Annotated in this window: 56 protein-coding genes and 2 pseudogenes; 36 read left to right on the top strand and 22 right to left on the bottom strand. The window is 70.4% G+C overall.

Annotated elements, in window-relative coordinates; genetic code table 11:
* The 3 genes and pseudogenes from TR46_RS45260 to TR46_RS00270 all read right to left on the bottom strand — a co-directional run.
* Positions 1–115, bottom strand: a pseudogene (locus tag TR46_RS45260) (alpha/beta fold hydrolase); the annotation flags it as partial.
* Positions 116–208: 93 nt separating this feature from the next.
* Positions 209–742: a TetR/AcrR family transcriptional regulator gene (locus TR46_RS00275; protein ID WP_174505076.1), complete on the bottom strand. Its 534-nt coding sequence runs from the start codon at positions 740–742 to the stop codon at positions 209–211.
* A gap of 386 nt (positions 743–1,128) precedes the next feature.
* Complete coding sequence (locus tag TR46_RS00270) at positions 1,129–1,614, bottom strand: Lrp/AsnC family transcriptional regulator (RefSeq protein WP_042392150.1); 486 nt, start codon at positions 1,612–1,614, stop codon at positions 1,129–1,131.
* 81 nt (positions 1,615–1,695) lie between these two features.
* On the opposite strand from TR46_RS00270, the gene TR46_RS00265 reads away from it, so the two are divergent.
* Positions 1,696–2,943 carry a MalY/PatB family protein gene (locus TR46_RS00265; protein WP_042391714.1) on the top strand — a complete coding sequence of 416 codons (1,248 nt, stop codon included), beginning with the start codon at positions 1,696–1,698 and terminating at the stop codon, positions 2,941–2,943.
* Positions 2,944–3,384: 441 nt separating this feature from the next.
* Complete coding sequence (locus TR46_RS00260; RefSeq protein ID WP_042391710.1) at positions 3,385–4,389, top strand: hypothetical protein; 1,005 nt, start codon at positions 3,385–3,387, stop codon at positions 4,387–4,389.
* A gap of 241 nt (positions 4,390–4,630) precedes the next feature.
* Here the strand turns inward: TR46_RS00260 and TR46_RS00255 are convergent, their stop codons facing one another.
* Together TR46_RS00255 and TR46_RS00250 are read right to left on the bottom strand one after the other, a co-directional pair.
* A complete protein-coding gene (locus TR46_RS00255) occupies positions 4,631–5,047 on the bottom strand; it encodes a hypothetical protein (RefSeq protein ID WP_042391709.1) in 417 nt (138 codons plus the stop codon).
* Positions 5,044–7,044, bottom strand: a complete 2,001-nt coding sequence (locus TR46_RS00250; protein ID WP_042391708.1) for a heavy metal translocating P-type ATPase — start codon at positions 7,042–7,044, stop codon at positions 5,044–5,046. The genes TR46_RS00255 and TR46_RS00250 overlap by 4 nt, the downstream gene beginning before the upstream one ends.
* 112 nt (positions 7,045–7,156) lie before the next feature.
* Here TR46_RS00250 and TR46_RS00245 point away from each other — a divergent pair, with 112 nt between their 5' ends.
* From TR46_RS00245 to TR46_RS00220, 6 genes are all read left to right on the top strand, one after another.
* A complete protein-coding gene (locus tag TR46_RS00245) occupies positions 7,157–7,543 on the top strand; it encodes an ArsR/SmtB family transcription factor (protein ID WP_042391705.1) in 387 nt (128 codons plus the stop codon).
* Positions 7,544–7,780: 237 nt separating this feature from the next.
* Positions 7,781–8,686, top strand: a complete 906-nt coding sequence (locus TR46_RS00240; RefSeq protein WP_042391704.1) for a nitroreductase/quinone reductase family protein — start codon at positions 7,781–7,783, stop codon at positions 8,684–8,686.
* 192 nt (positions 8,687–8,878) lie between these two features.
* The gene (locus tag TR46_RS00235; protein ID WP_042392148.1) at positions 8,879–9,304 is read left to right on the top strand and encodes a MarR family winged helix-turn-helix transcriptional regulator; all 426 of its coding nucleotides are present in this window, start codon (positions 8,879–8,881) and stop codon (positions 9,302–9,304) included.
* Between the two features lie 461 nt (positions 9,305–9,765).
* Positions 9,766–12,486 carry a PKD domain-containing protein gene (locus tag TR46_RS45220; protein ID WP_052432461.1) on the top strand — a complete coding sequence of 907 codons (2,721 nt, stop codon included), beginning with the start codon at positions 9,766–9,768 and terminating at the stop codon, positions 12,484–12,486.
* Positions 12,487–12,609: 123 nt separating this feature from the next.
* Positions 12,610–13,554 carry an ABC transporter ATP-binding protein gene (locus TR46_RS00225; protein ID WP_042391701.1) on the top strand — a complete coding sequence of 315 codons (945 nt, stop codon included), beginning with the start codon at positions 12,610–12,612 and terminating at the stop codon, positions 13,552–13,554.
* A complete protein-coding gene (locus TR46_RS00220) occupies positions 13,551–14,966 on the top strand; it encodes an ABC transporter permease (protein ID WP_236655154.1) in 1,416 nt (471 codons plus the stop codon). Before TR46_RS00225 ends, TR46_RS00220 begins: the two co-directional genes overlap by 4 nt.
* Before the next feature lie 99 nt (positions 14,967–15,065).
* On the opposite strand, the gene TR46_RS00215 is transcribed toward TR46_RS00220, so the two are convergent.
* From TR46_RS00215 to TR46_RS00195, 5 genes are all read right to left on the bottom strand, one after another.
* Complete coding sequence (locus TR46_RS00215; RefSeq protein ID WP_042391699.1) at positions 15,066–15,815, bottom strand: phosphotransferase family protein; 750 nt, start codon at positions 15,813–15,815, stop codon at positions 15,066–15,068.
* Between the two features lie 73 nt (positions 15,816–15,888).
* Complete coding sequence (locus TR46_RS00210) at positions 15,889–16,896, bottom strand: aldo/keto reductase (protein ID WP_042391697.1); 1,008 nt, start codon at positions 16,894–16,896, stop codon at positions 15,889–15,891.
* A 55-nt stretch (positions 16,897–16,951) separates the two neighbouring features.
* Positions 16,952–17,713, bottom strand: coding sequence for an SDR family oxidoreductase (locus TR46_RS00205; RefSeq protein ID WP_042391695.1), 762 nt, complete (start codon positions 17,711–17,713; stop codon positions 16,952–16,954).
* On the bottom strand, positions 17,710–18,756 hold the full coding sequence (locus TR46_RS00200; protein ID WP_042391693.1) for a (R,R)-butanediol dehydrogenase: 1,047 nt from the start codon (positions 18,754–18,756) through the stop codon (positions 17,710–17,712). Before TR46_RS00200 ends, TR46_RS00205 begins: the two co-directional genes overlap by 4 nt.
* A 147-nt stretch (positions 18,757–18,903) precedes the next feature.
* Positions 18,904–19,734 carry a FadR/GntR family transcriptional regulator gene (locus tag TR46_RS00195; RefSeq protein WP_084717655.1) on the bottom strand — a complete coding sequence of 277 codons (831 nt, stop codon included), beginning with the start codon at positions 19,732–19,734 and terminating at the stop codon, positions 18,904–18,906.
* A gap of 345 nt (positions 19,735–20,079) precedes the next feature.
* Between TR46_RS00195 and TR46_RS00190 the strand changes: the two genes are divergently transcribed.
* The 6 genes from TR46_RS00190 (at position 20,080) to TR46_RS00165 (ending at position 26,566) form a co-directional block, all read left to right on the top strand.
* The gene (locus TR46_RS00190; protein WP_042391691.1) at positions 20,080–21,450 is read left to right on the top strand and encodes an ABC transporter substrate-binding protein; all 1,371 of its coding nucleotides are present in this window, start codon (positions 20,080–20,082) and stop codon (positions 21,448–21,450) included.
* Entirely contained in the window at positions 21,447–22,361 is a 915-nt protein-coding gene (locus TR46_RS00185) for a carbohydrate ABC transporter permease (protein ID WP_084717653.1), read from the top strand. The genes TR46_RS00190 and TR46_RS00185 overlap by 4 nt, the downstream gene beginning before the upstream one ends.
* Complete coding sequence (locus TR46_RS00180) at positions 22,351–23,289, top strand: carbohydrate ABC transporter permease (protein ID WP_063770494.1); 939 nt, start codon at positions 22,351–22,353, stop codon at positions 23,287–23,289. Before TR46_RS00185 ends, TR46_RS00180 begins: the two co-directional genes overlap by 11 nt.
* A gap of 111 nt (positions 23,290–23,400) precedes the next feature.
* On the top strand, positions 23,401–25,344 hold the full coding sequence (locus TR46_RS00175; protein WP_042391688.1) for a DUF8034 domain-containing protein: 1,944 nt from the start codon (positions 23,401–23,403) through the stop codon (positions 25,342–25,344).
* A complete protein-coding gene (locus tag TR46_RS00170) occupies positions 25,341–26,231 on the top strand; it encodes an amidohydrolase family protein (protein ID WP_042391686.1) in 891 nt (296 codons plus the stop codon). Before TR46_RS00175 ends, TR46_RS00170 begins: the two co-directional genes overlap by 4 nt.
* Positions 26,228–26,566, top strand: a complete 339-nt coding sequence (locus TR46_RS00165; RefSeq protein WP_042391684.1) for an L-rhamnose mutarotase — start codon at positions 26,228–26,230, stop codon at positions 26,564–26,566. The genes TR46_RS00170 and TR46_RS00165 overlap by 4 nt, the downstream gene beginning before the upstream one ends.
* Positions 26,567–26,662: 96 nt before the next feature.
* On the opposite strand, the gene TR46_RS00160 is transcribed toward TR46_RS00165, so the two are convergent.
* The gene (locus tag TR46_RS00160; protein ID WP_042391680.1) at positions 26,663–28,390 is read right to left on the bottom strand and encodes a cellulose-binding protein; all 1,728 of its coding nucleotides are present in this window, start codon (positions 28,388–28,390) and stop codon (positions 26,663–26,665) included.
* Between the two features lie 440 nt (positions 28,391–28,830).
* On the opposite strand from TR46_RS00160, the gene TR46_RS00155 reads away from it, so the two are divergent.
* Positions 28,831–29,670 (top strand): phosphotransferase, encoded by an 840-nt coding sequence (locus TR46_RS00155; RefSeq protein ID WP_042391678.1) that lies wholly within the window; start codon positions 28,831–28,833, stop codon positions 29,668–29,670.
* Positions 29,671–29,911: 241 nt separating this feature from the next.
* Here TR46_RS00155 and TR46_RS00150 read toward each other — a convergent pair whose 3' ends face one another.
* A complete protein-coding gene (locus TR46_RS00150; protein ID WP_152626235.1) occupies positions 29,912–30,316 on the bottom strand; it encodes a hypothetical protein in 405 nt (134 codons plus the stop codon).
* 298 nt (positions 30,317–30,614) lie between these two features.
* The gene (locus TR46_RS42015) at positions 30,615–30,764 is read right to left on the bottom strand and encodes a hypothetical protein (protein WP_161790078.1); all 150 of its coding nucleotides are present in this window, start codon (positions 30,762–30,764) and stop codon (positions 30,615–30,617) included.
* Positions 30,765–30,792: 28 nt separating this feature from the next.
* Here TR46_RS42015 and TR46_RS37620 point away from each other — a divergent pair, with 28 nt between their 5' ends.
* Both TR46_RS37620 and TR46_RS00140 read left to right on the top strand, forming a co-directional pair.
* The gene (locus TR46_RS37620; RefSeq protein WP_052432460.1) at positions 30,793–31,206 is read left to right on the top strand and encodes a hypothetical protein; all 414 of its coding nucleotides are present in this window, start codon (positions 30,793–30,795) and stop codon (positions 31,204–31,206) included.
* On the top strand, positions 31,190–31,813 hold the full coding sequence (locus TR46_RS00140) for a class F sortase (RefSeq protein ID WP_052432459.1): 624 nt from the start codon (positions 31,190–31,192) through the stop codon (positions 31,811–31,813). The genes TR46_RS37620 and TR46_RS00140 overlap by 17 nt, the downstream gene beginning before the upstream one ends.
* A 14-nt stretch (positions 31,814–31,827) precedes the next feature.
* Here TR46_RS00140 and TR46_RS00135 read toward each other — a convergent pair whose 3' ends face one another.
* Positions 31,828–33,393 (bottom strand): oleate hydratase, encoded by a 1,566-nt coding sequence (locus TR46_RS00135; protein ID WP_042392133.1) that lies wholly within the window; start codon positions 33,391–33,393, stop codon positions 31,828–31,830.
* Positions 33,394–33,785: 392 nt separating this feature from the next.
* Here TR46_RS00135 and TR46_RS42010 point away from each other — a divergent pair, with 392 nt between their 5' ends.
* Positions 33,786–33,962 carry a hypothetical protein gene (locus TR46_RS42010; protein WP_161790077.1) on the top strand — a complete coding sequence of 59 codons (177 nt, stop codon included), beginning with the start codon at positions 33,786–33,788 and terminating at the stop codon, positions 33,960–33,962.
* Positions 33,963–34,426: 464 nt separating this feature from the next.
* Here the strand turns inward: TR46_RS42010 and TR46_RS00125 are convergent, their stop codons facing one another.
* Complete coding sequence (locus TR46_RS00125; protein ID WP_042392131.1) at positions 34,427–35,392, bottom strand: NADP-dependent oxidoreductase; 966 nt, start codon at positions 35,390–35,392, stop codon at positions 34,427–34,429.
* A 127-nt stretch (positions 35,393–35,519) separates the two neighbouring features.
* On the opposite strand from TR46_RS00125, the gene TR46_RS00120 reads away from it, so the two are divergent.
* Positions 35,520–36,500 carry a GlxA family transcriptional regulator gene (locus TR46_RS00120; protein ID WP_042391670.1) on the top strand — a complete coding sequence of 327 codons (981 nt, stop codon included), beginning with the start codon at positions 35,520–35,522 and terminating at the stop codon, positions 36,498–36,500.
* Between the two features lie 92 nt (positions 36,501–36,592).
* Here TR46_RS00120 and TR46_RS00115 read toward each other — a convergent pair.
* A pseudogene (locus TR46_RS00115) lies at positions 36,593–36,937 on the bottom strand (zinc-binding dehydrogenase); the annotation flags it as partial.
* 121 nt (positions 36,938–37,058) lie between these two features.
* Between TR46_RS00115 and TR46_RS00110 the strand changes: the two are divergent.
* Positions 37,059–37,217, top strand: coding sequence for a hypothetical protein (locus TR46_RS00110; RefSeq protein ID WP_042391669.1), 159 nt, complete (start codon positions 37,059–37,061; stop codon positions 37,215–37,217).
* 115 nt (positions 37,218–37,332) lie between these two features.
* Here the strand turns inward: TR46_RS00110 and TR46_RS40585 are convergent, their stop codons facing one another.
* Positions 37,333–37,626, bottom strand: a complete 294-nt coding sequence (locus tag TR46_RS40585) for a hypothetical protein (RefSeq protein ID WP_152626234.1) — start codon at positions 37,624–37,626, stop codon at positions 37,333–37,335.
* Between the two features lie 257 nt (positions 37,627–37,883).
* On the opposite strand from TR46_RS40585, the gene TR46_RS00105 reads away from it, so the two are divergent.
* The 4 genes from TR46_RS00105 (at position 37,884) to TR46_RS00090 (ending at position 40,094) form a co-directional block, all read left to right on the top strand.
* Complete coding sequence (locus TR46_RS00105) at positions 37,884–38,393, top strand: hemerythrin domain-containing protein (protein WP_042391667.1); 510 nt, start codon at positions 37,884–37,886, stop codon at positions 38,391–38,393.
* A 367-nt stretch (positions 38,394–38,760) separates the two neighbouring features.
* Positions 38,761–39,114 (top strand): STAS domain-containing protein, encoded by a 354-nt coding sequence (locus TR46_RS00100; protein ID WP_042391665.1) that lies wholly within the window; start codon positions 38,761–38,763, stop codon positions 39,112–39,114.
* 283 nt (positions 39,115–39,397) lie between these two features.
* On the top strand, positions 39,398–39,604 hold the full coding sequence (locus TR46_RS00095) for a DUF5133 domain-containing protein (RefSeq protein ID WP_042391659.1): 207 nt from the start codon (positions 39,398–39,400) through the stop codon (positions 39,602–39,604).
* Between the two features lie 187 nt (positions 39,605–39,791).
* Positions 39,792–40,094 (top strand): hypothetical protein, encoded by a 303-nt coding sequence (locus TR46_RS00090; protein WP_152626233.1) that lies wholly within the window; start codon positions 39,792–39,794, stop codon positions 40,092–40,094.
* A 179-nt stretch (positions 40,095–40,273) separates the two neighbouring features.
* On the opposite strand, the gene TR46_RS00085 is transcribed toward TR46_RS00090, so the two are convergent.
* Positions 40,274–40,597: a hypothetical protein gene (locus TR46_RS00085; protein WP_042391648.1), complete on the bottom strand. Its 324-nt coding sequence runs from the start codon at positions 40,595–40,597 to the stop codon at positions 40,274–40,276.
* A gap of 474 nt (positions 40,598–41,071) precedes the next feature.
* Between TR46_RS00085 and ddaH the strand changes: the two genes are divergently transcribed.
* Positions 41,072–41,953 (top strand): dimethylargininase, encoded by an 882-nt coding sequence (gene ddaH, locus TR46_RS00080; RefSeq protein WP_369405969.1) that lies wholly within the window; start codon positions 41,072–41,074, stop codon positions 41,951–41,953.
* 31 nt (positions 41,954–41,984) lie between these two features.
* Positions 41,985–43,022: an iron-containing redox enzyme family protein gene (locus TR46_RS00075; protein ID WP_042391643.1), complete on the top strand. Its 1,038-nt coding sequence runs from the start codon at positions 41,985–41,987 to the stop codon at positions 43,020–43,022.
* On the opposite strand, the gene TR46_RS00070 is transcribed toward TR46_RS00075, so the two are convergent.
* The 3 genes from TR46_RS00070 to TR46_RS00060 all read right to left on the bottom strand — a co-directional run bounded on the left by TR46_RS00070 (position 42,966) and on the right by TR46_RS00060 (position 44,632).
* Positions 42,966–43,178 carry a CDGSH iron-sulfur domain-containing protein gene (locus TR46_RS00070; protein WP_152626248.1) on the bottom strand — a complete coding sequence of 71 codons (213 nt, stop codon included), beginning with the start codon at positions 43,176–43,178 and terminating at the stop codon, positions 42,966–42,968. The two genes, TR46_RS00075 and TR46_RS00070, sit on opposite strands and share 57 nt — an antisense overlap.
* Positions 43,179–43,197: 19 nt before the next feature.
* Complete coding sequence (locus TR46_RS00065; protein ID WP_042391638.1) at positions 43,198–43,848, bottom strand: HemK2/MTQ2 family protein methyltransferase; 651 nt, start codon at positions 43,846–43,848, stop codon at positions 43,198–43,200.
* 97 nt (positions 43,849–43,945) lie between these two features.
* A complete protein-coding gene (locus TR46_RS00060; protein WP_042391636.1) occupies positions 43,946–44,632 on the bottom strand; it encodes a hypothetical protein in 687 nt (228 codons plus the stop codon).
* A gap of 107 nt (positions 44,633–44,739) precedes the next feature.
* Here TR46_RS00060 and TR46_RS00055 point away from each other — a divergent pair, with 107 nt between their 5' ends.
* Complete coding sequence (locus TR46_RS00055) at positions 44,740–45,180, top strand: Hsp20/alpha crystallin family protein (protein WP_042391634.1); 441 nt, start codon at positions 44,740–44,742, stop codon at positions 45,178–45,180.
* Positions 45,181–45,291: 111 nt separating this feature from the next.
* The gene (locus tag TR46_RS00050; RefSeq protein ID WP_042391633.1) at positions 45,292–45,609 is read left to right on the top strand and encodes an STAS domain-containing protein; all 318 of its coding nucleotides are present in this window, start codon (positions 45,292–45,294) and stop codon (positions 45,607–45,609) included.
* 223 nt (positions 45,610–45,832) lie between these two features.
* On the opposite strand, the gene TR46_RS00045 is transcribed toward TR46_RS00050, so the two are convergent.
* Complete coding sequence (locus tag TR46_RS00045) at positions 45,833–46,411, bottom strand: TetR/AcrR family transcriptional regulator (RefSeq protein WP_042391630.1); 579 nt, start codon at positions 46,409–46,411, stop codon at positions 45,833–45,835.
* A 496-nt stretch (positions 46,412–46,907) separates the two neighbouring features.
* Here TR46_RS00045 and TR46_RS00040 point away from each other — a divergent pair, with 496 nt between their 5' ends.
* From TR46_RS00040 to TR46_RS00005, 8 genes are all read left to right on the top strand, one after another.
* Positions 46,908–47,726: an oxidoreductase gene (locus tag TR46_RS00040; protein ID WP_042391627.1), complete on the top strand. Its 819-nt coding sequence runs from the start codon at positions 46,908–46,910 to the stop codon at positions 47,724–47,726.
* 49 nt (positions 47,727–47,775) lie between these two features.
* Positions 47,776–48,627 (top strand): alpha/beta fold hydrolase, encoded by an 852-nt coding sequence (locus TR46_RS00035; RefSeq protein ID WP_042391625.1) that lies wholly within the window; start codon positions 47,776–47,778, stop codon positions 48,625–48,627.
* 61 nt (positions 48,628–48,688) lie between these two features.
* Positions 48,689–49,867, top strand: coding sequence for a low temperature requirement protein A (locus TR46_RS00030; RefSeq protein WP_042391622.1), 1,179 nt, complete (start codon positions 48,689–48,691; stop codon positions 49,865–49,867).
* Positions 49,868–49,975: 108 nt separating this feature from the next.
* Positions 49,976–50,173, top strand: coding sequence for a hypothetical protein (locus TR46_RS00025; RefSeq protein WP_042391621.1), 198 nt, complete (start codon positions 49,976–49,978; stop codon positions 50,171–50,173).
* Complete coding sequence (locus TR46_RS00020; RefSeq protein ID WP_042391619.1) at positions 50,170–50,829, top strand: response regulator; 660 nt, start codon at positions 50,170–50,172, stop codon at positions 50,827–50,829. Before TR46_RS00025 ends, TR46_RS00020 begins: the two co-directional genes overlap by 4 nt.
* Before the next feature lie 57 nt (positions 50,830–50,886).
* Positions 50,887–51,504, top strand: coding sequence for a class I SAM-dependent methyltransferase (locus tag TR46_RS00015; RefSeq protein ID WP_042391616.1), 618 nt, complete (start codon positions 50,887–50,889; stop codon positions 51,502–51,504).
* Positions 51,505–51,683: 179 nt separating this feature from the next.
* Complete coding sequence (locus tag TR46_RS00010; protein ID WP_201776354.1) at positions 51,684–52,502, top strand: enoyl-CoA hydratase/isomerase family protein; 819 nt, start codon at positions 51,684–51,686, stop codon at positions 52,500–52,502.
* Positions 52,499–52,794, top strand: a 296-nt coding sequence (locus TR46_RS00005) for a nuclear transport factor 2-like protein (RefSeq protein WP_500799425.1), incomplete at its 3' end; no start/stop codon positions are given. The genes TR46_RS00010 and TR46_RS00005, both read left to right, overlap by 4 nt.

The following is a 52,794-nucleotide window of genomic DNA, read 5'->3' as shown; positions in this document are numbered from 1 at the left end:
GGAAGTGCTCGGCCTGCGTACGCACGGTGTGCAGCAGGACCACGGGGGCGCCGCTGCCGGCTTTGAGATAGCGCAGGGCCCCCTGGCCCGAGCGGGGAACGAGGGCGTGACTGGTGGCTCACTGACGCCCGTCACCCGCCGCACACGCCCGAGGGCCGACGCATCCCCGCACCTGGCCGCCCGCGGTGGTCGCCGCGGGCGCGGCGGATCACTCAGGAGCGTCCCGGCAGTCGGAGGGCAGCCCGATGGCCGTCAGGGTGTTGATCAGCATGCCGTGCGCGAGGAAGGCCGTGGCCTTGTCGGCATCCGCCCCCAGCGGCAGGCGCACGGTCTCCCACAGCCGCATCCAGCCGGTCCGGACGAGTTCGCCGAACTGGTCATCGCCCCGCGCCGTGGCGGCCGCTACGTGGACGTGTCCCTGCACCTGCATCAGCAGCGTCTCCGGGTGCTCCGACATCAGCCGGGCGTAGGCGCGCGCCATGGCCTGCAGGGCCCGCTCGCTACCCTCGGCCCCCTCGGCCGCCCGCTCGAAAGCCAGCCGAGTGTCCTCCATGCTCCGCGTCAAAGCCGCCACGAAGATCGCCCGCTTGCCCGGAAAGAGCCGGAACAGGTACGGCTGCGTGACACCGACCCGCTTGGCGATCGCCTCGGTCGTGGTCCCGTAGTAGCCCCTGAGCGCGAACTCGGCGACGGCCGCCCGGATGACGCTCTCACGTCGCTCCTGCGCACTGATCCTGCCCATGGCCGTCTTTCGCCGATGCCCATGGGAGGCTCTCCCACCAGGCCACTGGAAACCGATCGGTTTACTGTATCAGAAGGGTCCCCAGTGGTGCGAACCTCGGTGGGCACCGGGGTGATCCCTGCCAGGTGTTCCGCGACCTGCCCGGCCAGGACCTCGCCACCCGCCCTGCCAAGGCTGCCGCCGAGCACCACCAGGCCCGGCAGCACCATCACCACCTCGGCCGCCGCGGAATCACGCAGCCATCGAACCGCGCACCACAGCGCCAGGTCAGAGGCGCAACCAAGCAGGGGATCGTCAGCCGGGATCACTGGGGCCGGCCGACGGTGAGCGTGGCGTCTGCTGTCGAGGAGCAGCCCGAGCAGGCCCGCGCCGTCGGCGGTCGCGGCTCAGAAGCTCGGAGTCGGCGACGGCAGTTCGCGGGGCGGGCGGGCCGGCAGGGGCCGGGGATGCACGGCCTGTTTCATCACGATGGTCGAGTTGAGACCGCGCACGCCGGGCAGGTGGATCAACACGGACTCGTAGAGGTGCTGGTAGGAGTGCAGGTCGGCACTGACCACCCGAATCAGGTAGTCGGGTTCACCGAACAACCGCTGGGCCTCGACGACCTCCGGGACACCGGCGAGGGCCTCGTCGAACTCGGTCACCGCGTCGGGCCTGGTGAGGGTGGCGAAGAGCAGGACCTCGAACCCGTAGCCCAGGGCGCGGGCGTCGACGACGGCGCGGTACCCGCAGATGACGCCGGCCGTCTCCAGGTCCCGGACCCTTCGCTGGCAGCGGGAGACGCTGAGTCGGACCTTCTCGGCCAGCTCCGTGAGCGTGATCCTCCCTTCCGACTGGAGGAGGGCAATGATTTTGCGGTCCATGCTGTCCATGGGCAAAATTCTAGCGGCCAGATGCCGCGGCGGGGCAAAGATCACGAACATCTTGCCCCGTCATGCGGCTAGCATCCAGCCATGGCGACTGAAAACAACGCCCGCGGTTCGGCCCGGCAGGACGACGAACCGGGCCCGGCTGGGTCGATCTTCGACGCCGTGGTGGACCGCAGGCATTCCAACTCCATGAAATGGGCTCGCGCCCACGAGTTCCTGACGGCCGACGAGGCGGCTGCCGACCCGCTGCCGATGTGGGTCGCCGACACCGACTTCAAGGCTCCCCCGGTCGTGATCGACGCGCTCCACCAGGCCGTGGACCACGGCGTGTTCGGGTACCCCGGGGGCGCGACCGACAGCTACCTCGACGCGGTGACCAGCTGGCAGGCCAAGCGGTTCGGCTGGGAGGTGCCGCGCGAGTGGGTGCTGCAGACCTCGGGCATCATCACCACTCTCAAGACCGCGGTGCAGGCGTTCTCCGCCCCGGGCGACTCGGTACTGATCCAGCCGCCGGTCTACGCTCACTTCCACGACGACGTACTCCTCAACGGCCGTCACCTCGCCCTGGCACCGCTGGTGCGCGAAGGGAACGGCTACCGCTTCGACGCCCGGGTGTTCGAGGCGGCCATCCGCCCGGACACCAAACTGTTCATCCTCAGCCACCCGCACAACCCGACCGGAAACGTGTGGAGCGAGGAAGATCTGGTGGCCGTGGGCGAGATGTGCGCCCGACGCGGCGTGCTGGTCGTCTCGGACGAGGTCCACCAGGACCTCGTCGTCAACCCGGAACGGAAGCACATCCCGTTCGCCTCCCTCAGCGCGGACTTCGCCCGCAACAGCATCACGTGCACATCCCCGAGCAAGACGTTCAACCTCCCGGGCCTGCAGAGCGCCAACGTCTTCGTCCCCGACCCCCGACTGCGCGCCGAACTGGCACGCCAGTACGAACGCAATGTCTTCCCCCTGGTCAACGTGCTGGGCATGGTCGCCGCCGAGGCCGCTTACGCGCATGGTGAGCCGTGGCTGGAGGACATGCTCACCTACCTGCGCGGCAACCACTCCCGCTTCGCCGGAGCGGTCAACGCCGCCACGTCGAAGATCCAGGTGCTGCCCGCCGACTCGCTCTACCTGGCGTGGATGGACTGCCGCGGCCTGGGGATGGACGCCGCGTCCCTGGAGAAGTTCATGCTGACCCGGGCCCGCCTGTGGCTGGACGGGGGACGGAAGTTCGGCATTGAGGGCCACGGCTACATGCGGGTGAACCTGGGCTGCCCCCGCGCAACGGTCGACGAAGCAATCCGACGGCTCGTCACCGCAGTCGAGGGACTGTGAGCAGGGCGGCAACCCCTTCGTGTCCGTTCCGTGCCGACGGGTCCGGGCGGTGCGGAACGGCCGGCTTGACGGGTGTTTTCGAAGCCGACGTCGTCCGGTCCGCCGTTACCAAGGGGGCCGCCGAGCACAAGCCAGAACCCGCGGTCAGCAGACGACTTGGTAGATGAGGTGGGTCCCTGCCGGAGTCGTGATCACCTCGGTGCGTTCGAGGACGCCCGGTCGCGCTTCGACGTTAAGGTGATCGACGCACGGGTCAACCGGCCCAAGTGCTCTCGGTCATCAGGCTCTACGACCTGAGGACGCGCGGTTTGACGTACGCAGGCTGGGGTGGGAGCCCGCGTCGGCGGCCTCCTCGGGCGCGGCTGAACGCGGACACAGCGTGCAGGCGTTGTCGCGCGCGGCCCGAGCACACGCGACGACACAAGGCACCGTGGAGGACTGATGTCCCTGGACAACGACACCGCCGCGATCGGCGAGGACGGACAGCCGTCGCTCCTGGGCCGCGCGGCGCAGGCGGCCCAGGCGGGGAGGGAAGCGGTGCTGCGCGGCTCACGCAACGCGGCCCGCGGGCAGTGGGCCTACACCGCACTGACCTCTGTCGCGCCGCCGGCGATTCCGGTCACCGAGCCGTGGCGGCTGTCACTGGGGGTTCTGTTGGGGCGTCATCCGAGGACTCCGCAGCTCGCCCGTAGGGCGCTGGGGCTTCTCGACCGCTTCGGCGGTGTCCACCTGGGGCCGGCTGCGATGGGCTTCGACGGCGAGGAGATCGCTTGGGAGAAGATCGTGGAGATCCGCACCCGCAACGCCTTCGAGGTCATGACCACTCAGGCACTGGACCAGGAAGTGGACCGGCTGCGGGACCTGCTCCCGCCGGTGCCCGGTCGCAAGTGGGTGGTCACCAAGGCCGCCGAGGCGATAGCGACCGTGGTGCTGGCAGCGCTGGAGCGCGGCTCGGTCGACCAGCGCCTCGACGAGTTCGCTGTCCCGGTCGAGATCGTGCACCGGGGCCTCTTCGGCCAACAGAAGGTCCAGGTCGGTGGCCTGTTCGCCGTGGCGACACTGGCGGTCCTGGAGGAGGCGGCACAGAGCGTCGTCGCGACCGCCGGGCAGCACGGCGTCCCGGTCAGGCCGGCGACCCCCCTCGCCGTCACCAAACCCGACCGCGCGGCCCGCGTGAGCGACCTGCGCCGGCGCACCGATGCCATGGCCGAAAGACTCGCGCGTCTCCAGCAGGACACCCATGAGCCCCAGGCGGAAGGTCCGGAGTCCGCCAGGGATTCCGATCCCGCAGACGTGTCGGAGCCGGGTGTCGCCGCCCCACCTCCCCCGACGATCGTGGACGTGCCCGAGCCCCGCGAGGAAGCCATCGAGCTCGGAACACTCCGACCACGAGACGAGCCGACGGGCCAGGCGCCACACGACCCCCGGCTGGGCTGGCAGAACTGACCTGTACCCCGGCGGCTGGTTCGCCCCCGGGGTGAGCCAGGACCTGGCCGAGCACCCCACCCGGCGCGAATCAGGCCACCAAGACGCTGAATGCTAGGGGTGTTGGGCATGGCCAGGCGTCTCGCGCGCGCCCGGCGATGGCAGATCACCCGACGCCGATCCGCCGACGGTTCACCCCCGACAGGCCGAGGACAACCCCGGCAGCGCCGTCCGGCCGCTCGTTCGCAGAAGCCGCAGCCGCTCAGTCCTCCACGGCCTGGCGGACGCGGCGGGAGGGCAGGAAGGCGTACAGGTCGAGGATGTCCGGCAGGTCGGCGAGACCCGGTCCGCCGGCCTCGGTCCAGGCGGCGATGTCGGCGGTGGCGTCGCGGTCGTTCACCAGCCCCAGCCAGACCGGTCGGCCCCCGGCACGGCGGCCCTCCGGGGAGGGCTGCACCACGATGACATTGGCCTGCTCGTACGCGTCCAGGCAGTCCACCACCCGCACGCTCGCCCGGTCGGCCAACGCGGCGCGCAGGTCCCGCAGTTGTGCCGCGTGGTCCAGGCGGGGGATCTTCGGGGTGCCGCAGCAGCAGCCGCGGCACACGGTCACCGTGGGACGGGCCGCTCCCGCCCGCTCGGCAGGCACGGGCCTGGCGGCGCGGATGCGACGGCTCACCGGGCCGCCGTCGTCTCGGCCCCGGCGCGGCGCCAGGCGGCGTCACGCAGCAGCCGCAGGCCGTTCAGGCCCACGATCACCGTGGAGCCCTCGTGCCCGAGGACACCGAGCGGCAGCGGCAGATGTCCGACCAGGTCCCAGATCACCAGGCCGCTGATGAATACCGATGCGATGACGAGGTTCTGCACCACCAGCCTCCGGGCCCGGCGCGAGAGCGTGATGACGGTGGGGACGGTGGCGAGTTCGTCGCGGACGACGACCGCGTCCGCGGTCTCCAGGGCGAGGTCGGAGCCAGCCCGGCCCATCGCGATGCCGGTGTGGGCGGCGGCCAGCGCGGGGGCGTCGTTGACGCCGTCGCCGATCACCATCGTCCGGCGGCCGTTCCGCTCCTGCTCCGTGACGGCCGTGACCTTGTCCTGCGGCAGCAGCCCCGCACGCACATCGGTGATGCCGACAGCGGCTGCCAGGCGCGCTGCGGCGCTCGGGTTGTCGCCGGTGACCAGGATCGGGGTCTGCCCTGTCAGCGCGCCCAGTCGTGCGACCGTCGCCCCGGCATCCGCACGCAGTCGGTCGGCGATACCGAGCACGCCGACCGGAGTACCGTCGCGCAGTACGACCACCGCCGTGTAGCCGGTCTCCTCCAGCTCAGCGGCGACGGCTGCGGCGCTGGCCCGAGCGCCGGCTCCAGCCTGGCGGGCGACCTGCTCCAGCAGGCGCGCCGGGGCGCCGACCGCGACCTTGCGGCGCTCGACGGTGGCGGTGACGCCCACGCCGGGGGCCGAGGTGAAGTCCTCCGCCACGGCCAGCTGCAGGCCTTGGACGCGGGCGGCGTCGACGAGAGCGCGGGCGAGCGGGTGCTCGCTGGGGTGCTCGGCCGAGGCGGCGAGCGCGAGCAACTGGTCCTCGGTCAAGCCGCTGCCGACGAGCGCGCGCACGTCGGTGACGCGCGGGGTGCCCTCGGTCAGCGTGCCAGTCTTGTCCAGCGCGACGGCCTGCACCTGGCCCAGCTGCTCCATCACGACCGCCGACTTCACGAGCACACCGTGGCGTCCGGCGTTGGCGATCGCCGACAGCAACGGGGGCATGGTCGCCAGCACCACGGCGCACGGCGAGGCGACGATCATGAAAGTCATGGCGCGCAGCAGGGAGCCCGACAGGGCCGCGCCGAACGCGAGCGGGATCGCGAACACGGCAATCGTGGCGGCGACCATGCCCAGGCTGTAACGCTGCTCGACCTTCTCGATGAACAACTGCGTCGGCGCCTTGGTCTCCGACGCCTCCTCCACCATGGCCACGATGCGCGCGATCACGGAGTCGGAGGCGTCGCGCTCCACCCGAACCCGCAGCGCGCCGGTGCCGTTGAGCGTCCCGGCGAATACCTCGTCGCCCTCCTGCTTGGCCACGGGCAGCGGTTCACCGGTGATGGTGGCCTGGTCGACCTCGCTCGCGCCGTCCAGGACGCGGCCGTCCGCGCCGATGCGCTCGCCGGGGCGGACCAGGATCACGTCGCCGACCGCGAGGGCCTCGGTCGGCAGGGTCTCCTCTGCGCCGTCGGACAGCAGCCGGGTCGCGGTCGTGGGGGCGAGGTCGAGCAGGCCGCGCACGGAGTCGGCGGTCCGAGCGGTCGCCAGCGCCTCCAACGCGCCGGATGTGGCGAAGATGACGATCAGCAGCGCGCCGTCCAGCACCTGGCCGATCGCGGCAGCGCCGAGCGCGGCGACGATCATCAGCAGGTCGACGTCGAGGGTCTTCTCCCGCAGCGCGGTCAGCCCGGCCCATCCCGGCTCCCAGCCGCCGGCCGCGTAGCACAGCGCGTACAGCGGACCCCACGCCCACGCCGGGGCACCGGTCAGCTGCAGCGGCAACGCGACCAGGAACAGCACCAGCGCCGCAAGCGCCCAGCGCGCCTCGGCCAACGCCAGTACCCGCGTCCTACGCCGTGGCGCGGCGGGGGCAGCGGCCGGTGCGGCGGGTCGTTCGAGCAGGGTGGTCGACATCTGAGGCGCACTTCCCGGGAGAGGACAGCCAAGCGGAGGCACTGGCTACGGCCCCACTCACTATACGGGAACACTTGAATGTGTCTTCACGCGTTCTCGATATGATGGACGCATGGGCCATGGGATGAACCGCAGCACCACCGCACGCGAACGCCTCGACGCCGTCGGCGCGACCGCCGTCGCCACCACCCTCCAGGCGCTCGCCACCCCGTCGCGGCTGCTGATCCTGGCCCACCTCCAGGAGGGCCCCTGCGCCGCCACCGACCTCGCCGACGCCGTCGGCATGGAACGGTCCGCCTGCTCCCACCAACTGCGCCTGCTGCGCAATCTCGGCCTGGTCAACGCCGAACGGCACGGACGCTCGATCATCTACTCCCTCTACGACAACCACGTCGCCGACCTGCTCGACCAGGCCCTCGGCCACGTCGAACACCTCCGCTACCCCGCGGGCCGCGTCGCGGACGCCGACGAAGAACCGGATCTGGAACCCGCCCCCTGACCGAACGGACCGCCCGAACGTCGCCCTTCGGGAGCGGCCGGCACTGCGCTCGCTCGCACTGCTCGGTTCCGCCCACAAGACACCTGCAACAGCCAAGGACAACGGGACTTGTCGACATGGGCGGCCCTTCGCCGTTGTGCTGCCCGGGCCGAGGCTGTCGTGCTAGCCTCCATATATATTTGCTTGCAAAGCAAATGCTATTTCTGCAAGCATCCAGCTGCGGGCGGAGGGGTCGACATGGGCTGGAACGATCAGATCATCAAGGAGTTCCGGGAAAACAACGGCCGGGTGGGCGGCATGTTCGAGGGGGCTCCGCTGGTGGTCATCACCACCGTCGGCGTCAGGACCGGCAAGCCGCACACCACTCCGGTGGTCTACTACGCGGACGGGGAGCGGTACTTGGTCTTCGGTTCGAACAACGGCAGGCCGACGCATCCGGACTGGTACCACAACATTCTCGGGATCGGCCAGGTCACGATGGAGATCGGCAGCGAGGAGGGCCACGTGCGGCCGCTCTCGGCCCGTGCGGTGGTGCTGGAGGGGGAGGAGCGCGACCGGTACTGGGAGCTCCAGTGCGCGCGCGACCCGGCCTTCCGCGCGTACGAGGAGAAGTCCGCCCGGGTGATCCCCGTGGTCGCCCTCTACCCGCTCGACCTCTCCAAGGACCCGGCGCGCAACCGAATGATCGGCGAGCAGCTGATCGTGCATCACCAGGAACTGCGGGCCGAGCTCGCCAGGGTACGCGCGGCGATCGACGCCGTTCGGGCCGGCGGGACGGCGGCCTCCACGACGGCGGAGGAGCAGGGGGCGGCACCCGAGCTGGCCGAGCAACTGCGCAAGCACTGCCTGACGTTCTGCTGGGACATGCAGATGCACCACACGCGCGAGCAGGGCTCGTTCACCGCGTTCGAGCGGCAGTACCCGCATCTCGCCCCGGTCCTCAGGCGACTCCGGGCGGAGCACGTCGTGGTGGAACGGGCGCTGGCGGCGTTCGAGGAGCTTCTGGGGCGTGGAATGTCCGGGACCCCGGCTGAGGTCGGGCAGGTCCAGGCGGAGCTGGACCGTGTGGTCGCCGACCTGGAGGAGCACTTCGCCTATGAGGAGGAACGGCTGATTCCCGCCCTCAACGGGGTCGTCGGGTAGCCTGACCGGCAAGCGAGGACATGAGGTGGGCGCAGAGCCGGGAGAGGGGGCACCGCGGTGTCGACGGAGCGGAACAGCGATTCCGTGGACCCCTCGGACCCCTCGGCCCCCTCGGACCGGGCGGGGCGAGCGGTGGGGGCGGGGCTGCCCGAAGCGTCGTCAGGTCTCAGCACGGACGACGCGATCCGGTCGATGCTGCTGCTGATGCCGCGGGTGGCAGCTCGGCTCAAGCGGATTCCGCTGCCTGAGCGGCTCCAGTCGATGAGGCTCGCACCCAGGCACCTCTCCCTGCTCTCCTATCTGCTCTTCGACGGGCCGATGCAGGTCAGCCATCTCGCCGCCCGACTCGAAGTCGCCCCCACCACGGTGAGTCTGATGGTGAGCGATCTGGTGCAGCAGGGAGTCCTGGTCCGGGAGAACGACCCCGCGGACCGTCGGCGCACCATCGTGGGACTCACCGGCGACCCGGTGACGCGATCGGCGATCGAGCGCTGGCTCGCCAGCGGCGCAGCGGCGTGGCGGGAGGCGTTCGAGCCGCTTACCCCGGATGAGCGGGCCGTGTTCGTCCGCACCATCGAGATCTACGAGGGCGCGACCGGCGGAGCCGAGGGGCGCTGACGGCGCGCGGCCGCAGTCGGCGATGGCCGGAACGCGATATCGCCGGCTCGATCGCGTAGACCGCGTCCACGCCCTTGCCTCTGCTGCCGGGCCGCGTTTGACGAGCCGTCAGATCACGCTGCTCCACAGCCCACGACCGACTGCCTCCCGGCCTCCATCGCAGCGACGACGACACGTCACCACTCCCCGAGACCACCGACACTATGCCTGGCCAGCGGAAACGAAGCCGGCAAGACCGGCACGACAGCTTCTCGGCAGGGCGCCCCGCAACGGACTCGACGACGCCGACGGCTGTCCGGCAACAGGAGGCGAACGCCGGAAGAAGAACCAGCTCCGGAAAATTCTACGCGCATCTACTTGCCCGGCTCCCGTTTCGAGGTGACCATACGGACCGTGGTCATATGGCCATGCACAGTCAATGCACAGGAGGCGCATCCGTGAGGAAGTGGAAGAAAAGATCAGTGAGCGTGGCTGTGCTCGCCGTCGCCACGATGGCGGGCGCGTCGCTGGCCACCGCCGAGGGGGTCGGCGGGCGGCCCACCACCGGCGTCGGCTCGTGCACCGTGCGGGGATGGAATCCGGCGACGAGTCCCAAGAACGCCAAGGACTTACCGGTCGGCCAGCGTCCGCAGACCTACAAGCCGGATGACTTCGACTGCACCGGTGCGGTGTTCGCCGCGCCGGGCGTCGAGTTCGCGAAGTTCCCGCAGCCGTCGAACTTCAAGATCACCAACAAGAGCGTCACACAGAAGGCCGGCGGCCACCAGACGGTCGTGGGCGAGCCCGCCGCGGCGGTGAACCCGCTGGCGCCGTACTTCCCGCCGTTCAAGCACTTCGTGGTCATCTACCGGGAGAACCACACCTTCGACGACTACCTCGGCGACTGCGCGACCACGATCAGCTCCAGCTGCAACGGCCAGGTGGAGAGCACCAACCACATCAGCTCCGTGCCGAACCTGCACCAGTTGGCCAAGACGTACTCGCTGTCCGACTCGTACAGCACCGGCGTGCAGCCTCCGTCGGGCCCCAACCACTGGTTCATGTTCTCGGGGCAGTCCTCGTCCAGCAGCCAGCAGCAGTCGTACCCCGCGAACGGCACCCAGTTCGACCGCTTCCTGCAGAGCGACTCCGGGCCTGCGGACGAGGGCACCAACGCCTGCACGACCCCGACCGGCGCCAGCAGCGGCACCAGCCCGTACACCTTCGTCATGAACGGTGACATCTACTGGATGCTCAACAGCGGCAGCGGCTACTGGAAGAACCCGGCCGACGGCAAGGCCGAAGTCCTGCCGCCCAACCGCCCGGGCACGAGCATCCCCGAAGAGCTGCACACCAACGAGTACACCTGCCAGAACCAGAGCATCCCCGACAGCACGGTCTCCTCCGACTACCTCAACTTCGTCAACACCTACGGGATGCCGGCCTACAACTACGTCGAGCTGTTCAACGACCACCCCGGCACCTACCAGGACATCCCCGGCAACGACACCGCGACGAACAACATCGTCAACTCGATCATGAGCAACCCGACGTACAAGGACAACACCCTGATCGTGGTCACCGAGGACGACACCCAGAACGGCAGCAACGGCTCGGACCACGTCAGCAACACCTACCGCGTGCCGCTGCTCGTCATCGGGTCGCCGACCTATGTCAAACAGCACTACGTCTCCCACGTGGCCTACACCACGGGCAACGTGATCGCGGCGATGGAGCGCACGATGGAGAACGTGCACGCCGGGGTCATCAACCCGAACGACAACCTGGGCCTGTCCACCTTCCCGATGACGACCGCGGACCAGTCCGCACTCGGAGACCCGCTCGAGGACTTCTGGGTCCAGGGCTCGACACCGCTGTCCGCGAGCGCCACGGGATCCCCGACCACCGGCAACGCACCGCTCACCGAGGCCTTCACCGGTTCGGCCACCGGCGGCACGGCCCCGTACACCTACGGCTGGAACTTCGGTGACGGGAGCACCAGCACGGCCCAGAACCCCAGCCACACCTACAGCACCGCGGGCACCTATACCGCGACACTGACCGTCACCGACAGCGCCTCACCGGCCCACACCGCGACCTCGCAGGTGACGACCACCGTCAACGCCGTCGGCAGCCCGTTGGCGGCCACCGCCACGGCCACCCCGACCTCCGGCCAGGTGCCGCTGGGCGTCGCCTTCACCGGCACCGGCACCGGTGGCACCCCCGCGTACAGCTACAGCTGGAACTTCGGTGACGGGAGCACCAGCACGGCCCAGAACCCCAGCCACAACTACAGCACCGCGGGCACCTACACCGCGACACTGACCGTCACCGACAGCGCCTCACCGGCCCACACCGCGACCTCGACGGTCACCGTCACCGCCTCACCGATCGCCGCGACGGTACCGGGTGCGCCCACCGGCCTGACCGCGACGGCCGGAACCGGGCAGGTCGCGCTGAGCTGGACACCGCCGTCCGACACCGGCGGCGAGAACATCACCTCGTACAGGGTCTACCGCGGCACCGCCAGCGGCGGCGAGACGCTGCTGACCGGCGGCGGATGCAGCGGCCTGGGCGCGGTGACCTCCTGCACCGACACGGGCCTGACCGCAGGACAGTCCTACTACTACACCGTCACCGCGGTGAACGGCGTGGGCGAGGGGACGTCGAGCAACGAGGCCACGGCCACCCCCGCCGGCACCGGCTGCCAGGCCCAGCAGCTGCTCGGCAACCCCGGCTTCGAGAGCGGCAGCACCCATCCCGCGCCGTGGACCGTGACCTCGACGCACAGCCCCGTCGACGTGATCAACAGCAGCAGCACTGAACCACCGCACAGCGGCACCTGGGACGCCTGGCTCGACGGCTGGGGCAAGGCCACCACCGACACCCTGACCCAGAGCGTCACGCTGCCCAGCGGCTGCAGCACCGAGAGCCTCAGCTTCTGGCTGCACGTCAACACGGCCGAGACCTCGACGACCACCGCCTACGACACCCTCAAGGTGCAGGTGCTCAACAGCTCCGGCACCGTCCTGGGCACCCTGGCCACCTACTCCAACCTCAACCACAACACCGGGTACGCGCAGCACACCCTCAACCTCGGCGCGTACGCCGGCCAGCAGGTGACGCTGAGGTTCACCGGCACCGAGGACTTCGAGTACCAGACCTCGTTCGCGATCGACGACACCGCCGTGAACGTCGGCTGAGCCTGACGACCACGGATCGCGGAACCCGCCGGATGGCGCACTGCGGTGCGCCATCCGGCGCCGCGTCCACGGCCAGAGCCCGTCACGTATCAGCTGAGCGCCGGCTGAGGAATGGACAGATGGATGGACACCCCCGTCGCAGTCAGGGGCCGCGGCATCACCAAGGTCTTCGGTGACGTCGTCGCGCTCGATCGCATCGATGTGAGCATGACGCAAGGACAGATCCACGGCCTGGTCGGCCCGAACGGCGCGGGCAAGACCACGCTGCTCGGCCTTCTGCTGGGCCTGGCCGCCGCCGACGAGGGAAGTCTGGAGGTCCTCGGCGCACCGGTGGGACGCGGGTCGGCAGCGCCCCGCGGCGTGTCGGGGTTCGTGGACGGGCCCGGACTCTATCCCACCCTCACCGCGAGGCAGAACCTTGCCGCACTCGTCGCCCTGCGCCCCGACGAGGCGACTGCCGCAGGCGCCGAGGAGGCCCTGGAGCAGGTCGGGCTGGCCGACGTCGCCGACGACAGAGTCCGCGGCTTCTCCCTGGGCATGCGCCAGCGGTTGGGGCTGGCCGCAGCACTCCTGACCAAGCCGCGGCTGCTGGTCCTCGACGAGCCGTCCAACGGCCTGGACCCGGTCGGCAAGAAGGACGTGCACGGCGTGCTCGGCCGACTGGCCGCCGAAGGCGTCACGATCGTCATGTCCAGCCATCGGATGGACGATCTGGAAGCACTGTGCTCCGAGGTCACCATCCTGGCCAACGGGCGGGTGGTCTTCGCCGGTCCGGTGTCGAAGCTCTCCGACGACAACCAGGAACTCGACTACCGGCTCCGCGCCTCGGATCCGTCCGCCGCTCGCGCCGTCGCGGCCGCCACCCCCGGCGTAGCCCTCGTCGACGGCCGGGGCACCCCGGCGCGACCGGACACCGACGCGATCGTCGTACGGGCGAGAGTGGCTTCCGTGGACGGACTCGTGGCCCACCTGGTACGCGAGGACATCGCCCTGCGTGAGTTGACGCCCCTCGTCTCACCGCTGGAAGCCGCGTTTCTCGCCCTCACCGAGCAGGAGGACCACCGATGACCACGTCCCTCACCAACGCCCCCGCACCCGGGAGCGGGGGCGGAGCCGGAGCCGGGGCCGGGGCCGGAACGGGGGTCGAGGCCGAGGCCGGGACAGCGGGCGGGCGCCCGGTCCCCGTCGCCCGCATCGTCCGCTTCGAGTTGCTCAAGCAGTTCTCCGCCTGGCGGGTACGCCTGCTGATCGGGCTGTGCTGGCTCGGGCCGGGCCTGCTGGTCTTCGCGATCGACCAGCAGAGCACCCTGCCGTCGGACACCCTGTTCGGGCGGTGGATGCACGCCACCGGCTGGGCCGGGCCGTTGGTGGTGCTCGGCGTCGCCGGCACCTGGGCGCTGCCGCTGCTCACCTCCCTGGTGGCCGGCGACGTGTTCGCCTCCGAGGACCGGCTGGGCACCTGGCGCCACCTGCTCATCGCCGTCCGTTCGCACCGGCGCGTCTTCGCCGCCAAGGCCGTCGCCGGCCTCACCGTGATCGGACTGCTGATGGCGGGCCTGGCCGTGTCCAGCATCGTCGGCGGACTGCTCGCAGAGGGGAACCGACCGCTGGTCGGGCTGGACGGCCACCTGATCACCGGCCCCGACGCGGCCGGTGACACCCTGCTGGCCTGGGCCTGCGTGGTGGCGCCGACGCTCGCCCTGGCGGCCATCGGACTGCTCGGGTCCATCGCCCTGGGACGATCCCCGATGGGCCTGGTCCTGCCCATGGTCGCCGCCCTAGCGATGCAGCTGGCGCAGCTGCTGCCGCTTCCGGTCGCGGTACGTCTGGCGCTGCCTGGTTACGCCTTCCTCTCCTGGAACGGCCTCTTCGCCGATCCCCGGCAACTCGGTCCGCTGCTCATCGCCGTCGGGGTCAGCACCGGGTGGGCGATCGCTGCGACGGCACTGGCCTACCGGCTCTTCCTCCGACGGGACTTCACCAATCTCAACAACGACGGCGCCGGACGCCGAGGGCTGACCTGGGGCGTCCTCCCGCTGGCCGGCCTGCTGGCCGCCACCGTCGGCGTCCTCACCGTGGCGACCGGGGCGAGCGGTTCCGGCATCACCCAGGACAAGGTGCAAAGGTCGGTGGCCACCGCGTTCGCCCACCTCTACCGGTTCCAGCAAGCACAGCTGCGCCAACCGCCGGTCACCGAGGCCCAGTTGCAGACCTCCGCAAGCTGCGACAAAAGCGAGGGGCTCGACGCACAACAGGGATCGGGCAACGACTGGCGCTGCACGGTCTCCTGGACCGTCCCCGGCTACAACGCCACCGCCCAGGCCGTCTACCAGCTCAATGTCACCGCGAACGGGCGCTACACCGCCGACGGGGACGGCCCGGTACAGGTGAACGGTTACTTCCTGATCGTCAGCGCGGGAAAGGCGGCGCCGAACCCCCTCTGGCAGTTCGACGGCGATGTCGACCTTCTCGCGGGCTGAGGGACACCGCGTGGATCCGCGGCAGGCACGAGACGAATGACGCGTCCCCCAGGTTGAGTCGACCGGGATCCGGTCGGCGAATGCAGGGCGCCGCGGAGCTCACACGAACAGGGCGGTCTCCCAGGCCTGGCGGTTGGCCTGGGTGAACGCGCGCTCGCGGTCGGACCACGCGGCGCGGTCGGCCATCTCCTCGACCGTGGCTCCGCGAGGTCCAGGTCCGGCCGCCGCCTGCTCCCGCCACCAGCGGGCGTTGTCCTGCTGCCGTTGCAGCATCGCCTCCACCAGCAGCGCACGGTCGCTGTGGCCGGCGCCGTAGGCGTCGGCCATCACCTTCATCTGCGCGGCCTGCGCCTGGACCGGCCAGGAATCCGGACGGCTGGACAGGACCCAGGTCCAGAGCATGTACGCGAGGTCCCGGTGCGCGGGGCCGGGCGCCGCACCGTCGAAGTCGATCAGCGCGGTCGGTGTGCCGTCCGCTGACATGACGGCATTGTTCGGACCCGGGTCGCCGTGGACCACCACCTCGTGCCCCTGGGCCAGGGTGCTGCCACGGGTGGCGTCGTGGAACCGGCGCAGCAGTGCGCCGGCCGCGCCGACCTGGTGGTCGCTCCAGCGCTGGAAGCGGGCGGGCACCGTCCCTGGCAGGTATTGCAGGACGTCGCGGCCCTGCCTGTCGCGGCCCAGATAGCGGGGTGCTCCGTCGAAGCCCTCAGCCTCCAGGTGCAGCAGCAGCCGGGCGGTGAACGCGGAGGAGTGGGCGGCGGGACGGCGCACGGTCGCTCCCACCCGCACCACGCCGGCGGTGATCCGGCCGCCGTCCAGGGCGACTTCGTCGTCGGGTTCGTCCACTCTCGCGTCCCTTCCTGGTCGCCGTGCGATCCCAGGATGTACTTCCGACCGGCCCGGTGACGGCCGATCGGCGTCAGGACCCAGCGTTCGTCCGGGCGGCGGTCGGCAGCGGGACATCCCGGGGCAGCAGGCCTTCGGTGCGCAGGGTGCGCCACAGTTGCGCCGGGACGTCCAGCTCGGCCATCGCCGCAGCGTCGCGGGCCTCGACCGCGCTGCGCGCCCCCACCAGCACACCTGCGACGGCGGGGTGGCCGAGCGGGAACTGCAGGGCAGCGGCCCGTAGCGGCACGCCGGTTCCCTCGCACAGCGCCTTGAGGCGCAGGGCGCGCTCCAGGACGTCGGCGGGCACCGGGGCGTAGTCGAACGTGGCGGCGGGCTTGGGGTCGGCCAGCAGACCGGAGTTGAAGACGCCGCCGACCACTACGGAGACGCCGCGACGGGCGGCCTCCGGGAGCAGCGAAGCGAGGCCGCTCTGGTCCAGCAGCGAGTAGCGGCCGGCCAGCAGCACCACGTCGACGTCGGTCTCCCGCACGAAGCGGTCCAGCATCCGGGTCTGGTTCATGCCCGCACCGATCGCGCCGACCACGCCCTCGGCACGCAGGCGCTCCAGCTCCGGGTAGGCGGAGCCGAAGGCCTGCTCCTCGTGGTGGTCGGGATCGTGCAGGTAGACGATGTCGATCCGGTCCAGGCCCATCCGGACGAGGCTTTCCTCGATGCCCCGGCGCACGCCGGTGGCGCTGAAGTCCCACACCCGCTCGTGCGTGTCCGGGACGTCGAAACCGTCGACGAGGTCGCTGCCGACCGGTGCGTCCTTTGGGCGCAACAGGCGACCCACCTTGGTGGAGACGGTGAACTGCTCGCGCGGGCGGTCGGCCAGCGCCGCGCCCAGGCGCCGTTCGGACAGACCCAGTCCGTAGTGGGGTGCGGTGTCGAAGTACCGGACGCCGGAGTCCCAGGCGGCGTCGACCGCGGCCAGCGCCTCCTCGTCCGTGACTGCTGCGAAGAGGTTGCCGATCGCGGCGGCGCCGAAGGCGAGTTCGCTGATGGCGACGTCGCTGCGCCCGAGCGTGGTGGTCCGCATGGGTGGGATGCCTTTCGTGAACGCGTCCGGCCGCACCGAGTCCTCGGGACGCCGATCATCGGCCCAGCCATCCGCCGTCCACGGGCAGCACGATGCCGTGGACGTAGTCGGACGCGGGTGAGGCCAGGAAGACGGTGGCCCCGGCGAGGTCCTGGGCGGCGCCCCAGCGCGCCGCCGGGATGCGGTCGAGGATGGCGGCGCTGCGTGCCGGATCGTCCTGCAGTGCCTGGGTGTTGTCGGTGGCGATGTAGCCGGGGGCGATCGCGTTGACGTTCACGCCGCAGCCGGCCCACTCGTTCGCGAGGGCTTTGGTGAGACCGGCGACGCCGTGCTTGGCGGCGGTGTAGCCGGGCACGGTGATGCCGCCCTGGAAGCTCAGCAGCGAGGCCGTGAAGATGACCTTTCCGTGGCCGCGGCGGACCATGGCCGCGCCGACCGCCTGGGCGAGGGCGAACTGGGCGGTGAGGTTGACCTGGAGCACCAGGTCCCAGTCCGCGGCGGGATGGTCGGCGGCCGGGGCGCGCCGGATGGTGCCGGCGTTGTTGACCAGGATGTCGACCGGCCGGGTCCGCTCGGCCAACTCGCGGCCCAGGGCTGCGACGGCCGCCGGGTCGGCGAAGTCGGCCCGGATCGCCTCGAAGGACCGTCCCGCCGCGGTGACGTCCTTCTCGACGTCGCTGCCGCTCTCCTCCAGGTTGGCGCTGACGCCGACCACGTCGGCGCCGGCCTCGGCCAGAGCGCGGGCCATCGCGCGGCCGATGCCCCGGCTGGCGCCGGTGACCACGGCCAGCTTGCCGGTGAGATCGAAGGCGTTCACTCCGCACCCCCGGCCGCCGCGGCTGAGCAGTCCAGCAGGATCTTCATGACGTCGGCGCGGCCTTCCAGCGCCTCGAAGGCGGCGGTCGCCTCGGTCAGCGGCACCACCGAGGAGATCAGCGACTTGACGGGGATCGTGCCGTCGGCCACCAGGGCCACGGCCTTCTCGAAGTCGTCCCGGTCGTACAGACGCGCGCCGACCAGGGTGATCTCGCGCCAGAAGAAGCGGTGCAGGTTCACCTCGCGGGGCACGGGGTGGATGGCCACCTGGCACAGCCGGCCGCGCACCGCCAGCACGTCCACGGCGGTCGTGACTCCGGCCGCCGCACCGGAGACCTCGAAAGCGACATCCGCACCTGCGTCCTCGGTCCAGGCGGACACCAGCGCGGGGACGTCGTCGGCGACCGGGTCCCAGGCGGTCAGGCCGAGTCCGCCGGCCATCCGCCGCCTGCTGGAGGACAGTTCGACCACCCGCACGTCGGCTCCCGCCGCCCGGGCGACGAGCGCGATCAGGACACCGACGGGGCCGCCGCCGACAACCACCACCTTCTCCCCGTCGGTCACCTGGGCGCGCGCGACGTCGTGCACCGCCACGGCGGTCGGCTCGACCAGGGCGGCTTCGTCCAGTGGGAGGCCGGGCGGCAGGGCGACGAGCGTCTCGGCCGGGACGGTCCAGCGCAACTGCATGGCGCCCGGCGAGTCGATGCCGATGAAGTCCAGGTTCTGGCAGACGTGCTGGTGGCCCCGGCGGCAGGCCGGGCAGGTGCCGTCCCAGCGCAGCGGCATCACGGTGACGGCGTCGCCCGGCTGCCAGGCCCGGACTCCGGGCCCGACCCGCAGGACCCGGCCGGACATCTCGTGGCCGAGCACGGCGGGCGTCTTGACGCGCGCGTCCATGTGTCCGTGGAAGATGTGCAGGTCGGTGCCGCAGATACCGACGTAGGCGGGTTGGATCTCGACCTCGCCCGGGCCGGGCGGGGCCGTGTCGGCGGACCCTGCGGTCAGGGTCCGGGCGGCGGTGTAGGAGACCGCGAAAGTACTCATGGGGACGTGGAAGTCCTCTCTGTGCGCGTGCGGTGGCGGAAGGGCGCGTGCGGTGTCAGGAAGGGGCCGCGGCACGGCTCGCGGACGTGCCGCGGCTCGCCTGCGGTGGTCTGCGGTTGGGGATACCGGTACACGCCGCCCGAGAGGTCAGCGCTGTTCGGACGTGCCCGAGCCGAACACGCGGCGCTGGATCTCGCGCCGGTACTCCTCAAGGGTCTTGTCCAGGTGCACGCACGTCGCCTCCGCCGCCGCCTCCGGGTCGCCGTCGCGGATCGCGCCGTAGATGGCGGCGTGCTCGGCGACCGCGTCCCTGGCGTGGTCGCCGACCGCCCCGTGCATGCCGATGGTGCTGGCCTGCCGCTGCAGCCGCCGGGCCTCGCGGACGGAGGCGACGAGGAACGGGTTGTGCGAGGCCTCGGCGATGCCGAGGTGGAAGGCGTCGTCGCCCTCGTCGAAGAGCCGGTCGCGGCCGCTCTCGTGCCCGTGGCGGCAGAGGTCCATGGCGTCCTTGATCGCTCTCAGCTCTGCCGGGGTCGCGCGGGTCGCGGCGAGTCGGCTGGCGGCCGTCTCCTGCACCCGGCGGAACTCGAAGAGCATGAAGATCTGGTCGAGGTCGGTCGGCATGAAGAACCCGCCCCAGCGCGAGGCGCCGAGCATGCCCTCGTCGTCCGCGACGTAGAGACCACGGCCCTTCTGGGCACTGACCCGGCCGATGGCCGAGAGGATCTTCACCGCCTCGCGCACGACCGTCCTGCTGGTGCCGAGCGACGAGCCCAGCTCGTGCTCCGTCGGCATCCGGTCGCCCGGTCGCAGCTGCCGCTCGGCGATGAGCTTGAGGATCTGCTCGGCGACGACCTCGTAACCGGGCCGGTAGGGGGCGCCGTTCGTCACCGGCTCACCCGGTCGCGGGTCCGATGCCGTCTCTGCTGGCGCGCCGTCCACCGGGTGTTCCTCCTCTGCCTGGGCCACGTTCAGCATGACCAGATTCCCTCCGTCACGGAAGAGCGTCCCTCGACCTGGCTGCCGACCTTACATAAGTACGATTCATTTCGGCAAGGGGTCACAGCATCGGCCTCTCACCTCGCACGATGCCCGGAGTCCAGGACACGCAGCCGCAATGTGCTGGAAATAGGCCCGCTCATCCTCTTGACGCACCGACTCCCTTCCCGGTCTCATGACACATCACGGCGAACCACCTGCTGGTCGGCCGACGTCACTCCCCCGCGGCAGCAGCAGCGGGCGCGCGTTGAGTCATACACATTTCGATTGCCACGCCCACCGGTCCGGTCGGAGACGTGCGCACCCCGACGCAGTGGAGTCCTCATGACACGCACATCCCCAGCGGCCGGCGCGAACAGAGAGCACAGCGGCCGCGCACGCGCCACTCTCGCCACCGCGATGGTCGCTCTCACTCTCGGCGCCGCCACCGCCTGCGGCGGGGGCTCCGGCGGGACCGCGGGCGGGACCGCCAGCTTCAAGCCCGCGGCTCAGGGCGACGGCCCCATCACCGTGTGGGTGGACGCGACCCGACTGGCCGCGGCGAAGCTGTACCAGCAGCAGAACCCCCAGGTGAAGATGAAGATCGTCACCTACGACGGGGACGCCAACGGCTCGAACTACCTGCAGACCAAGGTCAGCCTCTTCAACCGCACCGGCAGCGGCTGGCCGGACGTGGTCTTCAGCTCCCAGAACAACGAGACCACCTGGGCCGTCCAGTCCAAGTTCGCCGCTCCGCTGAACAAGGGACTGATACCGCAGTCCACCCTGGACGGGTGGGCGACCGGCGCCAACGCGCCGTGCACCGTCGACGGGACGGTCTACTGCCTGCGCAACGACCTGTCGCAGACGGTGCTGTGGTACAACGCCGCACTGATGAAGCAGTGGGGCTATCAGGTGCCGGCCACCTGGGAGCAGTTCCAGGCCCTGGGCCAGAAGGTCGCCACGGAGCACCCGGGATACATCGTCGGCTCGGCCGGCGACACCTTCGCCCCGGAGATCTACATGTGGGCGGCCAAGTGCGGCGCCAACCAGATCACCGGCCCGAAGGCGGTCACGGTGAACACCACCAGCGCCCAGTGCACCAGGATGGCCTCGCTGCTGGACACCCTCGTCAAGGCGAAGACCATGTCCACCAGCAGCGTGTTCAGCACGGACTTCGCCAAGAACGACGCGAGCAAGGTCCTGATGCTGCCCGGCCCGTCCTGGTTCGGCGGCGCGCTGTTCGAGGGCACCTTCAAGACCCCCAAGGGCCGGATCGCGGTCGCGCCGATGCCGCAGTGGGCCGGTGACAGCAGCCCCTCGGTCGGCAACGTCGGCGGCGGCACCTGGCTGCTCTCCGCGCACAGCAAGAACCTCAAGGCCGCGACCGCGTTCCTGACCTGGGCGACGACCTCCGACGACTACCAGGGCAAGCTCGCCCCCGGCTACCCGGCCTACTCGGCGGCGGCCAAGGCCTGGCTGACGGCCCAGAGCACGTCCGGGTACTACGCCAATGACATCTCCCCGACGCTGCAAGCCGCCGCGAACCAGGTCTGGCCCGGCTGGGGCTACGGCCAGTACAGCCAGGAGAGCATCTGGGCGGCGACCGTCACCCCGCGCATGACGGCGGGCAAGAGCATCGTCTCGCTGCTCCCCGCCTGGCAGACCTCGATCGCGAACTACGCCAAGTCCGACGGATACAAGGTCAGCCAGTGAGCATCTCCGCACGCAACCGGGCCGAGTCGGAGCGCGCCACGCGGCGCACGCTCTGGCCCGGCCGGGCCGGGCACGGCTTCGTCGCCCTCTACGTCGCACTCCTGATCGCCTTCGGGGTCGTCCCCACCGGCTACGCGATCTACTTCGCCTTCACCAACGCCGGCAACACCTTCGCCGGGTTCTCCAACTTCACCGACGCGGCGGCCGACTTCCGCTTCCTGCCGGCCGTCGGACACGTGGCGCTCTACCTCGTGCTCTGGCTGCTCTCCCTGGTGGTCCTCGTCATCGGCCTGGCGCTGCTGCTGCACCGCCTCGCGTCCCGGCGCGTCAGCAAGGCCCTGCGGTTCCTGTTCTACATCCCCGGGGCGCTGGCCGGGGCCGCGAGCGTCATGGTGTGGCTGTTCGTCCTCGACCCGACGGTCAGTCCGGTCGCCTTCCTGCTGCGCGCGCTGGGCCTGGCCACCTTCGACCAGGTGGTCGCCCCCGGCGGGCTGCCGCTCCTGTTCACCCTGATCGCGTTCTGGACCGGCGCGGGAGGCTGGATCCTGGTGATGTACGGCGCGCTCAACAACATCTCGACGGACATCCTGGAGGCCGCACGCATCGACGGCGCCGGCGCCTGGCAGACCGCTCGGCGCATCCAGATCCCGATGCTGCGCAAGTGGATCGTCTACATGTGCATCCTCGCCTTCGCCGGGGGCACGCAGCTGTTCGTCGAGCCGCAGTTGCTCTCGCAGGCGAGCGTCGGAGTGGCGGGGCGGGACTACTCGCCCAACCAGCTCTCCTACGACTTCGCCTTCCAGAACAACAACGTCAACACGGCCGCTTCCGTCTCGGTCGAACTGCTCCTGCTCGGACTCGTCGCCGCCGCGGTGTTCGTCTCCAGATCGGGGTTCTTCGATGTCGACTGACTACCGCACCCCCGCGCCGTCCGCCCCCGCGCCGCCCGGGGCACGCCGTGAGCGGCCCCGACGCGCACGGCGTCGCTCGAAGAACCCGCTGCCCGCCCTGGTGCTGCTGCTCTTCGCGGTCTTCTTCGTGCTACCGGTGATCTGGCTGCTGCTGGCGGCGACGAAGACCGACGACCAGCTCGTGCACGCCAACCCGCTCTCGTTCGGCTCCTGGCACGCGCTGCGGGCCAACTGGGACGCGCTGACGGGGTACCAGGGCGACACAGTCATGCTGTGGTTGCGCAACTCCGCGCTCTACACCTTCCTCGCGCTCGTCATCACCCTCGTGGTGGTCGTCCCGGCCGGCTACGCCCTGGCCCTGACCGAGTTCCGCGGCCGGCACACCCTGCTGGTGGCGACGCTCGTGGTCATGCTGATGCCCAGCGCCACGCTCGTGGTCCCGCTGTTCCTGGAGATGAACGCGGTACACCTGATCGGCTCGATGTGGTCGGTCATCCTGCCCTACTCGTTCTACCCCTTCGGGGTCTACCTGGCCTACATCTACTTCAGCACGGCCATCCCCAGGTCCCTGCTGGAGGCCGCCCGCCTCGACGGCTGTTCGGAGTTCGGCACCTTCCGCCGCATCGCGCTGCCGCTGGCCACACCCGTCGTGGCGCTCGTGGGCTTCTTCAGCTTCGTCGCCAACTGGACCAACTACTTCCTGCCGTACGTGCTGCTGCCGCAGAGCAACCAGTTCCCGGTCCAGGTGGGCCTCGGCACCCTGCTGGACGACGTGCCGCAGTTCAACCCGACGGTGGGTTCGCTCGCCGTCCAACGGCCGGAGCTCGCCCTCGCCACCCTGCTGGCCATCACCCCCGTGCTCGTGGTCTTCCTCTTCTCCCAGCGCTTCCTGATCGCCGGGATGCTGGCCGGCGCCACCAAGGACTGAGCGACCGCCACCGCGCGGCACGTCACCACGACACGTCCCCATCGCGTCACTACGCCCGCGGCACCGCCGCCGGGCGCGGGTGCCGCACTGCTCGAAACGGAGAACCGCCCCATGGACCCCGTCATCACGGCCTCGGTACCACTGCTCGAACCGCCGGGCTGGGCGACGGCGCAGCGCCAGCTGTTCGACCTGCTCGACCAGGTCTGGCGGCGCTTCGCCCGCGACTTCACCGGGCCCGACGGACGCCTGAACTACGAGGGGCGGCTGACCACGCGCGACGGCGCGGACGACTTCTACGAGACCTTCTTCAACTGGCCGCAGCTGTACCTGCTCGGCGGCGCGGACGACCTGCTGGCGCAGTCCGAGCTCCACTGGGAGGGCGTGACCCGTCAGCTCACCGAGCTGGGCATGCTCAAGGACGAGTACGAGCGCGGCTACGACTGGTTCCACCAGAGCGAGAGCCTGCTGCTCTTCTACTTCCTGTGCATGGCCGCCCCGGAGCGCTGGACCGGGCGGGCCCTGCGGTTCGCCGAGCTCTACGTCGACCCGGCACACGGCAACTACGACCCCGAGCACCGCATCATCACCCGCCCGCACAACGGCAGCGACCCCGAGCGCACCGGCCTCGCCGACGGCGACTCCTACCCCTGGCTGCCGCAGGAAGCCCGGATGTACGGCTTCCCCCTCGACTGGATCCTCGCCGACGGGGAGAATCCCCCGCTGGAGAGCGATCCGCGCCTGGGCGAGGAGATGCGCCGGCGCATGGGCCAGGGCGACACCGCGGTCAACCTCGCCGCCAGCGGACTCGTTCTCAACGCACTGATCCTCTCCGGCGACGCCCGCTACCGGGACTGGATCGCCGAGTACGTCGGCGCGTGGCGCGAGCGCGCCGCGGCGGCCGGCGGCGTGCTGCCGGACAACGTCGCCCCCGACGGCACCGTCGGCGGACTGCTGGAAGGGCGCCCGTACGGAGGCCACTACGGCTGGAACTGGCCGCACGGCTGGCACAGCGTCGGACACGCGGCCACGGTGGCCGCCCTGGCCGCGGCCGAGGCCACCGGCGACGACTCCTACCTGGACCTGGTGCGTCCCGCACTCGACGAGATGTTCGCCCACGGCAAGATGATGCCGTTCGCCGAGTCCGACTCCAGCCTCCGGTCCAAGTGGGTCGCGCAGTTGCGCGAGGACGTGCACACGCCCACCCTGCACGTCCCGTTCCGGCGCGGCGACGAGGGCTGGTTCGACTACAACCCGATGACCCTGCCGGTGCCCGTCGCCCTGTGGCACCACACCGCCCAGCAGGCCGACCGCGCCCGCATCGAGCGGCTGCGCGAGGCGAGCGGGATCGACTGGCGCACGCTGCGGCCGTTCCGCAGCAAGGAGGAGGCGCACCACGAGGAGGGCTGGTTCGCGTTCCTCAGCGGCGACGACCCGGACTACCCCGAGCGCATCCTCGCCACCGCCCAGGCCCAGGTGCGGCACCGCCTGCGGCGGATGGAGCGCTACCGCGGCCTGGAGGTCGCCGAGGCCGACATCCACCTGTGGCAGCTGTCGAACCCGGTGGTCACCGAAGCGCTGGTGCAGCTGACCTGGGGCGGTCCGCAGGTCCTCTACAACGGCGGGCTGCAGCAGGCCCGGGTCCGCTACTACGACGCCGACTCCCGCCGCCCCGGCCTGCCGCCGTCCGTCGCGGCCCTGGTCTCCAGCATCGACCCGCAGGCGACGGTGGTGGAGCTGGTGAACCTCGATCCGACCGAGGACCGCACACTGATCGTCCAGGCGGGCGCGTTCGCGGAGCACACCATCCGCAGCGTCCGCCACACCCGCAGCCGCGACGACGCCTGGATCGGCGACCTCTACGACTACGGCCACACCGAACCGGTCGAGGAGACCTCCGAAGCCCACACGGTGGACGGGCCCTGGCTGACCGTCCTCCTCCCCCACTCGACCCGGATACGACTCACCCTCCAACTGGACCTGCGCACCCGCCCCGCCTCCTACCGCACCCCGTTCGACCAGCCGTCCGACGGTCCGAGCGCAGGGGGATCGCGATGACCGGCCCCGCAACGCCCTCGATCCTCGACTGCCACGTCCACCTGTGGGATCCGCGGCACCTCGCCTACCCGTGGCTGGAGGGGTCTCCCGAACTCAACCGGCCCTTCACCGCCGACGACTTCGCCCTCGTCCGTCCCGAGGCCGTGGAAATGGTCTTCATGGAGGCCGGACGGGACGAGACGCACGCCGCGGACGAGATCGAGTGGGTCCGCAGTCAAGCCGCACGCCACCCCTGGATCCGCGGCGCCGTTGCCCACATCCCGCTCGATCGCCCCGCCGAGGCCGGCGAGGCGATCCGCAGGTACGCGGCCGACCCGTTCGTCGTCGGAGTGCGCCGCAACATCCAGGACGAGGCACCCGGCTTCACCGAGGACACGCACCTGCGCGACGGCATCCGGCTGCTCGGCGACGCGGGCCTGCCGTTCGACGCCTGCGTCCGATACCACCAACTCCCCGAGCTGGCGCGCCTGGCCGCCGCCTGCGCGCAGACCACGATCGTCCTGGACCACCTCGGCAAACCCCGTCCGGACGCCCGCGGCGCCTGGTCCCAGGACCTGCGCCAGGTGGCGGAGCAGCCGAACGTGGTCTGCAAACTCTCCGGCCTGGCCACCGAACTGGGGCCGGACACCCCGCCCGCGTTCGCGCTCTCACTGCTGCACGAAGCGCTCGACGCGTTCGGTCCCGACCGCTGCCTGTTCGGCAGCGACTGGCCGGTGATGCGGCTCGCCACCGACTACCGCTCCTGGCTGGACCTGGTCCAGGAGGCGCTCGCCCGCTACGCGCGGACCCCCGGCGAGGCGGTACTGCGCGGCAACGCGGAACGCGTGTACCGGCTCGCCCCTTCCCCGGCCCAGGGAACCGACCCGGCACGAAAGGAAGCACGATGAAGCGCATCGCCCAGACCACCCGGCTGCGCCCGGAGCACCGCGAGGAGTACCTCGCCCTGCACCGCGCCGTCTGGCCGGCCGTTGAGGCCGCCCTGCACGCCGCGCAGATCCGCAACTACAGCATCTTCCTGCACGGCGACACCCTGTTCGCCTACTACGAGTACCACGGCGACGACTTCGAGGCCGACCTCGCCACCATCAAGGCCGACCCCGAGTCCCAGCGCTGGTGGACCTTCACCGACCCCTGCCAGGAGCCCTGGCCCGACGCCCCGGCCGGCAGCCGCTGGTCCGACATCCCCGAGGTCTGGCACCTCGCCGAGCCGCCGCAGTCCTGAGCCGCCCGCGCACTGCGGCGCTCCCGCCCCCGAACCCCGTCGGCCACCCGGCGACAGACGGTGCCTCACCGTCCGGAGTGACGGGCAGCGCCCGGGTCATCGGCCGTGGGCGGCCTTACGGCGGCGTCCGCGGCGCACCAGGACGCCGCCGGTGCAGACGGCCAGCAGGCCGGCGACGGCGCTGTAGACGACCGCGTTGCTCATACCCGTGGAGGCCAGGCCTCCGGCGGTACTCGCCGTCGCCGGGGACTCAGCGGGCACACCGGCCGCGGACGCCTGCGCCCGGGTACCGATCGTGCCGGAGGCTGAGGCCACCGGTGCGGCCGTGCCCGGCGAGCCGGGGCTCGCCGCACCGGCGCCGGCGGTGGCGACGGAGGACGGGGTGTTGGAACCGGTGGCGGCCGAGGCGGGCTTCAGCTGCAGAGTGGTGATCGAGTACGGCGGCAGCGACTGCGCAGCCGCCGTGCCCCTGGCCGCCGAGACCAGTCGGGTGCCGCCCTGGGCGTACGAAACGGTGGTGACCGAACCCGCGGCCGGGGTGTACCCGGCGTAGGACAGCGACACCTGGGCCGCGTTGCGCGGGTCCTTGTTGATCAGCATGACGTTCAGGCCGCCGTTGGCGCTGCGCACCGCGTGCACGGCGACCGAGGGGTTGCCCGAAGTGGCCTTGACCATGGTGTCGCCGGGTTGGGCCAGCGCGGTCAGCGAGCGGATGCCCCAATAGGTGGGGAAGGGCGTCTCACGCGCCGGCTCGCACTGGCCGCCGACGCAGCTCCCGCTGGAGAGCACGCCCTCGTCGTGGTAGTCGGTCTGGCCGTCGACGGTGCTGGGGGCAGTGCCCATGCCGCTGTGCAGGTCCCACCAGTCGACGTTGACGATGCCGTGCTCGAGCCAGCTCATGTAGGCGTCCGGCGCGTACAGGGCCGCCGCCTGGCTGGTCTTGGCAGGCGAGAAGTCGCCATCGGTCTCCGTGACTGTGATCTCCACCGAAGCGGCGTGCGAACCCGCGTAGGCGGCGATCAGCGAGCGCAGGGCGGACGTGACACCGGCGGCCTGGGCGGGAGTCCTGAGCAGGTCGGCCGTGGTCTTGCCGCCCGGGTACGAGTGGACGATGACGAAGTCGATGGAGGACCCCGCGATGGAGAGCACCGTGTGGTTCCAGTCGGCGCTGTCGCCGGGAGCGGTCACCCCGTCCGGGAAACCACCCGGCGTGGTGAGCACCGCGCCGATCTTCACCGTCGGGTCCACGGCCTTCATCGCCTTCGCGTAGGCGACCAGGTTGTGCGCGTACTCCGTCGGACTCTTGTCGGCGTGGGTGTCGCCCTCCCAGCCGTTGCCGTAGTGGCCGTTGCCGTAGACCTCGTTGCCGATCTCCCAGTACTTGACCCCGTAGTGCTTGTCCACGTTGGCGTACTTGACCCAGGCGGCGGCCTCCTGCGGGGTACCGGAACCGTAGTTCGCGGTCAGGATGGGCTGGGCGCCGATCTTCTTGGTCATGGCCATGAAGTGGTCGAAATCGGTGCCGGGCGCCGCCCAGCTGCCGCCGCCGCTGAACGTGTGGGTCTGCCAGTGGTAGCCGTCCGCGACGGAGCCGCCGGGGTAGCGCAACTCGCGGATGCCGGCGGCCTTGATCAGGGACGACGCGGTGGCATCGGTCATGTTCGGATCGTAGACGGCCGTGTTGAGGCCGACACCGCCGCGGGGCACTGTGCCCAGTGAGGTGCCGGCGTCGACGTTGATGGCGACGGACGGCTCGGCGCTCGCCGCGAGCGCCAACGCGCTCGCGCCGGCCGCGGCCAGCAGAGACGCAACTGTGCCCGCCACGATGCGGCGGCGGAGACGGCTGCGACGATGTGTGCGGCCCCGGGGCACCATCTGCGCGGCTGGTGTCGGGTCGTCAGGTGACACGGTATCGGCTCCCGATCGGAGTGTGTGAGTGCTTCGGCGTGGCGAGCTGACCGCGCTCACCCACGCCTTTCACCGACCAGTTGCCGCACGACGCCGAAAGGTTGCCGACCGATCAGGACTATTTCGCCAACGCCTCGGCGTGACCCCCTCCGAGTTCGGTAGAGATCTCAGGTTGCGGTTGCGTCCTGCCCGTATTCGACGGGCGGGACGTGGCCTGTCCCAGGGGCGGCGAGCCGGCGGCGTCCAGGTGCTCGGCCATGCTCAGGGTTGGGCCTCCGGGGGTCTTCGCCAGAATGATGGCGGCACAGCTGTCTTCCACAGAAGTGTCCGCGTACTGAACAACGATGGAGGATGCAATGGAGCCGCTGGAACTCCACCGCGCGGTCGAGGCGGGACGGGCGACCGCTGCGGAGTTGGGCCTTCAGGTCGACGATGTGGTCGTCATCCAGAATTCGGACCGCGTCGCGCTGCGCCTGGTCCCCTGCGATGTCCTGGCGCGGGTTGCACCTTCGGGGCACCTGACCGGCTCCGAGTTCGAAGTAGACATCGCCCGTCGTCTTGCCGACGTCGGCGCTCCGGTGGCCGAGCTCGATCCCCGGGTGGAACCGCGCGTCTTTGTGCGTGACGCTTTCGCCGTCTCGCTCTGGACCTACTACGAACCGACGGAACCGGAGATCACGCCGGCCGAGTACGCGGACGCACTCCTGCACCACCATGCCGCCCTGCGCCGGATCGATCTGGACGCACCGCATGTCACCGATCGGGTCGCCCTCGCACTCGCAGAGGTCGACGACCGGGAGAGGTCCCCCGAACTGGCCGAGTCCGACCGGGAACTCCTCAGCGGCACTCTCAGTGGACTGAGCGCCGCGATCGGCGCCGGGAACGTCAGCGACCAGTTGCTGCACGGCGAGCCGCATCCGGGCAACCTGCTCAACACGCGCAGAGGGCCGCTCTTCATCGATCTCGCCACCTGCTGCCGCGGGCCGATCGAGTTCGACCTCGCCCATGCGCCCGAAGAAGTGGCGAAGTACTACGAGGGCGCCGACCCCCGCCTGATCGCCCAGTGCCGCGCCCTGAGCTGGGCGATGTTCTCCGCCTGGCGCTGGCGCCGAGACGACCAACTGCCCGACCGGGAGCACTGGAGAGTGGCCGGCCTCAACCTTGTCCGGGCGCATTCCGGGCCCGGAATCAGGTGACGCGGGACCGGTTCGGGACGAGAACGACGGCTGTCGCCACGGCAGGCGTCGAAGCCGTTGTCGGCGCGCAGGGCGCGGAGGTCGAGCAAGACTTCGCACGATCGCCACCATCAGGTCCAGAGCCAATCGACGGCGCCCGACAGCCCGATCGGTCGCTCGCCCCGGTCGTTCCGAACCCGTTCGATCCCCCGAGGGCTGGCCGACGGCCCCCTGTGGCGCACTGCGCCGAGCGGTCCCGGCGTCAGCCGGCTCCGACCATCCCGCCTTCGCGCACCTTGTACTTCGCACCGACCCAGGCGCGCAGTTGCTGCGCCAACGCGGCCCGTTCGCTCTCGGGCACGGCGGATCCGGGGATGAGCACGACGCCGTGCGCGACGTCCTGCGTGCTCCACACACCTGGGCGCTCCATGACGTAGTGCACGTCCGCCCAACGGAGTTCGCGCACCGCGCGCGGGTCGGTCAGCCGCAGGCCTGTCTCGAAGAGCTCCACCGTCGTCGGTCCGGTGCTCCGCTCGACAATCCTGGCTTTTGCGGCTGCGAGCGTCTTCCGCTTCAGCGCGGCCAGGAAGCCGGAGGACTTCCCAGGATCCGCAAGCAGGCCCTCGACCTCCTCAGGCGACAGATCGAAGGTGTACACGTAGCCCACGGCGCAGCCCTCCCCCGACACGAACACCCGTGCGTCCGCGAGTGGATGGAGGCTACCAGCAGATCGGCAGAGGCATCGAGCCCCCGACTGCCAAGCTTCCGAGGGAGGCCGACCGACGTCTTGCCGCCGCGTCCGCGCGACTGGAACCCTCTGAGGGACCGTTGACAGCTGTAGCGCCGTGGGAGGCCCTCCACATGGATGCGCACCTGCACTCCCGTGTCAGTGCACGACGCCGTGCGGCGCTCGGGGCGGCACTTCTGGCCGCCACGTTCGCCGTGCTGCCCGCCTGCGGCTCCCCTCAGGACCTCACCGCCGCGGTCTCCTCCGCCGGTTCATCACCCGCCACAAGCACGAGTTCCAGCCGGACCACCGGCACCCCCGCGAGCCCGAGCGCCTCTGCGAGGCCGAGCAGTTCTGCGAGCGGGAGCGCCTCCCCCTCCGCGAGCACGAGCCCGTCCGCCACTCCCGCAGCGGGCGTGCGCGTCAAGCCGGACCCGGCCCGCGCCGGGGCCGCGCTCACCCTCACCGTCTCCGGCTGCAAGGGCACCGGCGGCATCGGCTCCTCCACTGCCTTCAGCGCCGATGCGCCGCTCTCCCCCGCCTCCGGCGGCGGCAGTCTGCTGTCCGGCACCACCACCGTCACATCGACGGCCCTGGCCGGCACCTACCCCGTCGTAGTCACCTGCGCCGGCGGCGGCACAGTGACCGGCAGCCTCACGGTGATGGGCGCTCCGCCCTCCAGCGGCCACATCGCAACCGGCGCCGGCGGCAGCATCACCCGCAGCACCAACCCGGCCCTCGCCATCCTCGGCGCCCTGCTGCTCCTGGGCGGCGCCGCGGCCTGGTGGCGGGCACGACCTCACGCGGGCGGTCATGGCCGCGCCCACTGACGACCCGCAGCGCCGCAAGCGCCATAACGCTCTGCTCGTCGGAGCGGTGGGCGCGCTGCTGATCTGGATGGCCGCCCACGGCGGCCTCCAGACGGCCCCTCAGCCGCCCCCCTCCGCGGCCCTGGCCCGTTCCGTCGACGGACGCGGGCCGCTGCCCGCCTCAGCCCCCGAACGCGTCCGCATCCCCGCGATCGGTGTCGACGCCCTGACCACCGTCCTCGGCCTGGCCGCCGACGGCCAGATCGCCGTGCCGTCCTACCGCCAGGCTGACCGGATCGGCTGGTACCGCTACTCACCCGCCCCGGGCGCCTCCGGCACCACCGTCCTGCTCGGACACGTCGACACCCCCACCGGCCGCGCCGTCCTCTACCGCCTCGGCCAACTCCGCCCCGGCGATCACATCCTCATCGACCGCCAGGACGGCAGCACCGCTGTCTTCACCGTCACCCGCATCGCGGCCTACACCGACAGCGCCTTCCCCACCGGCCAGGTCTACTCCCTCTCCAGCGCCCCGGAACTCAGCCTCATCACCTGCGGCAACGGCTACGACTCCGCCACCCACCGCTACCTCGGCAACATCGTCGCCTTCGCCCGCCTCACCACGTGACGCGGAGCCCGCGGTCAGTGGCGGTGCATGGTGTGGAGGGCTTCCAGGAGGACCTTGGGGTCGTGGCCGCCCTTGTAGACCGGCGGGGGCTGCCTGTCGAGGTGGAGCAGTTCCGCCACAGCGGCCCAGGCGGTGCGCACGGAGTACTCGACGGTGAACACGACGTCGTCGGGTACCTCGGCGTACTGGCCGATGAAGGCGAGGTTGGTGGAGCCGGCCGGGACCACCCGGGGGCGGTCCCCGGTCTTGCGGACCAGGAACTGGCTGGTGATGTAGGGCATCATCGCCGGGCGCACGATCGAGGACTCGATGATCTGCTCGCCCTGCGCGAAGTGCAGGTGGCCCATGACCTCGGTGAGGATCTCACGGCCGGTGCACTGCGCCATCGGCTTGGCGACGTGGTCGCCCGTCCTGTCGGGGAACAGGGCGTAGCCCCACCACACGAAGGTGTCGGCGGGCTGCTCGTGGAAGTGCGGCTGATGGTTCAGGACGATGGTCAGCAGCCACTGGGAGTCCTTGAAGGTGATCAGGCCGCCCTTGCCGGCCGGGCTGCCCGAGAACTCCTCCATCAGTTTGAAGAAGGTCGGATCCTTGGTGGTGACGGTGAACGAGCCCCAGGTGGAGTCCTTGACGGAGGTGTCGAAGACGGCCGGGTCGCCCATGCCGGGCCGCTTCACCGCCAGCGTCTCCCACAGCCGCCATGAGGCGTCGGGGGCGGAGGCGTCCAGCACGGCCGGGGTGTCGGTGCTGCCCAGGGTGGAGTTGGCGGTCATCGATCCGTTGGTCACGAACACCAGGTCCTCTGCGGCCACCGGGATGTCCTGGCGGGCGCCGTCGCGCACGCAGGCGATGGAGGTCACGGTGATGTCGTCGTCCGGGGCCAGTTCGAGGTCGGTGACGGTGGTGTTCTGCTGGACGTTGACGCCCTGGTCCTTCAGCCAGGCCAGCAGCGGGCGCACGATCGAGTCGTACTGGTTGAAGCGGGTGCGGTAGATGCCCGACATGGTGTCGAAGGTCTTGAACAGGTGCACGAACCGGTTCAGGTAGCGGCGGAACTCGATCGCCGAGTGCCAGGGCTCGAACGCGAAGGTCGTGCACCACATGTACCAGAAGTTCGTGGTGAAGAAGTCCTCGGTGAAGCAGTCCGAGATGCGCTTGCCGTCCAGCCGCTTCTCGGGTGTGCCCACACATGCGACCAGGTCCAGGCGGTTGCGCTCGGAGAAGCCCATCGAGTGGGCGTCGACCGGACTTCCCGCGGAGTCGACCAGGCGGGCCCTGTCGTTCCAGGCGAAGTCCTCGTGGAAGGCGAAGGTGTCCTCGGTGACCGACTTGTTCGGGTCGTCCAGCGACGGGATCGAGCTCAGCAGGTCGTACGTGCACTCGAAGTGCAGCTCGAACATCCGCCCGCCACGCATGGTGTAACCGGCGTCCGGCGAGCCGGCGGCGTCCAGGCTGCCGCCGAGCCGGTCCTGCGCCTCCAGGATCGTGATGTCGGTCCCGGCGAACCGCCCCTCCCGGATCAGCAGTGCCGCGGCCGACAACGACGCCACCCCAGCACCCACCAGATAAGCCTTCGCCACGACGAGCCTCCGCTCCGTCAGAACCGCACCGTCCGCCCGCCACAGCGGCCCCGGCCCCATCGGCCGCGGCGGTCATCGCCTCCAGCACACCACCGCCAACCACCGACCGCGCCCCGGATGCGCCATCGGACTGACGCCACCGCTCGCGCGCCAGCGACCCGGAAGGCAGGCAAGGACGCGCGACCGCAGCGACCCGGACGGCGTGGACCCTATTGCGCACGCCCCGCCGAGTCAGCCCCGGCTCCTGCGGGGTCGCGCCGCTGAACGGCGGAATCTCGGCTTCCGTCCGCCTGTCGCGGGCAGCCGCACCCGCCTTTCACGCGAACGACGGCGGTACGAGAAGCCGCTGCGGACACGAGCCGCACCGTCTCCCTGGGCGAAACGCACAGCCGATGGCACGGCCCGAACTCGTGGCCCGGATCGAGGGCCTGATGGACGGTCTGGTCGCGGACCTGCAGCGGCTGGCGGAGATCTCCTCGGTATCGTTCCCCAACCACCCGCGCGAGGAGGTGCTGCGGGCCCACGACGTGCTGGTGGCGCTGCTGCGGTCGGCCGGGTGTCGGCCCTAGACGGGGAACAGCCGCGCGACCATGAATCCGGCCGTGCAGATGGCGATGAGCGCAACCGCCGAAAGCCCGACCCACGTCCACCACTGGTCGTGGCGGTAGACCGGGTCGTGAAAGGAGATCCCGGAGCCCGTCGAGGACTCGCCTTCTGGGGTCTCGGTCGGTGCAGGTCCCGATGTTCGCGAAACGCCGGCAAGCACGGCTACCTCCAGGGAAGTGCGGTCTCTACCTTCCCTAGCGTCACGCTCACCACGGGCATCCGCATGTTGCGGCGAAGCCGCGTCGATCGGGGCCAGCATCCAGCCGTGCCCGCAGCACCGGGTCTGTGTCACCGGGGTCGCGCGAGAGCGCGTGCTGAGGCTCGATTGCGCAGGCGGGGGCGTTCCCAGAGATGCCTGGAAGAGGATGACCATGTCCTCCATGCAGCGCACCCACTCCTCGCGGCGTCCGGGCTGGCCCCGACGGAGTCAGTCGGCGACGGTCAGGACGAGCTTGCCGCGTGTGCGGCCGGCCTCGCCGCGGGTGTGGGCCGCGCCGGCCTGCTCGAGCGGGAAGGTCTCCGCCACCTCGACGACGACCTCGCCGGCGTCGATCAGGCCCGCAATCGTGGTCAGCGCCGTGCCGTCCGGCTCGACCAGATAGGGAGTGACCCGCACGCCGGCCGCCCGGGCGGCCGCGGCCAGTTCCGGGGAGACGCCGGCCGGGACGGCCACCAGCAGGCCGCCCGGGCGCAGGACCTCCAGTGAGCGGGTGCTCGTCCGGTCATGCGCGTCGCCTACCAGGTCGATGACGACATCGACCGCGTCGGCGGCGTGTTCGAAGCGGGTGGACGAGTAGTCGATGGTCTCGTCGGCGCCGAGTTGCTTGAGCCAGGGGTGGCGGGCGGCGCCGGCGGTGGCAATCACCTGGGCGCCCAGGTGACGGGCGAACTGGACCGCGAAGTGGCCCACCCCGCCGGCGGCGGCCGTGATCAGGACGCGCTGGCCGGACTGCACGTCGGCGGTTTCGGCCACGGTCTGCCAGGCGGTCAGTGCCGCGAGCGGCACGGCGGCCGCGTGCACGTGGTCGAGGGTGGCCGGCTTGCGGGCCCACTGGCGGGCCGGTGCGGTCACGTACTCGGCATAGGCGTTCGCGGCGCGCGGGAACCATGGCATGCCGTACACCTCGTCCCCGGGTGCGAGCGTGGTGACGCCGAAACCGACCTCCTCGACCACACCGGAGACGTCCCAGCCCAGGATCAGCGGGAACGTCTGCAGCCCTGCCATGCCGTTGCCCTCGCGGGTCTTCCAGTCCACCGGGTTGACGCCGGCGGCGTGCACTCGTACCAGCACCTCGGTCGGCAGCGGCTCGGGGCGCGCGACCTCCGCGACCGTCAGTACCTCCGGCCCGCCGAACTCCCCGATGGTGACAGCCCGCATGGTGTGCCCGCTCATGGTGTCCTCGCTCATGTCCGTCTTGTTCCTTCTCTCGCCGGACCGTTGTCCCAGCAACAGCAAGGGTGGCGTGTGGTCGCGGAGGCTGGCGAGTGGCCGGGGAGCCACCTGTCGTACTATTCGGGCCATGCCGCACCGTATTGCCGTCCTTGCCCTCGACGGAGTCCTGCCGCTGGACCTGGGCATCCCCGCCCGAGTCTTCAACGAGGCCTGCGAACCGGACGGGACGCGCCTGTACTCCGTCAGCACCTGCTCCCTCGGCGGCCGACCGGTACGCACGCACGAGGACTACCGGATCGTCGTCGACCACGACGAGTCGCTGCTGGAGACCGCGGACACCGTCGTAATCGCCACGCAGGAGCCCAGCGAGCACCTGCTCGCGACCGGCGGGCTTCCCGAGGAACTCGCCGAGGCGCTGGACCGGATAGGGCCGCGGACCCGCATCGTCAGCCTGTGCACCTCGGCCTTCCTGCTCGCGGCGGCCGGCCTGCTGGACGGAGGCCGAGCCACCACCCACTGGGCGTTGTGTGACGCACTGGCGCGGCTGTTCCCCGACGTCGAGGTCGATCCGGACGTGCTGTTCGTCGACAACGGGCGCATCCTGACGTCCGCCGGCGGAGCGGCCGGCATCGACTTGTGCCTCCACCTGGTCCGCCTGGACCACGGGGCGGCGGTGGCCTCAGCCGCCGCGCGACGCTGCGTGGTGGCCCCCTGGCGCGAGGGCGGGCAGGCGCAGTTCATCGAACACCCGGTCCCGAAGGACACCAATCGTTCCACGTCGGCGACCCGGCAGTGGGCGCTGGACCGGCTGGCCGAGCCGATCACCCTGGAGGACATGGCCCGGCACGCGCACATGAGCGTGCGCACCTTCACCCGGCGGTTCCGCAGCGAGGTGGGCAGCAGCCCGCTGAAGTGGCTGGCGCAGCGTCGGCTGGCGCACGCGCGCCTGCTGCTGGAGTCGACCGACCTGACGGTCGCGCGGATCGCCACCGCCTGCGGCTTCGGCGACCCCGTCGCCCTCCGCAAGCACTTCCACACGTATCTGGGCCTGTCACCACTGGCCTACCGGCACGCCCACAGCGCACCGGACCCGAGGGTGACCCACTGACCACCCGACCGCGAGAACGCCCACCCGTCGCCGGCCGGGCCGTGCCCCAGGAACTCCAGAGCGGGACACTCCGTGTGCACTCGGGGTCCGCGTCAGGGTGCCAGCACGACCCTGCCGAACACCTCGCCCGCGTCCATCTTGCGGTGGGCCAGCGCTGCCTGATCCAGAGGCAGCACCTCGTGCACGACCGTACGAAGGTCGCCGCTCGCGGCAGCGGCGAACTGGAACGACCGCACGCTCTGCCGGTCGGTGCCGGGCACCGTGTCAGAACTGAAAGTGGCGAACGACAACGACTTGCGGAAGTCGTCCATCAGCCGCATGCCGAAGTCCGCGGGCGGCTGCCCACCGACCACACCGACGGCCACGAACCGCCCGCCAGGGTTCAGCTTGTCCAGGAAAGGGGGAAGCTGGGGGCCGCCGACGACATCGATCAGCCCGGACAGCCCCGTTGTCGGGGACGGGGTCCGTACGGGACAGCTTCAAGATCGTGTTGCCGGCTCGAGAGAAATGCATGCCCTCGCTCTTGTCGGGTAGCTGCATTTCAAGGAGGTCAAAGACATGGGTGCATTGCTTCTGGTTCTTCTGCTGGCCCTGATCCTGGGTGGTGTGGGCTTTGCGGTACACGTGCTGTGGTGGGTGGCGCTTGTCGTCCTGGCGATCTGGGTAATCGGCTTCTTCGCCCGCGGCAGTTCGGGTGGACGCTGGTACCGCTGGTAGCGGTGTCCATAAGGCGAGAGGGCGGGAGCACACTTTCACGGCGTGCTCCCACCCTCTCGCACCTTAATGCGCAATTCAAATGAGAAGCGGCGGATGGGGGCAACTGCCCGATCGCCTACCGGCCCGGTGAATGCTTTTCCCTGTTGTGGTAATCGCGCAGTTCGTCGCAGAGAATGCAGTGCATGACATCGCCTCCCGGGCGGCGCTCGCCCATGCGGACGGGTTTGCCGCAGATGCAGACGGCATCGTGAGGGGCTCGAAGAACGCCGTCGAAGGCAGGGAAACAGCGCACACAGATGATGTGTCGAAGTTGATCCCCGTCGCCCGTGGAGGCCTCCGGCTTGGCGGCGGCTGCCGTCGTGGGATCGGCGGCTGCGGTCGATGGCTCGATGGCTGGCTCCTTGTTCACTCGGTACTTGCCTCCCATGTTTCAGGCGCGGATCACCCTGCCGCCACCGGAGCTGTGGACATCTGCACCGGTGCCTCGCGGTGGCAGGCCATCGCACAAGGTGTATGGGACGTCCGTGCGGCGTGACAGCCTCGCCCGCTCATGAATTCGCCTGCCCGATTCCCTGACCGACACGCCACATGTCCGACGGTGCGTGTGTCGTGGGAGTAGGGGTAGGCGCGCCACAACCGGAACCCCGACCTTTGGAGGCAGTCGATATGAGCACTGACCAGACCTTCGGACCGGCGCACTCCGACCCCGACCCGGATGTGATCACGGTCCTGCTGGGTCAGCACGCCCGGGTGAAGAACCTGTTCATCCGGATCAACTCCGCCACCGGAAAGGCCAAGCAGTCCCTCTTCGACGAACTGCGGGAACTGCTCGCAGCGCACGAGACCGGCGAGGAGATCGTGCTGCGCCCGGTCTCGCAGAAGGCCGCCGGCGATAAGGTGACCGACGCGCGCAATGCCGAGGAGAAGGAAGCCAACAAGGTCCTCACCAAGTTGGAGAAGCTCGACGTCGACAGTGCCGAGTTCAACGCTGCGTTCGCCGAGTTCGAGAAGTCGGTCCTCGCCCACGCGCAGCACGAGGAGAACGAGGAGCTCCCCGCCGTGCGCGCCCAATGCAGTGAGGAGGAGCGGCAGCAGATGGGCAAGCGCCTGCTGAAGGCCGAGAAGTCCGCCCCCACCCACCCCCACGCCTCCGCCGCCGGCTCCCCCACCGCCTAGAAGGTCGCCGGACCCTTCGCCGCCATGGTCGACAAGGTCCGCGACGCCCTGTAAACGGCGGTAGCGGCTCCACCCGAACTCCGTGGCGCCCGGGTAGTCGGTGCCCGCTGGATCGATCCTCGCCCAATCCGAGGCGTGCGGCGGGGCGGTGGGGTCTGCGCTCCCGGGAGCGCAGACAGCGGTCGCTTCCCCTGCGTACGTCCCAGGGCTTGACCGCCGCGGGTCACGCAACCAGGTTTTCCGTCCAAGGTATGGCCGGCCCGGACATCCGAGTACCGCGTGTTTCAGCAGGCCCGAACGGGTCTGCCGGGCCGGCCTGCACGCGGTAGAGTCGGTCGGTCCCCTCCGGAGTGGAGCAGCCGACCGCATGTCCCTGGAATCCGTCCTGACCCTGCGGCTCGTGGACGACGGCCACGCCGTCGCCCAGCTGCACGGTGCCCTGGACATGGACACCACCGTCGGCCTGTGCGACGCACTCGGAGGCGCGGTCGACACCGGGCACCGCCACCTGGTGCTGGACATGTCCGGCGTCGATTTCTGCGACTCCACCGGCCTGAACATGATCGTCCTGGTGCGTCGGCACGTGGCGGAGCGGCACGGCACCCTGGTCATGGCCGGGGTCGGCGAGCTGGTCCAACGCGTCCTGGACATCACCGGCGTGGGTACCGTGATCCCCCAGTACCCCGACGTCGAGCAGGCACTGGCCCACACTCCCGACTGAGCGCCGCGCTGCGGCCTGCACCAGCAGGGCGTACGACGGCGGGGACCGACCAGGCCCACATCGCCCGAGCCCCGGCCCGGGCCCCGGGTAAACCGCCTCCGGGACGCGCCTCTCCCGCGACTGACTGCCACCCCGCCGTGCGCCGACCGGGTGAACCGCCTGGGCCGGTTGGGCCCTCCGGGGGGCGCCCAGGTGCGCGCGGCGAGCCAGGTCCGCACGCTGGGGCAGTAGGAATGGTCCTGCTGCCGGGTCAGCCCGGCGCCCCGCGCACCCGGAGCCGGCTATGGCTGCACTGCTGAACCTTCCCGAACTGCGGCGCCTGGTCGCCGAACTCGACGCCCTGGACGGGGCCCTGTTCCCCGGCGCGGGCCGCAGGCGCGAGGACCTGCACTACACCGTGTGCGTGTCCACCGGCCTCCGCGACCCACACCAGGCCGTGGAACGCGCACGGCAACTGGTCGCCGAAGCCGCACCACCGGCCACCACCTGAGGCTCCCTGCGCAGCCGACCGCGCACCAGCTGGGCGGCCACGCTCCCGGGGCCGTCGTCGGCGCGGGGATCAGCACACCGATGCGCTGACCGCCCCGTGGGTGGCCGGGCGCCCGGCATTGTCCCGAATGCCTGGAATGCCCGAGCTCTGCGCGGGAAAATGTCAGGTGCGCAGGTGAGGTGAGGTGATGAACGCACGCGAAGAACAGGCACTGGCCGAGATCGAACGCTATTTGCGCCAGGACAGCGCTTTGGAGCGCTCACTGCGGCGAAACCCAGGGCGGATGCGCCGGGCCGGCTGGCGCGCGGTCTACCGGCTGCGACCTCGGCACGCCGCCGTCCTCGCCCTGGTCAGCCTGGGCCTGCTGATCACCACCATGGCCATGCCGCAACCGGCCCTGTACGCGGCCCTCTTTCTGGGATGGTGCCTGACCCTGGGCGCGTGCCTCGCACTGATGTGCGCGGCCATCGACAGGCACACCGGCCACTAGACAGGCCGGCCCTCCGGACAACGCCGTCGTAGTCCGGAGGGGCCTGCTGCTGTCACAAAGCGCACGGGACGGGTCCAGGGACAGTCGGCCCCACCTCCTGGAGCGGCCGTCCCCGGCACGCGCGCGCAGGCCACGGTGCCCGCGGGTTGCATCACAACAGCGCTGCGCGCATGCGCTGATCAGCGGCCGAGCGCGCTGGCCAGCTGCTTCTTGTTCATCTTCGAGCGGCCGTGGACGTTGCGTTGCTTGGCCTCGTTGTAGAGCTGTTCGTACGTCGGCCCCTGCGCACCGGAGTGCGAGCGCTGCCCGCCACGGCGGGAGGACGACATGTCGTTGGTCGAAGAGCGGCTGGCCGTCTTCGACTCGCCGTGCCGGGCCCGCTCCTTGTTCACGGTCCGGGCGGCGATCTCCTTGGCCCGCTTCTGGCTCTCGCCGCGGTCCAGGGCGCTGTCCTTGATGTGCTCGTACTGTCGTTCACGCTTCTTGCTCGAACCGGCAGGCATGGCTTCCTCCTGATCTGTGGAGCTGCGTCACGAGAGCTACGTCAGGCCGTCTACCCCGAACCCGCTCCCCGATCCGTCGGGGCGCCCCTTCAAGCGCGGGCCGGTCCCCGTCGGCGGCCGGACCAGCCGGTTCGCACGCAACGGCCTCGACCAGGGCTCGGCCTTCCACCGTCCTTGCCACCGAACGGCGCGTAACCGACTACGCCGCTCCCGGATCCACCTTCGAGATTGCCCAGGCAGCCGGCTCCACCGAACATTCGAGGAGCTGACCTCGTCCAAGACGCGGCCGCGGCCCCGGTGCGCCGATCGGGGGTGGTTGGGCAGCCCTCAGGCGTCAGCGGGTTTGCTCTCCTCTGTGCCCTCTGCGCTCTGCGTGGCTGGTGTCAACGCGGGTAGCCGTTCGGGGAAGGCTTCCCCGCGCTGACGGAACCGACCCAGCGCCCGCATCTCGGAGGTCCGCCTGTGCCCGCTGAGGTGAGACGCCGTAGAACAGCCCGACCGCAGCACTATGCGATGTGTCCGCCCGAGTACTTCGCGGTGGACTATGCGATCAATCCGTGGATGGACCCGTCCCGGCCGACCGATGCCACTGCCGCCCTGTCACAGTGGCAGGAGCTCTGCCGGGTGCTGCGGGCCCTGGGCCATGTGGTGGACCTGGTGGAACCCGTACCGGGGCTGCCCGACATGGTGTTCGCAGCGAATGCCGCCACGGTGGTGGAGGGGCGGGTGCTGGTGGCCGCCTTCCGCCACCGGCAGCGCGCCCCGGAGTCCGCCGTCTTCCAGGCCTGGTTCGACGCGGTCGGCTTCGACCAGGTACGTCGGGCGGCCCGGATCAACGAGGGTGAGGGGGACCACCTGCTGGTGGGTGACATCATCCTGGCCGGCAGCGGCTTTCGAACCGAGACCGAATCCCAGCCGGAGACGGCCGACTACCTGCGAAGGCAGGTGGTGAACCTGACCCTGATCGACCCCAGGTTCTACCACTTGGACACCGCGCTGACGGTCCTGGGACCGGACCAGGTCATGTACTACCCGGACGCCTTCAGCCCCCGCAGCCGCGCCACATTGGAGCACCTGTTTCCGCAGGCGCTGCTGGCCGACGAACAGGACGCCGTCGCCTTCGGGATGAACGCGATCAGCGACGGATACCACGTGGTCCTTCCCACAGCAGCCGCCGGACTCGCCGTGCGCCTCAAGGAACGCGGCTACGAACCGGTCTCAGTGAACGTCGACGAGCTCATGAAGGCGGGAGGCGGCCCCAAGTGCTGCACCCTGAACCTGCGCCGTGCCGCCGGCTCCAAAACCCTCAATCCCTCGGGCGGCGAGCCGACGCGCCCGGGCCCCGATTCGCCCTAGCAACCGTGCTTCCCCCTGGAGTCCACTCATCATGGGTACAGCAGCCGTTCTTCCCCAGCTGCCGCCGGCGCGCGGCCCGCTCAGCGGTCAGCTGGTCGACCTTCTCCGGTCCGGGCCCGACACCCCGGTCCGAGCAGGTGCCGCGCCGGCCGGCGCTCACGACGCCTGGGGCGAAGACGTCCAACTCGCCCTCTACCTGTGCTACGAGCTGCACTACCGGGGATTCCAGGAGGTGGACCCCGAGACGGAGTGGGATCCGCGGGTCCTGGAGCTGCGCCGCCCGTTGGAGCAGGGGTTCCTGGATGCGGTCCGCGACGCGCTGGGCACCGTACCGAGCCTGGACGACCAGTTGGAGGCGCTGTTGATCGAGCCTGTTCACGGCACCGGGCCCTCGTACCACCTGCTTGAACGCGGACAGCGCTGGCAGGCGCGCGAGTACCTGGTCCAACGCTCCCTCTACCACCTCAAGGAGGCCGACCCGCAGGCCTGGGCCATACCCCGGCTGCACGGGGCGGCGCAGGCGGCACTGGTCGCGATCGAGTACGACGAGTACGGTGCCGGACACCCCGAGCGGGTGCACTCCCGGCTGTTCGCGGACATGATGGCCGACCTGGATCTGGACCCGTCCTACGGCCGCTACCTGCCACTCACGCCGGCCCCGGCGCTGGCCGTGGTGAACCTGATGTCGCTGTTCGGTCTGCACCGCGCGCTCCGCGGCGCTCTGGTGGGACAGTTCGCCGCCGTGGAGATCACTTCCTCGCCGGGGTCCGAGCGCCTGGCCACGGCGCTGGAGGGGCTGGGCGCGGGCAGCGCCGGGACCGCCTTCTACCGCGAGCACGTGGAAGCGGACGCGGTCCACGAGCAGGTCGTACGACACGGCGTCATCGGGGCGCTGCTGGAGGACGAGCCCGCGCTGGAGGCCGACATCGCCTTCGGTCTGGCGGCCGCCGCTCTGGTGGAGGACCGCCTGGCGTCGCACCTGCTCGCGTGCTGGGACGCGAACCGCAGTTCGCTACTGGCCCCCCTGCGCGATGCGCCGCGCGGAGTCGGATCCGGCCGCGGGCGCTGAGCGCCGTCGATGACTGGTGTCGCAGAACGGATAGCAGCGGCTGCGGCGGCACGCGCACAGAGCGACCACCGGCCGGTCGCTGCGGCGCACCGTCCCGTCGGGCAGGTGCACTTCCACCGGGCCCTCGACCAGGATGGGACCGCGGTCGGCCGGCATGGTCACCCGGACAACGGGGTCAGGTCCGGACGGCACGGATCACCACCAGCTCCTCCTCGCGCTGACCCGGGGCGATGATCCCGCGCTCCTCGAACCAGCCGGCCCGCGACCGCATCACCGGACCGAAGCGCTGCCGCCGACGCGCGACCACCTGGGCACGCATTCCGGAGTCCGCCAATGCCAAACAGGTCGTCGACACTCCGCACAGGGACGACTGCACCATCAGCAGGACTCCCCCGACACGCAGCACCCGCGGGGCCTCCCGGCAGATCCGGTCCAGCAGCACCCGCCCGTCCGGTCCCGCGTCCCAGGCACGGGCGACGCCCCGGGACGGCAGCCGCGTGGCCGATGCCGGAACATAGGGGGGATTGGACACCACCACGTCGAAGGCTCGCCCTGCCACCGGCGCCACGAGGTCTCCACGGCGCACCGCGATCCAACGCCCGTGCAGCGCCCCGTTGACCAGGGTCGTCGCAAGAGCCCGCCAGGAGACGTCCACCGCGGTGACCGACGATCCTCGACAGGCGGCCGCCAAGGCCACCGCCCCACTTCCGGTACCGATGTCCAGGACGCTGCGCCCCGGTCCCATCGGCTCGTGCCGAAGGGACTCGATCAACAGAGCGGTGTCCCCCTGCGCACGGTAGACACCAGGAGTCCTGACCAGAAACATAAGAGACGTTTGCCCGATATGCGGCGACCGACTCACCCCCGTCACTCTGATTGAGTACGAGCACACACTTCCCAGGCGGGGAACATCGCCTTCGGTGTCAGGTGCGGCGGCGGGTGCTGTCGCGGCGTAGCTGGTCGGTGTGGGTGGCGACAGCGTCCAGGCGGACAGCCAGGTCCCGATGGTCGGCGACCAGGAAGGGCCGGATGCCGGTCAGGTGCGGAAGCAGGTCGGCGGTCTCGGCGGACCCCAGCGCGGCATGCAGGGCGGACAGGCCGGGCTCGGCCTGGGGCGGCAGATCGGTCAGCGTGGCGACCTGCGCGGCCAGGACCCGCAGCTCGGCGGCGTTCTCGCGGGCCCAGGCGGTGACGGTGCGCTGCGCGGCACGCCGGTCGCGTACTGCCTTGACGCGCTCGGCGCCGGTGGTGGTGAACCGGTCGGCTCCGGCGGGGCGCAGCCTCAGGTAGCGGTTCTCGGCGGCCTGGCGGCTGGCCACCCCCATGGGTTGGGCCAGGTCTGCCCAGGTGGCCCCCGCGGCGCGGGAGCTCTCCACCAGGCCCGCTTCCCAGCCGGCGAGTTCGGTGCGCAGTTCGCGCAGCAGAATCAGGGCGGCCAGGGCCTGCTCGGGACCTGGTTTCGGCCCGCCCGTGGGAGCGCCGCTGTGGTTGCGTGCGGTCCGTACCGCTTGGTCCATGGCGGCCAGCGCGGCTGTCGCGGCCAGGAAGGAGGCAGGCTCGGCCGAGCCCTCGGTGTCATCGCGGGCCGGTGGGCCCTCGTCTCGCGTCATGTCATTCCCTTGACGACTCGCTATTTGTCATCGGATGGATGACATGGTAGAACGGTTTCAGGTGAAGCGCACTGGCCCCCTTTGAGATCTACTGGAGGTGTTTCGCGATGCTGATGCGCACCGACCCGTTCCGCGACCTGGACCGCCTGGCCCAGCAGTTCCTGAACCCCGGCCCGACCGGCACCTGGTCCCGCCCCAGCCCGATGCCCATGGACGCCTACCGCACCGGCGACCAGTACGTGGTCTGCTTCGACCTGCCCGGAGTGGACCCGCAGGCCCTGGACATCGACGTCGAGCGGAACATGCTGACCGTCAAGGCCGAACGCCGGCCGCGCCACGAGGGCGAGGACGTCGTGTGGGATCTGACCGAGCGCCCACTGGGCGTGTTCTCCCGCCAGATCGTGCTCTCCGACACCCTGGATCCCGAGGGGATCAAGGCCGAGTACGACGCGGGCGTACTCACCCTGCGCATCCCGGTCGCCGAGAAGGCCAAGCCCCGCAAGATCGCCGTCAGCCACAGCGAGGAGCGTAAGCAGATCCAAAGCTGAGGCCCGAACCCGACTGCCGCGCGCGATCCACTTCTTCGCGCGCGGCAGCTCACCCCGTTCCCAACCGTGACCGCCGAACACGGTGCACGCCGGGACAACGCGGGAGAAGCCATGCACGAGCAACACGCCGCCGCCCTGGTCCAAGCCCGCGGAGAGATCGACCTCGACACCGCACCCGCTCTGCAGCGCCGCCTGACCGCAGCCCTCAAAGCGCACGGCGAGGCCGTGCTTGACCTCTCACAGGTCACCTTCATGGACTGCGCCGGCCTGCGCCCGCTCCTGCTGGCCCACCACCTGGCCGCACGACACGGAGGGCGACTGATCCTGCACGGGGCCTGCCACCCCGTGCTGCGCCTACTCGAACTCACCGGCCTGGACCAGTACCTGACACTCGGGTGGCCACCGGATGCCGAAGAACGCCCCCTGTAGAGGGAGTGGCGCGATGACCTTCAGGCGTACGCGAGTCGGCCGCACGGCTGTCCGAGACCATCGCCCCGGCCTTGCCCGACACTCGGCGGCCGCCACCGCCCGCATCCGCTCCGCCGGTCGTAACCGCGGCGCATGAGGGCCCGTGCGAGTCATCGCGAGGCGGTTCACGTAATCGACCCCAACGTGCTGCCGGGGGCGCCGGTGCGCTCTGAGCCGTTGCGACTCAGCTGCGTGGCCCTGCGCCGTGCAGGAGCGTGTCGATGACGAGCGTGGCCAACGCGTCCGGATCCTGTGCGGCAGGGTCATGCTCCGCGCCGGGCCTGTTGATGGCTTCGCTGAGAAGGGCGTAGTAAACCTGCCGCGCCCACGCCAGATCTGCGTCCGGGGCGATCAACCCCTCGCGCTGCGCCCGGTTCATGAGATCGACGGTGTGGGTGTCGATCTCTTCCCAGAGGGCGGCTGCGGCCGGGGTGTGAGCTGTGGCGTGACTGAGGGTGAAGCGCCAGGTGTTCTTGACCCGGAGGACGTTCGCCGTCACTCGGTGCAGCGCCACGAGCGCGGGAGCCGCCTGCGGCCGGGCTTCCTCGATGGCGTCGACGAGCTGCTGCTTCGCGGAGACGGCGAGCGCCTCCAGCAGTGCCTGCCGGTTCGCGAACCGACGGTGAACGGTGATCCTGGTAAGCCCCGCCGCCTCGGCGACCTGCTCCATGGACGCGCCGGCATCCTGGGCGAAGACCTGCTCGGCCGCCTCCAGAATCGCGCGCACACTGCGCTCGGCATCTGCCCGCAGTGCTCGGCCCATGTCTGTCTCCTGCCTGACTCGCTACCTGGCCCCCCGTAGAGGATACGGGAATGCTACCGGTACCCCCTTAATTGATCCTTGCATACCGCAACTCTGCGAAGAGTCGATACATGGATGCAACAGATAACGGATCGCGCCACACCGACGCAGCGAACAGCCACACATCCGTACCCCGCCGGAGCCGAGCCCGGCGGGGTACGACGGTTCGGAGTGGGGCCCTCGGCCGATCACGTCGACGCTCCGCCGCATGGAGGCGTCGGCGCACCGGGCAGGGACCCCGCCCGATCCGACCCCGCGACGACCACGCCCTCGACCCCTCACCCCCGTAGGAGATACGCAGATGCTACGACTACCTCATTAATTGATTCTCCAGTGTTGCGCATAAGCGCAGATCTGATACATTGGTGAAACCGATTGAGGGTCGCTCGCCTCCGGCATCGCGATCCCCCACTCAGCCCATGGACGACATCAACCCCCCATGAGTCAGGAGCCCACAATGGCGACAACACGACCGGTAGCCCTCGTGACAGGCGCGTCCTCCGGCATCGGGAAGGCAACCGCCCTCGCGCTGGCCGCGGCAGGCCACGAAGTCGTCGGCACCAGCCGCAACACGGCGCACGTCACCCCGCTCAAGGGCGTGACCTTCCTCGACCTCGACGTGACCAGTGACGAGTCGGTGACCGCGGCGGTGGGCGAGGTGATAGACCGGTTCGGGCGCATCGACCTCCTGGTCAACAACGCGGGCGTAGGCTCGGCGGGCGCCGCCGAGGAAACCTCCGCCGCACAGGCGCACGGCCTCTTCGACATCAACGTCTTCGGCGTCATCCGCATGACGAACGCCGTCCTGCCCCACATGCGCGCCCAGCGCAGCGGACGCATCGTCAACATCTCGTCCATCGTCGGCTTCATGCCGCAGCCCTACATGGCCGTCTACGCCGCCTCCAAGCACGCCATCGAGGGCTACTCGGAATCCGTGGACCACGAGGTCCGCGAGTACGGCGTGCGGGTCCTGCTCGTCGAACCCGCCTGGACCAGCACCGCGTTCGACGCGGCCAGCGTGCGTCCCGACCAGCCCTTGGACGTCTACGCCAAGCAGCGCCACATCTTCGAGGAGTACATGGCCGACGCGGTCAAGGACGGCGACGACCCTGCCGTCGTCGCCAAGGAGATCGTCGCCGCCGCGACCGACGCCAAACCCAAGCTGCGCTACACCGCCGGCGCCGTCACCGGCCGCGTTCGCACCATGCGCCGCATGGTCCCCTCCCGCATGTTCGACCAGCAGCTGCGCAAGCTCAACCGCCTGCCCGCCGCCTGACGTCCAGCCCCCGCATCCAGACAACAGCGACAGGAGAGCGAAGCTCGACATGAGCACCTATCTGGCAGACGCAGCCGAAAACCTCACCGTCGAAGGTCCTTCCGCGACGTTCACCTACCGGCGCCTCGGCCCGCGGGGCGGCACCCCGCTGGTCCTGCTGAACCGGGTCCGGGGAACCCTCGACTGGTGGGACCCGGAGTTCCTGGAACACCTGGCCGCCGAACACGACGTGATCGTGTTCGACAATGTCGGCACCGGCTACACCACCGGCATCCCACGCGACTCGGTCGAGGGACTCGCCGACGGCGCTGCGGAGTTCATCGAGATCCTCGGCCTGTCCCAGGTGGACCTGCTCGGCTGGACGCTGGGCGGCACCGTCGCCCAGGACATCGCCCGCCGACAGCCCGACCTGGTCCGCAGGCTGGTCGTGGCGGCCGCCAGTCCCGGAGGCACGGTGCCCGGCGCGCCCGCGCCGAACGAGAAGGTGCGGGCAACCATGACCAAGCCCGAGGTCACGGGGGACGACCTGGTGTTCCTGTTCTTCCCGGAGACGGAGACGGGGCGCGCCGCCGGGTACGCGCACCTCACCAGGGTGGCCACGCGGCTGGCCACCGGGGTTCCCGAGGTGTCCGAGGTGGCGGCCATGGGCCAGATCGCCGCGATCCAGAAGGACGCGTCGATCCCCTTCGAGCAGGTCCGGGCGAACCTCGCGACCATCCGGCAGCCCGTTCTGTACGCGACCGGCATGCAGGACGTGATGATTCCCGCGCTGGCGGCGTACACCGCCGTGCAGCACCTCGCCGACGCCACTCTCGTCGCCTACAGCGACGCCGGCCACGCCTTCCTCTTCCAGCACGCCGAGGACTTCGCCGCACAGGTGGCGTCCTTCCTCGCCGACTGACCACTGAACGAAGTCCGATACCACGGGAGTCGGAACGCCTCCCCGAACGAGGAGCCCCATCGTGGAGCTGACCAGCGATCCGGCGCGCCGCGAGGTCACGCCGCTGGAGTTGTTCTTCGACCTGGTCTACGTCTTCGCGATCGGCCAGCTGTCGCATCAGCTGCTGGCGCACCCGACATGGACCGGCGCGGCCCAGACGCTCGTGCTCTACCTCGCCGTCTACGCGGCGTGGGCGTACACCACGTGGGCGGTCACCCTGGTCCCTGCCGAGGACCCGCGGACGCGGCGGATGCTGCTGGCGGTCATGCTCGCCGGGCTGTTCATGAACGCCGCGATCCCACGGGCCTTCGGCGACGCCGGGTGGGTCTTCGTCGTCACCTTCCTGCTCATTCACATCGGCCGGACGGTGTGGCTCCTCAGGGTGGGCCTCGATGACGTCAACCAGGAACACTTCGTCCGCGTTCTGGTCTGGTTCGTCGCGGCCGCACCCCTGTGGCTGACCGGCGCGGCGGTCGACGGTGGCGCGCGGCTGGCCTGGTGGGCTGCGGCGAACCTGGTCGAGTTGGCGGGTACCTGGACGGCTCATCCGCTGCCCGGACGCAGGCTGGAGTCCCGGCAGGTTGGCTTCGCCGGCGGGCACCTGCTGGAGCGCGGCCGCCTGTTCATGATCATCGCGCTCGGTGAAACGGTCATGACCACCGGCACCGCACTCACCGCGGCACCGTACGAGCCGATGACCCTGCTGGCCGCCGTGGTGGCACTCACCGGCACGATCGCGCTGTTCTGGCTGTTCTTCAGCCGTTCCGAGCGCGTCGTACGCCACTACGAGCGAACCGAGGACCCGATGCGGGCCGGTCGCAGCGGCGTCATCAGTCTCATGGTCTCCGTCGCCGGGTTGATCGCCGCTGCCGTAGCCGATGAGCGCGTCATCGCCCACCCCATGGCGCACGCGGGCATCACCACGAACCTGCTGCTGTTCGGCGGGCCGGCCCTCTTCATCGCCACGCAGACCTGGCACGGGGCAACCCTGTTCGACGACCTGAACCGGTCACGGCTGCTCGCGCTGTCCGCACTGGTCCTCGCAGGCCTGCTCACGCCGATGGCCCCGGCGTACCTGGCGGCGTTCGTCGCCGCGGTGATCGTCGTAGCACTGGCCGCGTTCGAAGAACGCCGACCGACCGGCGAGGCGCCAGGGAAGCCGACCCCTCGGACCGTTCACCCGTCCGACCCGATGACCTGATACCGGCGCACGCAGCCGGTCCGTCGGCCGGCACCGCACATCGGCAGGCCGTTCGGTGGGACCGGCATGCCTTCCCCATCCCGCCCCCCCTTTCAACGGGAGGAATTCATGAGGCCGTCCACCAGCACCGTTCTCGCCACCGGAACCGACCGGGGCCTTGCCCGGACATTCGCCGTCGAGCCGTTCGGCCCCGGCACCGCCGTCCACGACGCCGCCCGCAACCCCGACCGTCCGCATCCGGTCTCCGGGCGCGGTCCGACCGGCGCGCGGGAGCGGGTGGCCGTGTCAGGGGGCGGGGCGCCATGACCGCGGCCGGCGTACTGATCTGTGACGCCCAGGAGTTGATGCGGGCCGGCCTGCGGGGGGTGGTCGACAGCCAACCGGACTTCAGGGTCGTCGGCGAGGCCGGTGACGGCGAGTCGGCCGTGGCGCAGGCGCTCACGTTGCGCCCGGACCTCGTCGTCATGGGGGTGCGGATGCCGTGTCTGGACGGCATCTCGGCGACCGCGCAGGTGCGCGCCGAGTTGCCCGGGACACACGTACTGGTGCTCAGTGCCTGCGACCGCGACGAGTACGCCTACGCGGCGCTGCGTGCCGGAGCCGGCGGCTTTCTCGTCAAGGACACCTCGTCCGCCGAGATGCTCGTCGCGCTCCGCGGTGTGCTGCGCGGCGACACGATGATCGCCCCCTCCGTGGCGCGGCGGCTGATCGACCGGTACGTCACGGGCACCGCCGTCCCACTCCCCGACGCCGGCCTCGACACCCTCACCGACCGCGAGCGGGAGGTGCTGGGGCTGGTCGGCCGCGGGCTGAACAACGTGGAGATCGCCGAGAAGCTGTTCCTCGGCGAAACCACGGTCAAGACCCACATGGGCCGGATCCTCACCAAACTGAATATCCGTGACCGCATACAGGCCGTCGTCGTGGCCTACGAGAGCGGACTGGTTCGTCCTGGCGGATGACCCCGTCGGGCGCCCGGGAGGACGCCCGACGACAAAGCCGATACCTAGGGTCGGGTCATGTCGATCATGCGGGAGTTCCTGCGCCGCCCCCGGCTCACCGGCGCGGTCGCTCCCAGCTCTCCCTCCCTCGCCCAGGCCATGACCTCCGGACTCGGCCTGGACCGCGCCGAAGTCGTCGTGGAGCTGGGGCCCGGCACCGGCGCGATCACCGGGGCGATACTGCGGCAACTGGCTCCGGGAGCACGGCTGGTGGCGGTCGAGCTGAACCGGGTGTTCACCGGCAGGCTGGCAGACCGGTACCGGGACAGCGCCGTTGAGGTGGTCGAGGGTTCCGCCGAGGATCTGGCGACGCTGGTCCCGTATCCGGTCGACGTCATCGTGTCCGGTCTGCCGTGGACCGTCATGCCGCACGAGCGGCAGCGACGGATCCTCGACGCGGCGGCCGGAGTGCTCGGCCCGAGCGGCCGGTTCAGCACCTTCGCCTACGTCCACACGGCGTGGACTCCGCCGGCCCGGCGGTTCGCCGCCGAACTGGCGGCACGGTTCGCGACCGTCGAGCGCAGCCGGGTGGTATGGCCGAACGTACCGCCGGCGTACGTACACCGTGCCGCCCTGCCCCTGCACGAGAGGCCGCCGGCGACAGCCTTCGCGAACACCCTGACGGCGCCCCCCTGATCGCCCAGCAGGACCGGCCGCACCTACCTCGCGCCATCGGCGAGTCAATCCACCGTCCAGACGGCCGACTCGCCGGTCCGCACAGGAAGACCGACCCCGAAAAGACCTTCCCGTCCCGAGTTCATTCGTCCAGCAATCTCTGCACCTCAGTTCAGGAGAACACCATGACGCAGCACAGCATGTTCAGCATCGAGACTGTGGCGCCGAAGATCCGTAAGGTCACCTTCTCGAATCCGCCGGTGAACGTCGTCGGCGCGGACACCGTTACTCAACTGGTCGACGTCGTCGATGAGCTGAGCCGGGACGAGCAGGTTCAGGTCGTCATTTTCGACAGCGGCACGCCCGGATACTTCTACAACCACGCCGATCTCGGGCAGGTGCCCGAACTCCTGGCGCTGAACAGCGCCGACGGGACGCCCACGTGGGTCGATCTGGTCACGAGCCTGACCAGCGCGCCGTTCATCAGCATCGCCTCCATCCGCGGGCGGACCAGGGGTGGCGGGGACGAGATCACCCTGGCCTTCGACCTGCGCTACGCCAGCCGCGAGGAGGCGTTCTTCTGCCAGCCCGAGGTCGCGATCGGCATCGTCCCCGGCGGTGGCGGCAGCGACCGTCTGGCCCGGCTGCTGGGGCGGGACCGCGCGCTGGAAGCGATCCTCACCAGCCAGGACTTCGACGCCGACACGGCTGAGCGGTACGGGTGGGTGACCCGGGCCGTCACCGACGCCGAACTCGACGACCTCGTGAGCGGCGTGGCAGCGCGCATCGCCTCGTTCGACAAGCAGTCCGTGCTAGCCGCCAAGACGCAGATCAACCGGTCGACCCTGCCGCCGGTGGCCGATCTGCGAGCGTCCTGGGCGGAGTTCGCGGAGTCGGTCAACTGGCCGGGCTTCCAGGCGCGCGTCCCGCAACTCGGAAAGGCCATCGCCGAGATCGGACTTGAGGAGATCGAGGAAAACCTCGGTCACTACGCCGGCCTCATCAACGAACAGGCATGAGCGCCTTCCACCAGAAAGTCATCGACATCATGGCTGACATGCCGACGGCCCGGCCGCACAAAGCGGCGGAGGCTGGAATCACGGAGTGGCGACGCATCGTCGCGGCACTGGACTGGGACCAACTCCCCGACCTGCTCGCGGAGAACGTCACCTACCGCTCCCCCGCTGACTTCGAGCCGTACGAGGGGCAGGACACGATGGTGGCGATCCTGCGCGTCGTGTTCGGAATCATCGAGGAATTCACCTACCTGCGGCACTTCAGCAGCGGAACCGGATACGTTCTGGAGTTCAG

Source organism: Streptacidiphilus carbonis, from assembly GCF_000787775.1.
In the GTDB taxonomy this organism is placed as follows: Bacteria; Actinomycetota; Actinomycetes; order Streptomycetales; family Streptomycetaceae; genus Streptacidiphilus; species Streptacidiphilus carbonis.
Note: the sequence above shows the minus strand (reverse complement) of the source record. Positions and strands in the feature narration are given on the sequence as shown.

What these genes read in the sequence shown, in the direction of transcription:
- TR46_RS00275 (WP_174505076.1), bottom strand. Translation starts at nt 742, where the DNA reads ATGGGCAGGATCAGTGCGCAGGAGCGACGTGAGAGCGTCATCCGGGCG.
- TR46_RS00270 (WP_042392150.1), bottom strand. Translation starts at nt 1,614, where the DNA reads ATGGACAGCATGGACCGCAAAATCATTGCCCTCCTCCAGTCGGAAGGG.
- TR46_RS00265 (WP_042391714.1), top strand. Translation starts at nt 1,696, where the DNA reads ATGGCGACTGAAAACAACGCCCGCGGTTCGGCCCGGCAGGACGACGAA.
- TR46_RS00260 (WP_042391710.1), top strand. Translation starts at nt 3,385, where the DNA reads ATGTCCCTGGACAACGACACCGCCGCGATCGGCGAGGACGGACAGCCG.
- TR46_RS00250 (WP_042391708.1), bottom strand. Translation starts at nt 7,044, where the DNA reads ATGTCGACCACCCTGCTCGAACGACCCGCCGCACCGGCCGCTGCCCCC.
- TR46_RS00245 (WP_042391705.1), top strand. Translation starts at nt 7,157, where the DNA reads ATGGGCCATGGGATGAACCGCAGCACCACCGCACGCGAACGCCTCGAC.
- TR46_RS00240 (WP_042391704.1), top strand. Translation starts at nt 7,781, where the DNA reads ATGGGCTGGAACGATCAGATCATCAAGGAGTTCCGGGAAAACAACGGC.
- TR46_RS00235 (WP_042392148.1), top strand. Translation starts at nt 8,879, where the DNA reads ATGCTGCTGCTGATGCCGCGGGTGGCAGCTCGGCTCAAGCGGATTCCG.
- TR46_RS00225 (WP_042391701.1), top strand. Translation starts at nt 12,610, where the DNA reads ATGGACACCCCCGTCGCAGTCAGGGGCCGCGGCATCACCAAGGTCTTC.
- TR46_RS00220 (WP_236655154.1), top strand. Translation starts at nt 13,551, where the DNA reads ATGACCACGTCCCTCACCAACGCCCCCGCACCCGGGAGCGGGGGCGGA.
- TR46_RS00210 (WP_042391697.1), bottom strand. Translation starts at nt 16,896, where the DNA reads ATGCGGACCACCACGCTCGGGCGCAGCGACGTCGCCATCAGCGAACTC.
- TR46_RS00200 (WP_042391693.1), bottom strand. Translation starts at nt 18,756, where the DNA reads ATGAGTACTTTCGCGGTCTCCTACACCGCCGCCCGGACCCTGACCGCA.
- TR46_RS00195 (WP_084717655.1), bottom strand. Translation starts at nt 19,734, where the DNA reads ATGCTGAACGTGGCCCAGGCAGAGGAGGAACACCCGGTGGACGGCGCG.
- TR46_RS00190 (WP_042391691.1), top strand. Translation starts at nt 20,080, where the DNA reads ATGACACGCACATCCCCAGCGGCCGGCGCGAACAGAGAGCACAGCGGC.
- TR46_RS00180 (WP_063770494.1), top strand. Translation starts at nt 22,351, where the DNA reads ATGTCGACTGACTACCGCACCCCCGCGCCGTCCGCCCCCGCGCCGCCC.
- TR46_RS00175 (WP_042391688.1), top strand. Translation starts at nt 23,401, where the DNA reads ATGGACCCCGTCATCACGGCCTCGGTACCACTGCTCGAACCGCCGGGC.
- TR46_RS00170 (WP_042391686.1), top strand. Translation starts at nt 25,341, where the DNA reads ATGACCGGCCCCGCAACGCCCTCGATCCTCGACTGCCACGTCCACCTG.
- TR46_RS00165 (WP_042391684.1), top strand. Translation starts at nt 26,228, where the DNA reads ATGAAGCGCATCGCCCAGACCACCCGGCTGCGCCCGGAGCACCGCGAG.
- TR46_RS00155 (WP_042391678.1), top strand. Translation starts at nt 28,831, where the DNA reads ATGGAGCCGCTGGAACTCCACCGCGCGGTCGAGGCGGGACGGGCGACC.
- TR46_RS00140 (WP_052432459.1), top strand. Translation starts at nt 31,190, where the DNA reads ATGGCCGCGCCCACTGACGACCCGCAGCGCCGCAAGCGCCATAACGCT.
- TR46_RS42010 (WP_161790077.1), top strand. Translation starts at nt 33,786, where the DNA reads ATGGCACGGCCCGAACTCGTGGCCCGGATCGAGGGCCTGATGGACGGT.
- TR46_RS00125 (WP_042392131.1), bottom strand. Translation starts at nt 35,392, where the DNA reads ATGAGCGGGCACACCATGCGGGCTGTCACCATCGGGGAGTTCGGCGGG.
- TR46_RS00120 (WP_042391670.1), top strand. Translation starts at nt 35,520, where the DNA reads ATGCCGCACCGTATTGCCGTCCTTGCCCTCGACGGAGTCCTGCCGCTG.
- TR46_RS00110 (WP_042391669.1), top strand. Translation starts at nt 37,059, where the DNA reads ATGGGTGCATTGCTTCTGGTTCTTCTGCTGGCCCTGATCCTGGGTGGT.
- TR46_RS00105 (WP_042391667.1), top strand. Translation starts at nt 37,884, where the DNA reads ATGAGCACTGACCAGACCTTCGGACCGGCGCACTCCGACCCCGACCCG.
- TR46_RS00100 (WP_042391665.1), top strand. Translation starts at nt 38,761, where the DNA reads ATGTCCCTGGAATCCGTCCTGACCCTGCGGCTCGTGGACGACGGCCAC.
- TR46_RS00095 (WP_042391659.1), top strand. Translation starts at nt 39,398, where the DNA reads ATGGCTGCACTGCTGAACCTTCCCGAACTGCGGCGCCTGGTCGCCGAA.
- TR46_RS00090 (WP_152626233.1), top strand. Translation starts at nt 39,792, where the DNA reads ATGAACGCACGCGAAGAACAGGCACTGGCCGAGATCGAACGCTATTTG.
- TR46_RS00085 (WP_042391648.1), bottom strand. Translation starts at nt 40,597, where the DNA reads ATGCCTGCCGGTTCGAGCAAGAAGCGTGAACGACAGTACGAGCACATC.
- TR46_RS00075 (WP_042391643.1), top strand. Translation starts at nt 41,985, where the DNA reads ATGGGTACAGCAGCCGTTCTTCCCCAGCTGCCGCCGGCGCGCGGCCCG.
- TR46_RS00070 (WP_152626248.1), bottom strand. Translation starts at nt 43,178, where the DNA reads ATGCCGGCCGACCGCGGTCCCATCCTGGTCGAGGGCCCGGTGGAAGTG.
- TR46_RS00065 (WP_042391638.1), bottom strand. Translation starts at nt 43,848, where the DNA reads ATGTTTCTGGTCAGGACTCCTGGTGTCTACCGTGCGCAGGGGGACACC.
- TR46_RS00060 (WP_042391636.1), bottom strand. Translation starts at nt 44,632, where the DNA reads ATGACGCGAGACGAGGGCCCACCGGCCCGCGATGACACCGAGGGCTCG.
- TR46_RS00055 (WP_042391634.1), top strand. Translation starts at nt 44,740, where the DNA reads ATGCTGATGCGCACCGACCCGTTCCGCGACCTGGACCGCCTGGCCCAG.
- TR46_RS00050 (WP_042391633.1), top strand. Translation starts at nt 45,292, where the DNA reads ATGCACGAGCAACACGCCGCCGCCCTGGTCCAAGCCCGCGGAGAGATC.
- TR46_RS00045 (WP_042391630.1), bottom strand. Translation starts at nt 46,411, where the DNA reads ATGGGCCGAGCACTGCGGGCAGATGCCGAGCGCAGTGTGCGCGCGATT.
- TR46_RS00040 (WP_042391627.1), top strand. Translation starts at nt 46,908, where the DNA reads ATGGCGACAACACGACCGGTAGCCCTCGTGACAGGCGCGTCCTCCGGC.
- TR46_RS00035 (WP_042391625.1), top strand. Translation starts at nt 47,776, where the DNA reads ATGAGCACCTATCTGGCAGACGCAGCCGAAAACCTCACCGTCGAAGGT.
- TR46_RS00025 (WP_042391621.1), top strand. Translation starts at nt 49,976, where the DNA reads ATGAGGCCGTCCACCAGCACCGTTCTCGCCACCGGAACCGACCGGGGC.
- TR46_RS00020 (WP_042391619.1), top strand. Translation starts at nt 50,170, where the DNA reads ATGACCGCGGCCGGCGTACTGATCTGTGACGCCCAGGAGTTGATGCGG.
- TR46_RS00015 (WP_042391616.1), top strand. Translation starts at nt 50,887, where the DNA reads ATGTCGATCATGCGGGAGTTCCTGCGCCGCCCCCGGCTCACCGGCGCG.
- TR46_RS00010 (WP_201776354.1), top strand. Translation starts at nt 51,684, where the DNA reads ATGTTCAGCATCGAGACTGTGGCGCCGAAGATCCGTAAGGTCACCTTC.